The 57,245-nt window shown below is 61.6% G+C and carries 53 protein-coding genes (2 of these 53 running past the window's edge); 30 read left to right on the forward strand and 23 right to left on the reverse strand.

Features of this window, described 5'->3' with window-relative positions; translation table 11 throughout:
- Positions 1–18 carry the 3' end of an LLM class flavin-dependent oxidoreductase gene (locus ACFQ6Y_RS01010; protein WP_378627937.1) on the forward strand. The gene continues 837 nt to the left of window position 1, outside the view, so the window shows 18 of its 855 coding nt (coding positions 838–855); its start codon lies off the left edge, out of view; the stop codon is at positions 16–18.
- 1 nt (position 19) lies between these two features.
- Here ACFQ6Y_RS01010 and ACFQ6Y_RS01015 read toward each other — a convergent pair whose 3' ends face one another.
- Positions 20–1,030 (reverse strand): threonine aldolase family protein, encoded by a 1,011-nt coding sequence (locus ACFQ6Y_RS01015; protein ID WP_378627940.1) that lies wholly within the window; start codon positions 1,028–1,030, stop codon positions 20–22.
- Positions 1,031–1,365: 335 nt separating this feature from the next.
- Here ACFQ6Y_RS01015 and ACFQ6Y_RS01020 point away from each other — a divergent pair, with 335 nt between their 5' ends.
- Complete coding sequence (locus ACFQ6Y_RS01020) at positions 1,366–1,902, forward strand: HNH endonuclease (protein ID WP_378627944.1); 537 nt, start codon at positions 1,366–1,368, stop codon at positions 1,900–1,902.
- Between the two features lie 19 nt (positions 1,903–1,921).
- Positions 1,922–2,179, forward strand: a complete 258-nt coding sequence (locus ACFQ6Y_RS01025; RefSeq protein ID WP_378530640.1) for a WhiB family transcriptional regulator — start codon at positions 1,922–1,924, stop codon at positions 2,177–2,179.
- 4 nt (positions 2,180–2,183) lie between these two features.
- On the opposite strand, the gene ACFQ6Y_RS01030 is transcribed toward ACFQ6Y_RS01025, so the two are convergent.
- The 7 genes from ACFQ6Y_RS01030 to ACFQ6Y_RS01060 form a co-directional block, all read right to left on the reverse strand.
- The gene (locus tag ACFQ6Y_RS01030) at positions 2,184–3,605 is read right to left on the reverse strand and encodes a DUF2252 domain-containing protein (protein ID WP_378627948.1); all 1,422 of its coding nucleotides are present in this window, start codon (positions 3,603–3,605) and stop codon (positions 2,184–2,186) included.
- 80 nt (positions 3,606–3,685) lie between these two features.
- Positions 3,686–4,009: a DUF6292 family protein gene (locus tag ACFQ6Y_RS01035; protein ID WP_283306201.1), complete on the reverse strand. Its 324-nt coding sequence runs from the start codon at positions 4,007–4,009 to the stop codon at positions 3,686–3,688.
- 69 nt (positions 4,010–4,078) lie between these two features.
- Entirely contained in the window at positions 4,079–5,359 is a 1,281-nt protein-coding gene (locus ACFQ6Y_RS01040; protein ID WP_378627951.1) for an NAD(P)/FAD-dependent oxidoreductase, read from the reverse strand.
- A gap of 47 nt (positions 5,360–5,406) precedes the next feature.
- Positions 5,407–5,889 carry an acyl-CoA thioesterase gene (locus ACFQ6Y_RS01045; protein WP_372472416.1) on the reverse strand — a complete coding sequence of 161 codons (483 nt, stop codon included), beginning with the start codon at positions 5,887–5,889 and terminating at the stop codon, positions 5,407–5,409.
- 125 nt (positions 5,890–6,014) lie between these two features.
- Positions 6,015–6,818, reverse strand: a complete 804-nt coding sequence (locus tag ACFQ6Y_RS01050; protein WP_378627954.1) for a class I SAM-dependent methyltransferase — start codon at positions 6,816–6,818, stop codon at positions 6,015–6,017.
- The gene (locus ACFQ6Y_RS01055; protein ID WP_378627957.1) at positions 6,815–7,474 is read right to left on the reverse strand and encodes a FadR/GntR family transcriptional regulator; all 660 of its coding nucleotides are present in this window, start codon (positions 7,472–7,474) and stop codon (positions 6,815–6,817) included. Before ACFQ6Y_RS01055 ends, ACFQ6Y_RS01050 begins: the two co-directional genes overlap by 4 nt.
- 78 nt (positions 7,475–7,552) lie before the next feature.
- Positions 7,553–8,455: an Lrp/AsnC family transcriptional regulator gene (locus ACFQ6Y_RS01060; protein ID WP_378530649.1), complete on the reverse strand. Its 903-nt coding sequence runs from the start codon at positions 8,453–8,455 to the stop codon at positions 7,553–7,555.
- Between the two features lie 224 nt (positions 8,456–8,679).
- Between ACFQ6Y_RS01060 and ACFQ6Y_RS01065 the strand changes: the two genes are divergently transcribed.
- Both ACFQ6Y_RS01065 and ACFQ6Y_RS01070 read left to right on the forward strand, forming a co-directional pair.
- Positions 8,680–10,395 carry an amidohydrolase gene (locus tag ACFQ6Y_RS01065; RefSeq protein WP_378541792.1) on the forward strand — a complete coding sequence of 572 codons (1,716 nt, stop codon included), beginning with the start codon at positions 8,680–8,682 and terminating at the stop codon, positions 10,393–10,395.
- Positions 10,395–11,729 carry an MFS transporter gene (locus ACFQ6Y_RS01070; RefSeq protein ID WP_378530652.1) on the forward strand — a complete coding sequence of 445 codons (1,335 nt, stop codon included), beginning with the start codon at positions 10,395–10,397 and terminating at the stop codon, positions 11,727–11,729. Before ACFQ6Y_RS01065 ends, ACFQ6Y_RS01070 begins: the two co-directional genes overlap by 1 nt.
- Before the next feature lie 102 nt (positions 11,730–11,831).
- Here ACFQ6Y_RS01070 and ACFQ6Y_RS01075 read toward each other — a convergent pair whose 3' ends face one another.
- From ACFQ6Y_RS01075 to ACFQ6Y_RS01085, 3 genes are all read right to left on the reverse strand, one after another.
- On the reverse strand, positions 11,832–12,197 hold the full coding sequence (locus tag ACFQ6Y_RS01075; RefSeq protein WP_378627961.1) for an antar domain protein: 366 nt from the start codon (positions 12,195–12,197) through the stop codon (positions 11,832–11,834).
- Between the two features lie 335 nt (positions 12,198–12,532).
- On the reverse strand, positions 12,533–13,399 hold the full coding sequence (locus ACFQ6Y_RS01080) for an alpha/beta hydrolase family protein (protein ID WP_378627964.1): 867 nt from the start codon (positions 13,397–13,399) through the stop codon (positions 12,533–12,535).
- A gap of 90 nt (positions 13,400–13,489) precedes the next feature.
- Positions 13,490–14,536 (reverse strand): LacI family DNA-binding transcriptional regulator, encoded by a 1,047-nt coding sequence (locus tag ACFQ6Y_RS01085; protein ID WP_378627968.1) that lies wholly within the window; start codon positions 14,534–14,536, stop codon positions 13,490–13,492.
- Between the two features lie 248 nt (positions 14,537–14,784).
- On the opposite strand from ACFQ6Y_RS01085, the gene ACFQ6Y_RS01090 reads away from it, so the two are divergent.
- The 6 genes from ACFQ6Y_RS01090 to ACFQ6Y_RS01115 all read left to right on the forward strand — a co-directional run bounded on the left by ACFQ6Y_RS01090 (position 14,785) and on the right by ACFQ6Y_RS01115 (position 21,787).
- Complete coding sequence (locus ACFQ6Y_RS01090; protein WP_378627971.1) at positions 14,785–16,239, forward strand: APC family permease; 1,455 nt, start codon at positions 14,785–14,787, stop codon at positions 16,237–16,239.
- A complete protein-coding gene (locus ACFQ6Y_RS01095; RefSeq protein WP_378627975.1) occupies positions 16,236–17,840 on the forward strand; it encodes a N,N-dimethylformamidase beta subunit family domain-containing protein in 1,605 nt (534 codons plus the stop codon). Before ACFQ6Y_RS01090 ends, ACFQ6Y_RS01095 begins: the two co-directional genes overlap by 4 nt.
- A gap of 1 nt (position 17,841) precedes the next feature.
- Positions 17,842–18,204: a cupin domain-containing protein gene (locus tag ACFQ6Y_RS01100; RefSeq protein ID WP_378627978.1), complete on the forward strand. Its 363-nt coding sequence runs from the start codon at positions 17,842–17,844 to the stop codon at positions 18,202–18,204.
- Between the two features lie 14 nt (positions 18,205–18,218).
- Complete coding sequence (locus tag ACFQ6Y_RS01105; RefSeq protein WP_378532706.1) at positions 18,219–19,646, forward strand: aminobutyraldehyde dehydrogenase; 1,428 nt, start codon at positions 18,219–18,221, stop codon at positions 19,644–19,646.
- A gap of 291 nt (positions 19,647–19,937) precedes the next feature.
- Positions 19,938–20,189, forward strand: coding sequence for a hypothetical protein (locus ACFQ6Y_RS01110; RefSeq protein ID WP_378627982.1), 252 nt, complete (start codon positions 19,938–19,940; stop codon positions 20,187–20,189).
- Complete coding sequence (locus tag ACFQ6Y_RS01115) at positions 20,186–21,787, forward strand: N,N-dimethylformamidase beta subunit family domain-containing protein (protein WP_378627984.1); 1,602 nt, start codon at positions 20,186–20,188, stop codon at positions 21,785–21,787. The genes ACFQ6Y_RS01110 and ACFQ6Y_RS01115 overlap by 4 nt, the downstream gene beginning before the upstream one ends.
- Positions 21,788–21,870: 83 nt before the next feature.
- On the opposite strand, the gene ACFQ6Y_RS01120 is transcribed toward ACFQ6Y_RS01115, so the two are convergent.
- On the reverse strand, positions 21,871–22,557 hold the full coding sequence (locus ACFQ6Y_RS01120; RefSeq protein ID WP_378627987.1) for a nucleoside/nucleotide kinase family protein: 687 nt from the start codon (positions 22,555–22,557) through the stop codon (positions 21,871–21,873).
- A 124-nt stretch (positions 22,558–22,681) separates the two neighbouring features.
- On the opposite strand from ACFQ6Y_RS01120, the gene ACFQ6Y_RS01125 reads away from it, so the two are divergent.
- From ACFQ6Y_RS01125 to ACFQ6Y_RS01145, 5 genes are all read left to right on the forward strand, one after another.
- Positions 22,682–23,275: a TetR/AcrR family transcriptional regulator gene (locus ACFQ6Y_RS01125; RefSeq protein ID WP_378627989.1), complete on the forward strand. Its 594-nt coding sequence runs from the start codon at positions 22,682–22,684 to the stop codon at positions 23,273–23,275.
- 45 nt (positions 23,276–23,320) lie between these two features.
- On the forward strand, positions 23,321–24,199 hold the full coding sequence (locus tag ACFQ6Y_RS01130; protein ID WP_378530673.1) for a crotonase/enoyl-CoA hydratase family protein: 879 nt from the start codon (positions 23,321–23,323) through the stop codon (positions 24,197–24,199).
- Between the two features lie 14 nt (positions 24,200–24,213).
- Positions 24,214–25,857, forward strand: coding sequence for an AMP-binding protein (locus tag ACFQ6Y_RS01135; RefSeq protein WP_378627992.1), 1,644 nt, complete (start codon positions 24,214–24,216; stop codon positions 25,855–25,857).
- A gap of 99 nt (positions 25,858–25,956) precedes the next feature.
- Positions 25,957–27,510 carry an acetyl-CoA hydrolase/transferase family protein gene (locus tag ACFQ6Y_RS01140; protein WP_378530677.1) on the forward strand — a complete coding sequence of 518 codons (1,554 nt, stop codon included), beginning with the start codon at positions 25,957–25,959 and terminating at the stop codon, positions 27,508–27,510.
- A 37-nt stretch (positions 27,511–27,547) separates the two neighbouring features.
- Positions 27,548–28,771: a PucR family transcriptional regulator gene (locus tag ACFQ6Y_RS01145; RefSeq protein WP_378627995.1), complete on the forward strand. Its 1,224-nt coding sequence runs from the start codon at positions 27,548–27,550 to the stop codon at positions 28,769–28,771.
- On the opposite strand, the gene ACFQ6Y_RS01150 is transcribed toward ACFQ6Y_RS01145, so the two are convergent.
- Positions 28,772–29,599, reverse strand: coding sequence for an SDR family oxidoreductase (locus tag ACFQ6Y_RS01150; RefSeq protein WP_378541819.1), 828 nt, complete (start codon positions 29,597–29,599; stop codon positions 28,772–28,774). It abuts the gene before it with no gap.
- Positions 29,600–29,795: 196 nt separating this feature from the next.
- Between ACFQ6Y_RS01150 and ACFQ6Y_RS01155 the strand changes: the two genes are divergently transcribed.
- Positions 29,796–31,028 (forward strand): PucR family transcriptional regulator, encoded by a 1,233-nt coding sequence (locus ACFQ6Y_RS01155; protein ID WP_378627999.1) that lies wholly within the window; start codon positions 29,796–29,798, stop codon positions 31,026–31,028.
- Between the two features lie 4 nt (positions 31,029–31,032).
- On the opposite strand, the gene ACFQ6Y_RS01160 is transcribed toward ACFQ6Y_RS01155, so the two are convergent.
- Positions 31,033–31,380 carry a hypothetical protein gene (locus ACFQ6Y_RS01160; RefSeq protein ID WP_182261544.1) on the reverse strand — a complete coding sequence of 116 codons (348 nt, stop codon included), beginning with the start codon at positions 31,378–31,380 and terminating at the stop codon, positions 31,033–31,035.
- Positions 31,381–31,605: 225 nt separating this feature from the next.
- Here ACFQ6Y_RS01160 and ACFQ6Y_RS01165 point away from each other — a divergent pair, with 225 nt between their 5' ends.
- The gene (locus tag ACFQ6Y_RS01165) at positions 31,606–32,691 is read left to right on the forward strand and encodes a TerC family protein (protein ID WP_378628001.1); all 1,086 of its coding nucleotides are present in this window, start codon (positions 31,606–31,608) and stop codon (positions 32,689–32,691) included.
- Positions 32,692–32,866: 175 nt separating this feature from the next.
- Positions 32,867–33,796, forward strand: a complete 930-nt coding sequence (locus ACFQ6Y_RS01170) for an alpha/beta hydrolase (protein WP_378628004.1) — start codon at positions 32,867–32,869, stop codon at positions 33,794–33,796.
- Here the strand turns inward: ACFQ6Y_RS01170 and ACFQ6Y_RS01175 are convergent.
- The 5 genes from ACFQ6Y_RS01175 to ACFQ6Y_RS01195 all read right to left on the reverse strand — a co-directional run bounded on the left by ACFQ6Y_RS01175 (position 33,779) and on the right by ACFQ6Y_RS01195 (position 38,941).
- The gene (locus ACFQ6Y_RS01175) at positions 33,779–34,432 is read right to left on the reverse strand and encodes a Dabb family protein (protein WP_378628006.1); all 654 of its coding nucleotides are present in this window, start codon (positions 34,430–34,432) and stop codon (positions 33,779–33,781) included. The genes ACFQ6Y_RS01170 and ACFQ6Y_RS01175 overlap by 18 nt on opposite strands.
- Before the next feature lie 10 nt (positions 34,433–34,442).
- Positions 34,443–34,790: a hypothetical protein gene (locus ACFQ6Y_RS01180; RefSeq protein ID WP_378628008.1), complete on the reverse strand. Its 348-nt coding sequence runs from the start codon at positions 34,788–34,790 to the stop codon at positions 34,443–34,445.
- Positions 34,791–34,850: 60 nt separating this feature from the next.
- Entirely contained in the window at positions 34,851–36,341 is a 1,491-nt protein-coding gene (locus tag ACFQ6Y_RS01185) for an MFS transporter (protein WP_378628011.1), read from the reverse strand.
- Positions 36,342–36,495: 154 nt separating this feature from the next.
- Positions 36,496–37,959, reverse strand: coding sequence for a benzaldehyde dehydrogenase (locus tag ACFQ6Y_RS01190; RefSeq protein WP_378628014.1), 1,464 nt, complete (start codon positions 37,957–37,959; stop codon positions 36,496–36,498).
- Between the two features lie 91 nt (positions 37,960–38,050).
- Positions 38,051–38,941, reverse strand: coding sequence for a LysR family transcriptional regulator (locus ACFQ6Y_RS01195; protein ID WP_230816016.1), 891 nt, complete (start codon positions 38,939–38,941; stop codon positions 38,051–38,053).
- Between the two features lie 124 nt (positions 38,942–39,065).
- Here ACFQ6Y_RS01195 and ACFQ6Y_RS01200 point away from each other — a divergent pair, with 124 nt between their 5' ends.
- The 3 genes from ACFQ6Y_RS01200 to ACFQ6Y_RS01210 all read left to right on the forward strand — a co-directional run bounded on the left by ACFQ6Y_RS01200 (position 39,066) and on the right by ACFQ6Y_RS01210 (position 42,556).
- Positions 39,066–40,433, forward strand: a complete 1,368-nt coding sequence (locus ACFQ6Y_RS01200) for an NAD(P)/FAD-dependent oxidoreductase (protein ID WP_317826081.1) — start codon at positions 39,066–39,068, stop codon at positions 40,431–40,433.
- A gap of 83 nt (positions 40,434–40,516) precedes the next feature.
- Positions 40,517–41,269: an IclR family transcriptional regulator gene (locus tag ACFQ6Y_RS01205; RefSeq protein ID WP_378447513.1), complete on the forward strand. Its 753-nt coding sequence runs from the start codon at positions 40,517–40,519 to the stop codon at positions 41,267–41,269.
- 99 nt (positions 41,270–41,368) lie between these two features.
- Positions 41,369–42,556, forward strand: coding sequence for a 4-hydroxybenzoate 3-monooxygenase (locus ACFQ6Y_RS01210; RefSeq protein WP_378628016.1), 1,188 nt, complete (start codon positions 41,369–41,371; stop codon positions 42,554–42,556).
- A 30-nt stretch (positions 42,557–42,586) separates the two neighbouring features.
- On the opposite strand, the gene ACFQ6Y_RS01215 is transcribed toward ACFQ6Y_RS01210, so the two are convergent.
- From ACFQ6Y_RS01215 to ACFQ6Y_RS01225, 3 genes are all read right to left on the reverse strand, one after another.
- Positions 42,587–43,411: an SDR family NAD(P)-dependent oxidoreductase gene (locus tag ACFQ6Y_RS01215; RefSeq protein ID WP_378628018.1), complete on the reverse strand. Its 825-nt coding sequence runs from the start codon at positions 43,409–43,411 to the stop codon at positions 42,587–42,589.
- 51 nt (positions 43,412–43,462) lie between these two features.
- Positions 43,463–44,782, reverse strand: coding sequence for a ClC family H(+)/Cl(-) exchange transporter (locus ACFQ6Y_RS01220; protein WP_378628021.1), 1,320 nt, complete (start codon positions 44,780–44,782; stop codon positions 43,463–43,465).
- A 106-nt stretch (positions 44,783–44,888) separates the two neighbouring features.
- A complete protein-coding gene (locus tag ACFQ6Y_RS01225; protein ID WP_378541844.1) occupies positions 44,889–45,509 on the reverse strand; it encodes a LysE/ArgO family amino acid transporter in 621 nt (206 codons plus the stop codon).
- Between the two features lie 75 nt (positions 45,510–45,584).
- Here ACFQ6Y_RS01225 and ACFQ6Y_RS01230 point away from each other — a divergent pair, with 75 nt between their 5' ends.
- The 5 genes from ACFQ6Y_RS01230 to ACFQ6Y_RS01250 all read left to right on the forward strand — a co-directional run bounded on the left by ACFQ6Y_RS01230 (position 45,585) and on the right by ACFQ6Y_RS01250 (position 52,772).
- Positions 45,585–46,478 carry a LysR family transcriptional regulator ArgP gene (locus ACFQ6Y_RS01230; RefSeq protein WP_378628023.1) on the forward strand — a complete coding sequence of 298 codons (894 nt, stop codon included), beginning with the start codon at positions 45,585–45,587 and terminating at the stop codon, positions 46,476–46,478.
- A 133-nt stretch (positions 46,479–46,611) separates the two neighbouring features.
- On the forward strand, positions 46,612–48,084 hold the full coding sequence (locus tag ACFQ6Y_RS01235) for a class I adenylate-forming enzyme family protein (protein ID WP_378628025.1): 1,473 nt from the start codon (positions 46,612–46,614) through the stop codon (positions 48,082–48,084).
- A gap of 85 nt (positions 48,085–48,169) precedes the next feature.
- Positions 48,170–50,017, forward strand: a complete 1,848-nt coding sequence (locus ACFQ6Y_RS01240; protein ID WP_378628028.1) for a DUF3556 domain-containing protein — start codon at positions 48,170–48,172, stop codon at positions 50,015–50,017.
- The gene (locus ACFQ6Y_RS01245; protein ID WP_378628030.1) at positions 50,014–51,447 is read left to right on the forward strand and encodes a phytoene desaturase family protein; all 1,434 of its coding nucleotides are present in this window, start codon (positions 50,014–50,016) and stop codon (positions 51,445–51,447) included. The genes ACFQ6Y_RS01240 and ACFQ6Y_RS01245 overlap by 4 nt, the downstream gene beginning before the upstream one ends.
- A 35-nt stretch (positions 51,448–51,482) precedes the next feature.
- Positions 51,483–52,772 (forward strand): PucR family transcriptional regulator, encoded by a 1,290-nt coding sequence (locus tag ACFQ6Y_RS01250; RefSeq protein WP_378629774.1) that lies wholly within the window; start codon positions 51,483–51,485, stop codon positions 52,770–52,772.
- Positions 52,773–52,865: 93 nt separating this feature from the next.
- Here the strand turns inward: ACFQ6Y_RS01250 and ACFQ6Y_RS01255 are convergent, their stop codons facing one another.
- On the reverse strand, positions 52,866–54,167 hold the full coding sequence (locus ACFQ6Y_RS01255; protein ID WP_378628032.1) for a DUF222 domain-containing protein: 1,302 nt from the start codon (positions 54,165–54,167) through the stop codon (positions 52,866–52,868).
- Positions 54,168–54,283: 116 nt separating this feature from the next.
- On the opposite strand from ACFQ6Y_RS01255, the gene ACFQ6Y_RS01260 reads away from it, so the two are divergent.
- The 3 genes in view from ACFQ6Y_RS01260 to ACFQ6Y_RS01270 are tightly spaced (at most 59 nt apart) and all read left to right on the forward strand, a layout consistent with a single transcriptional unit that may run on beyond the window.
- A complete protein-coding gene (locus ACFQ6Y_RS01260; protein ID WP_378628034.1) occupies positions 54,284–55,600 on the forward strand; it encodes an SWIM zinc finger family protein in 1,317 nt (438 codons plus the stop codon).
- On the forward strand, positions 55,597–57,081 hold the full coding sequence (locus ACFQ6Y_RS01265) for a DUF5691 domain-containing protein (RefSeq protein WP_378628037.1): 1,485 nt from the start codon (positions 55,597–55,599) through the stop codon (positions 57,079–57,081). The genes ACFQ6Y_RS01260 and ACFQ6Y_RS01265 overlap by 4 nt, the downstream gene beginning before the upstream one ends.
- Positions 57,082–57,140: 59 nt before the next feature.
- Positions 57,141–57,245 carry the 5' end (the start) of an AAA family ATPase gene (locus ACFQ6Y_RS01270; RefSeq protein ID WP_378532711.1) on the forward strand. It continues 966 nt past the right edge of the window, so only the first 105 of its 1,071 coding nucleotides appear in the window; its start codon is at positions 57,141–57,143; the stop codon falls past the right edge of the window.

A 57,245-nucleotide genomic window follows, 5' to 3' on the forward strand; every position in this document is an offset into this window, starting at 1 on the left:
CAACCCCTGGTGGCGTAGCTCAGAAGGTTACTCTGGACAAAACCGCGTCGATGTCGGCAGTGCTCACGTCGCGATGTGTCACGAACCGAACCTTCCCGGCAACAGTGACCGCGCCGACGTCGACAGCGGCGAGCTGTGCAACGGTGGCCGACGGATCGGGTGTTGCGGCGAGAACGATGTTGGTGGCGGGTTCGTCGACAGCCCAACCGCGTTCACGAAGCCCCGATGCGAGGCGCTGCGCGTTGTCGTGATCGTCGGAGAGGCGAGCTTGTGAGCGCAGCGCGACGATGCCGGCTGCGGCCAGCACTCCGCCCTGGCGAACACCGCCGCCGAGCATCTTGCGGATCCTTCGGGCTTCTGTGATCAATTCGGGTGATGTGGCGAGTATCGAGCCGACCGGCGCACCGAGTCCCTTGCTCAGGCATACCTGAACGGTATCGGCGCCGGAAGTCAATTCGGTGGGTGAAACATCGAGTGCAGCAGCGGCATTCCAGAGACGGGCGCCGTCGAGGTGAATCTTCAAGCCACGTGATCGCGCCGCGTCGACCAGCGTCGTCCACTCGGTCGGATTCATGACGGCACCGCCGGCGAAGTTGTGAGTGTTTTCGAGACAGAGCAGCGTGGTGTTCAACGTGAAATACGGGCCGGGGGAGCCTGCCGCCTTCACGACGGTCTCGGGGCTGGGACGCCCGGGTCCGCCGTCGTGAGGCAAGGCCATCGGCATTCCCTGGGCGAGCCAGGCGGCGGTGCCCAATTCGGAACCCAGGACGTGAGAGTGCTCCGGTGCCAGGAACTGATCGCCGCGGCGAAGGTGCAGCATCAGCGCAATCAGGTTGCCCATCGATCCGCTCGGCACCCACAGTGCGGCTGTGAACCCCAGAGTGTGCGCCACTTCTTCCTCGAGCGCCGCCATGGTCGGGTCGTGATCGAGGACGTCGTCACCGACCTCTGCGTCGGCCATTGCCTTGCGCATCTCCGCGTCAGGCTTGGTGACGGTGTCCGAGCGAAGGTCGATGTACGACGAAGTCATGGCTCATTCGATCAAGCCGCGTGTTCCGGCGTCAAACCGCGGTATTTCCAGGACGGCTCTTCCGGACTGATAAATCGATATCGCTGAGGATGCCTTCCGTGTGATGATGGGCGCCGGCAATCGCCGGTGAAGAGAACAAGAAGTGGAAGGGGACAGGCATGCGCGACTGGAAGCAAGCGTTGCACCTGCGCGGGCACTCACCCCGCGGCATTTCCCATCCCGCATTCGGGGAACAGAGTGGCGCTGAATACATGCCGTTCCCCAATTCTTGCACTTGCTCCTGACCCGCCTTCGTGTCCAGGAGTTTCACTCCTCGACACGAACTGAGAACTCTCATGCGGAACCCGACCCGCGCACCCGCCGCCTCTCACAGTTGGATGAACCGGTCCGTCCACGTACTCAACGCCACGTACGAGTACCTCGGTGAAGTGAGCGCCGATCGGGCGGTCGTCCTGATCGCCACCGGCTCCGCGCAGTCCATCGAAGACGTGATCCCGGTATTTCCGGTGCGCTCCAAGCACATCGAGATCCCACTGCCTCGGACGATTCTGCTCGCCGAGTACGTGTACGTTACTCACCGGGTGACGGTCACCGATTCCAGTCGAGCCACTTTTGCCGGTGTTTTCGACCGGGACGGTCGTCAATGTGCGTACTGCGCCGCCCGGGCGACAACCATCGACCACGTCCAGCCTCGAAGCCGTAACGGCCCGAACACGTGGGGAAATCTGGTGGCGTGCTGCAGTTCCTGTAATCAGCGCAAGGCGGATCGCACACCGGCTGAGGCCGGTATGCGGCTGCTGTGGGAACCAAAGGCACCTCGGCGCATCGAGAAAGTGCAGCAGAAGATCTGGCGTGAATTGAGTCGGACGTGACGGCCGAAGGGAGCAAGTGATGTACGCAGACGAGATCTCGAATCTGGCTGAGCTTCTGCCGATTTCGGACGACCGGGTGTGGTGGCAGGCGGAATGCAGAGGGGACCCCGAGCCGGACCGCTGGTTCCCTTTTCCGTCCGAGGGGTATTCCTACGCGACCGACGTGTGCAGCAGGTGCCCGATTGCGGATTCATGTCGTGAATTCGCCTCTGCCACTGGCCAGACCGGAATCTGGGGTGGAGTGAAATTCGAGCAGGGCAGGATCGTCGCGGCGTGAGGGATCAGATTCCCGGCTCCGCGGCGATCGTGCCCGCTGATACCGCCCGACACAGGGCGTCGTGGTCACGTTCGGTCTGATCGGCGTAAAGCCGAGCAAACCGGGTGAGGGCGGTATCGACCGCGTCCGAGGTTCCCAGGTAACCGGAAATCAGTGACGCGCCACTGGTTCGGGCGTGTCCCTTCGCCAGGAGGCGACCGCAGATCGCGACATAGTCGGTCAACGCTGCTGCGTCGATATTGTTCAGGTCCACAGAACCTTTCATGTTCCGGAACTGACGGACGTAGTACTGGCGGTCGTCGACGGTGCACCAACCGAGCAGTGGATCGCTGACCGTCTGGAGTGCTTGCTGGTATTCCGCGACGCGTCGTCCTTGGTGGTCGTGCCAGGCCGAGTCGCCGTGGACGAAGGGTGCAACTACGGATCTGCGAGCCTGTTTGAGCTGCAAGAAGATGACGTCGTCCGGGATGCTCCCTTCGCACAGAGCGACATAGGCTCGCAGGGCGACGCTTCCGACTCCGACGACTCGGTGCGCCACGTCGATGACGTTGTAACCCGAGACAACTCGACGCCAGTGTGGTGCAAGGGTTTCGAGATACTCGTCGAGACCCTCCAGGAGGAAGTCGGTGTCCTGTCGGGTGAGTCGTGTTGTGAGCGGGGGATTCTCGAGTAGCTGGCGTCGGCCGTGGTCCTCGACGGTGAACCGGGGAACCGCGTGATCGCTCGTACGCCGTCGTGCCCGCTCCGCGGCGCGGCGGATCTCGGCCAGCAATCCGGGATCGGTGACGTGATCGGTGAGTCCGTCTAGATCGACCCGGTCGAATGAACGATCGAACAGTGGACGCTCGGACAGCTTTGCCAGGTGGAGGCGATACGCGGACACACACGAGGTTGTTGCTGTCTCGCACTGAGCTTCGGTGAGGCCGTTCTGCCGACCGGCCACCCAGATGCTCGCGGCCAGCCTTCTCAAATCCCATTCCCAGGGGCCTGGATGTGCTTCGTCGAAATCGTTGAGGTCTATGACAAGTTCGCGTTCCGGGGATCCGTAGAACCCGAAGTTTCCGACGTGTGCATCTCCGCAGATGACGGGTGTGATGCCGGTGGACGGGAGCTGCGCCATGTCCTCGGCCATCAATCCGGCAGTACCACGCAGGAATCCGTAAGGCGAAGCGACCATGCGTCCCACACGGATCGGAACCAACCAGTCGAGTCGTCCCTCGTGTGCTGTGTTGACTTGATCGACCGGGTCACGTCGGTTGAGTGGTGGCGTCCAATCGCCGAGCGACGATCGTGCCACTCGCTTGCGCAGGCCTTTCCCGATCTTGCGACGCTCGCTGCGGGGTGTCTGACGCGCCCGCAAAGTCGCCCTGCCGTCCGGTTCGTTCTCGAGAGCCAACTGACCGGCAGGCCTGCTCAGCGCGTCCATGTCGGGCTCTCTTTCGTCGGGCGTGCGAAACTCGCGCTCGATCTTATGCCCGCTGGACTGAGCGCCGCGCGACGAGTTCCTTAACTACCCGCCTGTGCAATCAACTCGACGGCGCGGTCGGCGCACAGTTCCGGATCCGGCATTCTCCCGATACCGAGGCATTCGACAACGGCGAACGACGTATCCGGTGTGGTTTCCACACCGAGAGCCCACCCGAAGTAGTGATTCCAGGCGAGCACCGCTCGGTGGCCGCTGTGTTGCGGAATTTCGCTACCCAGCACGATCACCGCGTCGAACGCGGGACCGTCGCACCAGATCACCGATTCGGCGAAGGTGGAGCTGGCGACAGCGACTACGTACCTGTGACAAGTCGATTCACTCGGAATGGCGATGTGTGCACGCATGGTCGCTCCTCCGGCTCGGTTGCGATCGGAGGGTTCCCCATTGCCGGTGCCGAAAAAACGCTTGGCAGATTACGTCCCGGCCACAGATCCACGACGCAGACGGTGCCTGAGATGTTTTTGTGCTGCCCGAACGACCGAGCGAGCCGAGAGATACTGCTCGGCAGGTATCAACCGGGAACCGAACAAGTAGAACCTTTGGGCTTCGCCTTGGTCATGGGTGGCCGCGGAGATGAGCAGACGTTCGAATACGGTGAACTTTCGCCCACCGGCGTAACCACTCATATAGTCGATGTGACTCGTCATACTCGCTCTGGCACTGCGGTATTCGGTCAGTGCAGCATTCATGTTGCGATGTGAATCGAGTGTGTGTGCCGTCGTCTCCGCCAGTACTTGCGCGGTGGCGTCGACCAGCATCTGCGCGGTCTCGAGTGCCCACGAGCATCCGATGCCCCACAACGGGTCGTTTGTCGCCGCGGCGTCGCCGATGAGTGCGAACCCGTTACCTACCGGTTCGGTGAGGGTTGTGGAGAAGTGTTTGGTACCAACGATCTTCCCGACGATGTGCTCGCGGCGAATCGGCGGAGCGCCGGGTAAAGCGTTGGCGTATTCGAGGAAAGCGGTAGACAGGTCGTCAGTGAACGAATCAAGTTTGTCGAGGGCGGGGAAGACGACCAGCACGCTGATCCCGCCGTCGTTGGGGAGCAGATAGGCGACGTCGGGATCCATGAACCACGACAGTGAAGATTCTCCGTCGAGTCGTTCGAGTCCGGAGAGTTGGGCGAAGTAGCTGAAGCGACCGTTTGTCACGGTCTCCGAGTCGCATCGCGCGGATCGTGCGACTGTCGAATCCTTGCCGTCCGCTCCGACGGTCAAGTTCGCTTCGAGAGTGAAGGCCGAGCCCTGTGCGGTTCCGTACACGCCGGCCGTGGTGCCGTTCTTGGTCAGCAGCCCGGAAACGCGATGTCCGAGAAGAAGGTCGACGTTCGGGTAGTCGTTCGCGAGTTGCCGCAGGAGCGGGTCGAGCGTCTCCCTTCGGACATTGAATCCCGGTGGCGACGAGGCGTCGGTGGCGTCAGGGGTGATCCATCCCCACGGAGTCCAGAACTTCGGAACGGTTTGCACCATTCCCAGGGCGAGCAGTTTTTCCGTGGCGCCGAGCCTTTGCAGGATCGGGGCGCCGCACGGTTGTAGATGGTGAGTGCACAGGACCTTGTGGGCTCGGGCGTCGGAGCGGGCGTCGAGAAGCGCTGTTCGCAGACCTTGCTGGGCGTACATGATTGCGGCGGCGCATCCAGCAATGCTTGCGCCGACAATCACGACGTCATATTTGTCTTGCGCTTTCGAAGTCACACCGGTCAGTTTAATGCATAAGATTATAACTTAAATGCTTGCAATATTCAGTCATCGTGTTCGGGCGTTAGGTCCCGAACTGCGGCCCGGATGGACTGTTCCCGCAGTTCGTTCTCCCTTCGCAGCTCACGGCGCCGACGCCCGGCCTCGAACCGTTGCCTCGCGATTGTTCCGGTCGGTCGGAGTTGGGGTACCTCAGCGGGTTTTCCGTCGCTGCCCATTGCCACCATCGTGAAGTAACAACTGTTGGTATGTCGAGATTTTCCGAGAAGGATGTCTTCGGTTTCGACGCGTATTCCGATTTCCATCGACGTGCGCCCGGTGTAATTGACGGAAGCGGTGAAGGTGACAAGTTCACCGACGTGCACCGGCTCGCGAAACACCACACGATCCACGGACAGGGTCACGACGTACGTCTGGGCGTATCGACTCGCGCACGCGTAGGCAACCTGGTCGAGGAACTTCAGAATCGTTCCGCCGTGAACGTTGCCCGAGAAATTGGACATGTCCGGCGTCATGAGGACGGTCATGGACAAGGTTTGTTTCGATGCTTGCTGCGACGCTTGCTTCAATTCGGGCAGGGAGTTCGATTCGGACATCGAGCGGGCCTCTTCGGGTCGGTGGACGGTGAAGAGACCGTATCCGGCCCCACGGGTTACCCGCGCGTTCGAAGGGGCGCGGTCCTAGGGTTCGGGACAGTCCCGACGTGCAGGACGTATTCACTGGTGGCGACGGGTCCGGTTGCGCTCGACCTGAGATAGGGCGCAAGCGTCGAGCGCAGGTGAGCGGACATCGAAGCCCAGCTTCCTGTTTCTCTGACTGCCTCGCGAAAATTCTGCAATGCCGGTGCCTGGTCGCACAGTTCCTCTATGGGATCCGACCCGGCTGATAGTTGCCACTCGAGCACATGAGAGGACGAGCTCACCGACTCCAATCCAGCTGCTGCCTTCTCGAATTCGCTCGAGCGCGCCCACGTCGTCGGTAGCGGTGTGATGCCTTTCCATGCTGAGGCTGCTTCTCTGCGGAGTGCTACTGCCCACCCGTTCTCCGACCACGTTGCGACGCAGATCTTTCCGCCTGGCCTGGTCACCCGCATCATTTCTGCGAGAGCGATCGCGGGATCGGGACAGAAGATGATCCCGAAGATGCTGACGCAGGCGTCGGCGCTCGAATCCGGCCACGGCAAGGACTGTGCATCGCCGATCGTGAAGGTGGGTTCAGTGATGCCGGGGCGGGGAATCCAGCGTTCGCGCGCGACCTCGAGCTGGCTGGCGGAGAGGTCGAGTGCGTGGACCGTCATGCCGCCCTGGGCCGCCGGGAGCGCAAAGTTTCCGGTTCCGGCGCAGACGTCGTACACCGTGCTCACGTGTCCGATCGAGCGCAGTGCCTCCAGCGATGCCGGTGAGAGTTGTTCGGCAAGAGTCGAATACGTTGCACCGTTCCAGGTTCCCCGATTCACGACAAGCTCCTCTCGATTGCGTCGATGACCGTATCGAGCGCTGCGCCTGCCGCGCGTGCTGCTTCGTCGGGGTTCCGTTCCTCGATAGCTGCGATCAAGGGTCGATGCTCGCCGACGTGGAATCCCGGACCGATGCTCACAGCGGACAGTGAATCCGATACGGCGGCGAGGACTCCCCGATAGACGTCGATCAGTGCGGAGTTATGCGAAGCCTCGACGATCGAAAGGTGCAGGGCCATAACGGCTTCGGTCGTGCCGGAGCTGCCGGCGTGATCGGGGTGTGCGTTCCACGCCGCGTGGATCCGTGCGAGGTCTTCGGGGGTGCGGCGCTGCGCTGCGAGCCGTGCGGCTTCGACCTCGAGTCCGCGTCGCAAGCTCAGTACGTCGAGAACGTCGCCTCTGGCGAGTCTGCGCCCGAGTAGTCCTTCGACCGGCGACGCCGCCGTCACGTACACGCCGCCGCCGTGGCGAACGGACAGAACTCCGGCATGTGCAAGCGCCCGTACCGCCTCGCGCATGGTGTTTCGGGCGACTCCCAATTCATCGACCAGTGCGGTCTCCGGTGGGAGTTTTGATCCGACGGGCCATAGTCCGGAGGCGATGGCCTCCTCGATCGTCGCGGCGACAGTGTCTACCTTGCGTCCGGAATCGGACATGTATGCAACCTTGGGTAAGTGGGTCAATGACTTGTCCGAGGCTAGCGTGCTTCCATAAGTGGGTCAATGACTTGCGAACTATCCCCGTACGTCCAGGCTGCGGGCGTAGTGCTCTTTGAACACCTCGAGATGTGCCCAGGATTCCAAGCCGCTGACACCGTCGATCCCGCGGATTCGCTCGGACAGGGCATGAAGGTCGTTGGAGGAGTTGGCGGCAACGGTCGCGATCACGTCGTACCGCCCCAGGGTTCGGGCGAGGAACTCGATTCCGGGCAGCGACTCGATCTCCGACACCGCGTTGTCGTCCCGTGAGCCCAGGTTGACGCCGATGCCCATCGCCAATGTCCGGCCACCGCCTCGCCGCTTGACGACGGCTCCGACGCGAAGTGCCGTGCTCGCGATCAGGTGATTGACGCGGTTGCGTACGGCACTCGGCGACAGACCGGTGTGTTCGGCGAGCTCGAGAAATGGCATGCGCCCGTTGTGTTCGAGTAGTTCGATCAACGCGACATCCGTCGAGTCGAGTCGGATGTCGGCTTGTAAAGCGCTCTCGGGCATGAAGATTCCCTTGATGACGTCGACGTAGACCAGCGTGCTCACGGATCGAACGCCCCGCTGTGAGCGGAGTTCGGCGATGGCGCGATACAGATCGTCGTGACCGGGCACCCGAAGTTCCGCAATCACGTTGTACTGCCCGCTGACTGCCGAGATGTAGACGGCGGCCTCGGACTCGATCAACGCGTTCAGTACGGGGGTCATCGGTCCGGACACGGCGATCGAGACGTGTGCGAGTGCCTTCAATCCGAGAAGTTCGGGATGCGCGACCGCAACCACGGACACAGTTCCCGAGTCGAGCAGTGCCTGCACTCTGGTGGACACCGCTGCGCGTGGTGCGTCGACCGCCGCGGACAGTTCGCGGTATGTCGCTCGCCCATTGCGCTGAAGTGCGGCAATGAGCTTGGAATCGAGATCGACGGTCATGGATGTCCCAACTTTTCCAGAGATTTTTCTGTACCCGCTTCCTATTAGAACAGTCGCATGTGGCCATGAATGATGCGGATAAGTGCAGAAATGCTCGAAAACCACTACAAAAAAGTTGTATGCCACCTGGTCTGAAACTTTGATGCATTGCATAGCTCCAGGTCAGGGCGTAGTTTTCGCTCAACACGCAGTGACCTGCACCACCATCTCGACGAAGGACCACCATGCGCAAGTTGCACACGCACGAAGCCTCGCCGCTCGACGCCACCGCCACGATCTTCACCGGCGCCAAGATTCACACCGTTGACGACAGCACGGCGGGAGCCGAAGCGTTCCTGGTGTTCGGAAACCGCTTTGCAGCGGTGGGAACACTCGAGGAATGCCGCACCGAGGCGCGTCGCCTGAGCACTCGCACAATCGCGGTGGTCGAACTCGACGGTGCCACCGTCGTCCCCGGCTTCGTCGATCCGCACGCACACCCGCTCATGTACGGGCAGATGCTCAGCTGGGTGGACTGCGGTCCGGAGAAGGCTCACTCGATCCCCGGAATCATTGCGCTGCTTCAGGAAGCGGCACTCACAGCACCTGCGGGTGTCCCGATTCGCGGATACGGCTACGAGCACCGCAACCTGATCGAAGGGCGTCATCCGCTCAAGGAAGAGCTCGATCAGGTCGCCACCGATCGCGAGGTCTACCTCATGAACGCGAGCGGTCACGGTGGCGTCGTCAACTCATTCACCTTCGACAAGCACGGCATCGATGCGAGCACCGAGAACCCGGCCGGTGGCGAGTTCTTCCGAGATTCGGACGGCGAGCTCACGGGCGAGCTGTCCGACGCCGCGTGCAACATTCTCACCGGCGTCAACGGAGTGAAGGTCGGTCATCACGGACCCAACTTCCATCTCGAGGACGAGCCCGAAGAGCACCTTCGCCAGCTGTCCGTCGCTCAGGACAAGTTCCTGGCCGGCGGCGTCACCACCATCGGTGACTGCCAGGTGACCCGTCGTGAATTCGACATGTACCTGCGTCTGGCCGAGCAGGATCAGCTCAAGACCCGCGTCTCCATGTACATGCTCAGCCACCTCCTCGATCACGTCATCGACACGGGAATGCACGGCGCCTTCGGAAATTCCAAGCTCGCGTTCGGCGGCATCAAGTTCTACGCCGACGGCACTCTCGGTGGCTGGACCGCGTACTTCCCCGACGGATACGTGGGCGACCCGTGCCGCACCGGGCAGCTCTACCACGAGCCGGCGGACTACTCGGAGCTGATTGCCAAGGCACACTCGGTGGGTCTGCAGACCGCCACGCACGCTCAGTCGCCGACGGCCATCGACATGGTGCTCGATGCCATCGAAGCTGCGCAGAAGGCTCACCCTGACGCCGACGCGCGTCACCGCATCGAGCATTGCGGACTCCCGACGGCCGAGCAGATCGCCCGGATGAACCTGGCCGGTGTCTACCCGGTGAACCAGCCGCAGCATTACTACAACTGGGGCGAGGGCGTCACCGCTGCGATCGGGACTCCGGGTGAGCGGTTCAACCCGCTCGGCGAGTTCATCGCTGCCGAGGTTCCCGTGACCATCAGCTCCGACGCACCGGTCGCCGAGCCCAAGCCGCTCGAAGCGATTCAGGCTGCCGTCACCCGTGTGACGCGTCAGGGCCATCAGCTCGGCTCGGATGCACTCCGCATCACCGCCGACCAGGCACTGCAGGCTCACACGCTCAACGGTGCGCGTGCGCTGGGCCGTGAAGCAGAACTGGGCAGCATCTCGGTGGGCAAGCGGGCCGACTTCGTCATTCTGGGCGCGGATCCTCTCGAGGTTCCGGCCGACGCGATTGCGCAGATCGATGTCCGGGAGACCTGGATCGACGGCGAACTCGCACATTCAGGTCATAACCACCTATTGTCGAGCACTTCGACCACCGAGGAAAAGTAATGAACCGAGAGCAACAGATCGTGAAGGCCCGCAAGGCGGGATTTGCAGCCTTCGTCGGTACAACTATCGAGTGGTACGACTTCTACGTCTATGCCACGGCAGCCGCGCTGGTATTCGGTGACATCTTCTTCCCGCCCGGAACCGACCGCCTGACCGGTGTTGCTGCGGCGTTCGCGACGTACGCCGTCGGCTTCTTCGCTCGCCCGCTCGGCGGAATCGTGTTCGGCCATGTCGGTGACAAGATGGGCAGGCGCACCGCCCTTGTCGTGACTTTGACGCTGATGGGCGCAGGAACATTCCTCATCGGCATGTTGCCCACCTACGCGTCGATCGGGTTCTGGGCGCCGTTGCTTCTGGTTGTTCTTCGCTTCGTCCAGGGCTTTGCCGTCGGCGGCGAATGGGGCGGTGCCGTCCTGATGGCCGTCGAGCATGCTCCCGAGGACAAGAAGACCTTCTACGGCGGATTCGCCCAGCTGGGCAACCCCGCCGGCGCGCTTCTAGCCACCGGTTTCTTCAGCATTCTCTCCACCTTCGGCGACGACGCTCTGCGCGAGTGGGCGTGGCGTCTGCCGTTCCTCTGCTCGGCGCTGTTGATTCTCGTCGGCTTGGTCGTTCGCCTGAAGGTCGAAGAGTCCCCGGTTTTCGAGTCCGAGGTGAAGTCCGCAGACGTACCGGAAATGCTGCCGCTCAAGTACGCGTTGGTGACCAACTGGCGCCCGATCATCCTGGGCATCGGCATTCTGCCCGTCGCAGTCGGCGGCTACTACCTCGTGACGACCTTCATCACGGCGTACGCAACCGACCCCGATGTCGGGTTGTCCGAGACGTTGATTCTCAACGCGCTCAGTGTCGCGGCAGTGGTCGAGTTGATCGCGACTCTCGGAGTGGCGTGGCTCGGCGACAAGGTGGGACGCGTCCGCGTCGTCATCTGGGGTCTTGCCGCGGTCGCAATACTCGCAGCACCGCAGTTCCTGGTGCTGAAGTCCGGATCCGTGTTCCTGATCTTCCTGACCTTCGCCGTCATGCGACTGGTGCTGGCTGCCACGTACGGTCCGATCGCCGCTGTTCTGTCGCAGATGTTCAAGCCGCAGGCTCGCTACACGAGCATCTCGTTGGCGTACCAGGGCGCCGGCGCGATCTTCGGCGGATTGTCTCCGCTGGTGTCGACGCTGATGTACAAGGCAACCGGCAGCATCTGGCCGGTCATCGCACTGCTGATCGGCATGTGCATCCTGAGCATCGTCTGCCTGCTCTTCGCTCCGCAGCATGTGGACGAGGCGACCGATACCGACGGTGCACCGCAGGGCCTGAACAAGGAATCGGCTTCCGCCTGACTGCCAAGGGTCGGCTTCCTGTCAACTGAAAACACAAAGCTGGGGCAGTACACGATTTCCGTGTACTGCCCCAGCTGTCGTTCAGCTGTCCTTCAGGGCCGGTTACGCGCCGACGAGATGGCGATGAAAGTGATCGCTGCGTCGGTGTGCCTGACTGAGATTCCTGATCTCACGCAGCCAGAAGTGAGACGCCAGTGCGTTATCGCTTCCATAGCCGGTGCCGGACGTGTCCTCGTCGATCAGGGCGACAAGCGCCTTGATCAGGCTGGTGACCTTGAGGTTGTTGGTCTGAGAATGTCGGACCAGCAGGTCGGCAGCTTCGTCGGAGCTGCAACGGTAGAGGGTGCAGACGATTTCGATCCCGCGCTCGCGGATCCGGCCCGAAGTTGTCGGGATCCGTAGACCGTTTGTCGAGTTGCTGTTCGTCTGGTTGTTCGTGTTGTCGGGGTGAATCATGGTGTTGATCAAGGTATTCCTTTGAACTGCACGGGTTTTAGGCCCGTGCAGTGTGTAGCGCATGTTGATACTGGTGCAGTCGGTACGCGATTGGCGGCGGACTCCGTCGGAGCCTTCGGCCTGGTCAACAATCTGCGGGACTGATGAAAGTGCGTAGTGATCAAAGGCGCGGATTTGCACCGAACTGGAAGTCTGCCCTGGAACGAATACTGGAACCTTAGTTCCGGGCGAAGCGACCGGCTGCCTGACTGACGGCTGCCCTCTGATTACCCCACCGTACGTCATCAATGCGGTTTCAGCTAATTCTTTATCGGGCGATCGTGATCACAGCGGGTGCTTTTACCTGCTCAAGAGCCATTTACGTGGTCGAGTATTGCTTGCTTGGTGATAGCCCAGGCGTTGGTGGTCGGGTTCCCGAATTCGCCGTGGCCGACTCCGGGTAGTTCGATCAGGTCGACCGCATCGCCTGCTGCTCGGGCGGCACGGGTATAGCGTCGGCTCTGTTCGATCGAGACGACCTTGTCGCCGAGTCCGTGGATCGCCGTGACAGGGAGGCCGGTGGGGAGGTGTTCGATCGGTGATGCGATGCGGTAACGGTCCGGATGGTCGACGGGCATGCCGCCCAGAAGATTTCGAACAAATCGATCTTTGCCAGCGGTTGCGGCGAGCGTCATGTCGAAGACGCCGGCCATGATCGTTGCCGAGCGAACGGGCACGGTGAGGTCCGGTTCCGGAGCGTCTGCACTCTGCTGTGATCGCGACGCGACCCATGCGGCTAGCTGTCCACCCGCGGAGTAGCCGGCGATGTGTACACGGCTCAAATCCAGTCGCCCGGAAGCTCTTTCCTGAACAACGCCGGCCAGGGCGTTGGTAGCCGCAACCGTATCGGAGAGCGTGGTCGGCCAACCGCCCTGACCACCTACACGCCTGTATTCGATGTTCCAGACCGCAATTCCGTACGGGGTCAAGGTTTTTGCCCACGCACCCGCGTACTCGAGATTGCTTTTCTGAGCCCAGCCGCCGCCGTGGATGAGGACAACGACCGGCAGGTCGCCGTCGGATCCGGTTGGAAGATACAGATCGCCGAACGTGTCTGCGGCCGCGGCGTATGCGATGCGTACGGGAGCCACTTCACGATCGAGACCCGCTGCACTGCTGACAGACAGGAGGAGAGTGAGAACACAGACGAGCGCTACGGCGAGGTACCCGGCCAAGCGGTCGCGGGAGCGGTGCGCGATGACCTGATTCCTCTCGGCGTGTGACGGACGATAATTCGGAAATCAGTCTATCGGTGCCGAGTGAATTTATGGTGTGAGCGTAAGTGCCGTGCTTGCCCGCACACGTAGTTCGCTCCGAGTATGTATCTGAGCTGGGCGTCCGTCTCCGTCGATCAAGGCGAGTAGTGCATCCACTGCCAATCTCGCTTGTTCCTCGGGGAAGAAATCGATTGCAGTGATCGGGGGATCTGAAATCAACAGAGCAGGTTCGTCGCTGTCCTGTGCGATCAAGACGTCTTCTGGAATTGACAAGCCGAGATCGCGCGCTGCCCGAACGGCGGCGGGAGCGCAACCGAGGATCAACGACAGTATCGCGTCGGGAGGATTCTCGGACGTGAGCGCCTTGTGGGTCAATGTATAGGCTGCGGCAACGAGCAGGTCGACGGTATCAGCGCCAGAGGACGGCGCCAGATCGTCGCTGATTCGAGGCGTCACCCCGCGGGCGCGGCACCACTCGATGTACGCCTTGGTCGTGGCGCGCGTCCACTCCGAATGCAGTCCGGGGGTGAGGATGAGGATGTCTGTCGCGCCCTGGTCGGCGAGGTGATTCAGGAGCGTTTCGGTAGTCGAGACGAGATCCGGCGAGATGAAGCATCCGAATTGTTCGGCTCGTCCCGGACCCACTGCAGCAGAGGGGATTCCGATCCTCCGCAGGACATCGACACGAGGGTCGTGGGCGGCGGGGTCGACAACGATAACTCCGTCCATCTCGATGCGACGTAGTCCGTTCGGATCTTTCATCGACGGAAGCAGTAGGAGTGAATGATCAGCCTGGAATGCGGCCTGGGTGGCGGCGGTTGCCACACGTCCGTACCAGTCGAAGTTGAGGTACTCAGCCGATGACATCTCTTCCGGGGCCGGGAGCATCAGTCCGAGGGTGGCAGTTCTGCCTGTCCGAAGATTCTGTGCCGAGCGATTGGCCCGGTACCCCAAGCGGTCGGCGACTTCTTGGACGCGTGCGCGAGTTGCGGAGTCGACTCTGCCCTTGCCGTTGAGTGCGTAGGAAACGGTCGACACGGCGACACCGGCGGCAGTCGCGACGTCACGAAGCGTCGGGGCGTTCGGCGTGATCATCGGGTCGCTTCCTTTGCTGGTCGGTTTCTACTCAAGAGTAACGGCTGAGCATCGGGCGCTGCTGCAATTGGTGGACGGTTGTCTTAAAAGGACTAGTGCCGAATCGTTTCATCGCAGCTATTGACAGTGCTGAAACGATTCGGCACGCTCATGGAACGCCAGTCGAACGCCGAATGAATTTCCTGGAGACACATGTCGTACTCGTTCCAGTCCAAGCGCATAATTGCGATAACGCACGGAGTCACTCCATGACCGACAACACCGACCCGCGAAGGGTGGGCACAGCTCCCGACCCGCATCCGCCCGGACCTACTCCGGGGCTTCGTAGGGGGACGATCAACAGCAGACATCTGGTCTTCTTTGTCATCGCCGCCGCAGCTCCGCTAACCATCCTGGTGGGATTTGCGCCGCTCGGACTGATGACCGCGGGCGCTGCACTTCCTGTCGGTTACATCGTTCCGGGAATCGTCTATCTGCTGTTTGCGGTCGGATTCACGGCGATGAGCAGGCATATCCGAGGTGCGGGCGCCTTCTACGCCTACATTACGGAGGGACTCGGAGCCGTCGTCGGCGCCGGATCTTCGGTACTGGCCTACGTCGGCTATCTGGGCGGCCAGATCGGTTTCGTTGTCGCGTGCGGCATCTTCACGTCGTCCACTCTCGACAGTCTTTTCGGTCTCTCGGTTCCGATTTATGCATGCGCGCTCACAGTTGCCGTTCTGGTTACGGTCGTGGGATACAACCGAGTGGACATCGGTGCCAAGGTGCTCGCGGTGTTGATGGCTCTCGAACTCGGCGTGCTCGCAGTTTTCTGTGTCGCGGTCCTGGTCAAAGGCGGGCATGAAGGACTGTCCCTGGACAGTTTTTCGCCCTCGACCTTCCTGACGGCCGGCTTGGCCAGCGTTTTCGTGTTGACCTTCACGTCCTTTGTCGGCTTCGAGCAAACGGCGATTTACAGCGAAGAGGTGGTCGACCCCCGGCGCACCGTTTCTCGGGCGACGTACACGGCAGTCACCGTCCTGGCAGTCGTCTATTCCTTCTGTGCCTGGGTGATCGTGCAAGCCGTCGGACCGAGTCGCATGGTCGACTTCCTCGGCGGCGATCCGTCCGAGCTCATCTTCGACCTCAACAGTGAATTTGCGGGCGAGATGATGACCGACGTCATGCACCTGCTCATCGTCACGAGTTTCTTCGCGGGGTGCCTGGCTCTGCACAACGCGTGTAGTCGCTATCTACTTGCGATGGGGCGAGCCAGGATCTTGCCGACGGTGTTGGCGAAGGTGTCGGCATCGACCGGTACCCCCAGCGTTGCCGGAATTATGCAGGGCGCGTTGACCTTTCTCGCGATCGCAGGGTTTGCGTTGAGCCCAGCAGATCCGTACACGCAGGTTGTCTTGTGGACGAACACCCCGACCATCATTGCGGTGCTTGCTCTGCAGATTCTGACCTCGGTTGCAGTGCTCCGATTCTTTTCGCAAGGAGCTAGAGGAGAAGGATTGTGGCAGAGGCTGATTGCACCGTCGCTCGCGACCGTTGCACTCGTCGTGGCACTCGGATTTCTGCAAGTCAACATGGGCACCATGACGGGCCTGACCACTGCTCAAAATCTGTTGTTCGTGGTACCGCTGGTTATTGCATTCGTAGTGGGGGTCCTTCGGAGCCTCTGGCTTCGCAGCCACTCGATCGAAGTGGTTTCGGCATGAGTGACTACGCATGGTCGGTCCCCGGCGGATTGGTCGAACGGCCGGGATTGAATCCGGGAGAGCCGGAGATCTGGGTGTACGCAGACAAGTTCTCGTACTTCGCCGGCGACACCGTCTCGGTTCGAGTACACACCACCGCAGACGAATACGACCTCGAGATCGTGCGAGACGGAGCCCGCCCAGAGAGCATCGTCAAGTACCTCGGTCTACCCGGTAAGCAGCAGCCGACGCCCGACGACGCCTACGCGGTCGGGTGTGGATGGTCGGAGTCCCTGGCACTCACGGTTGCCTCGAATTGGTCCTCGGGGATGTACTTGATTCTTGTGCGCATGCGTCACGAAGGAGCGGTCGTGGAGCGCGAAGGCTTCTTCATCGTCCGATCGCGTGAACCCGAGCAGGCGGACATGGTTCTCATTCACACGACGAGCACGATGCTCGCGTACAACGACTGGGGCGGAGCCAACCATTATCGCGGAGTCCCCGACGGTTCCGGTGATGTCCCGACGCCAATTTCGTCCACCCAGCGTCCCCTAGCGCGGGGAATGTTGCGCAAACCTGAGGGTGCAGCGAGAAATATTCACACGGACACTCCGGGTATAGGCTGGATTCCGCGTCACCCACCTTACGAGTGGGCGTGGGACAACGGCTATTCACGCCACCACGCAGACGCATTCTGGGCCACGTACGAGCGACCGTTTACGGTGTGGGCCGAAGAGCGGGGCTACCACGTGCATCACATCACTCAGCACGATCTGCATGAGGATCCTCGCGCGCTGGAGGGGTATTCGTGCGCGGTGCTTGTCGGGCACGACGAGTACTGGTCCTGGGAAATGCGCGACCGTATCGACGAGTTCGTCGACGGTGGAGGCAGTTTGGCGCGCTTCGGCGGAAACTTCCTCTGGCAGGTGCGCATCGAAGGTGATGCGCAAATCTGCTACAAGAATCCGTTCGAAGATCCGATGCGTGACGTTGATCCGACACGGGTGACCACGGCGTGGGATTCACCCGAGGTTGGACGGCCGGGCGCATGGACGATGGGTTTGACCGGCATGGCGGGAGTCTACAATCGTTACGGTGCAACAACTCCCAGGTCTTCGGGCGGTTTCACGGTATACCGGCCGGATCATTGGGCGCTGAACGGAACCGACCTGTACTACGGCGACAACTTCGGGATCGCCCCGATCTGTGTTGCAGGATTCGAAGTGGACGGAGTGGATTACACGTTCAGAAAAGGCCAGCCATACGCCACCGGAGACGACGGCGCGCCCGAGGATCTGGAAATCATTGCGATGGCACCGGCAGTCAGCGGCTCGCGTGACCTCTGGAACGGCACGGTCCCGATCGGCGCGCCTCTTGCCGAAGTGAAGGGCATTCTTGAATGTTTCTACGGGAGTGAGCCACCCGAGCACCTTCGCGATCTCGAATACGGATCGGGAATGGTGGCGTGCCACAAGCGAGGTCTCGGGACGGTGTTCAACGCTGGTTCCACCGAATGGGTGAACGGACTGATCCATCACGATCCCTTCACCGAACAGATAACTGTCAACGTACTGAATCTATTTGCCGCCCAATCGACAAGCTTGAACACGGAGGAAAACTGACGTGAGTGTCGATGACATTCGAACCTTCGGACCCGGCCAGGGGACGCAGTTCGTGCCGGAATGGGGTGATGATGCGAGCGCGAATTGGTCCGAATCGGAATGGCGATCGTTCGGTGATCCGGAAGGTGAGTACTTCGGCGGTGGTTGGGAAGGGGAGCCGGGCACTTTGCTGTGTGACCCTTACCCGTACGACGAGGTCTGCATCATGATCAGCGGCCGGGTGGCGCTGATCGACCTCGATGGAAACCGTCGTGAATTCGCTTCGGGTGATGCTTTTTTCGTGCCGAAGTCGTTTCGGGGTACGTGGGAGACGGTCGAGCCGTCCAAGAAGTACTTCATCGCATTGCCGGGATCATGCTCGTGAGTGTTGCCTCGACCATGGGCGTCGAAGTCTTCGGCCACGTCATCGACGGTGTCTGTGAGACATCACTTGGAAATCTGTCCCAACTGGTCAATCCTGCGAACGGCGAAGTCTATGCGCGTGCGGCCGTTGGTTCTGCGGAAGACGTTGATCGAGCATGTCTGTCTTCGGAGATCGCTTCCAGGAAGTGGCGTCGATCAACGCCTGCGCGGCGTCAAGAGTTGCTACTGGCACTGGCGGACGCTCTGGAATCGAATGCGAAGTACTTCCTCGAGGTTGAATGCCGCAGTACCGGAAAGCCTCTCAGGCAGGTGCGAGACGACGAGATCCCGCAGTGTGTCGATTTTCTGCGGTACTTCGCTGGTATCGCTCGCTCATTGCCGGGTACTGCCGCAATGGAATACACCGAGGGCGCCACCTCGTATGTCAGGCGTGAGCCGATCGGTGTAGTCGGTGCAATCGCACCGTGGAATTATCCGCTGATGATGGCGGTCTGGAAGATCGCGCCGGCACTCGCGACGGGAAACACCCTCGTGCTCAAACCGGCTGAAGAGACTCCGGAAACTGCAGTAATGCTGGGAGTTCTTGCTGCGCAGATCTATCCGCCTGGAGTGCTCAATGTGGTGTGTGGCGATCGCGATACCGGAGCCGCGCTTGTCGCTCATCCGGCGCCTCGCATGATCGCGCTGACGGGGTCGACGAGAGCGGGTATTTCGGTCGCCAAGGCGGCATCCGAAGACGTCAAGCTTTTACACCTCGAGCTCGGAGGTAAGGCTCCAGCTGTCGTGTTTGCGGATGCGGACCTGGACGGAGCAGTCGCGGGGATCGTTGCCGGCGCCTTTTACAACAGCGGTCAAGATTGCACCGCTGCAACGAGGATTCTCGTACAACAAGAGGTAGCGGAAGAGTTCACCGAAAAGTTGACGGCTGCGGCCGCGGACTTGAGGTTGGGAGGCCCGGACTCGGGCGATTGTCTCGGCCCTCTGGTCAGCCGCGCTCATCGTGATCGGGTGGCAGAGTTGGTAGAAAGACGTTCCACAAATGCGAACGTACGTGTTGGTGGAGGGAAGCCTGCCGGATCTGGTTTTTTCTATCTGCCGACTGTCATTTCCGGGGTGCGGCAGGACGACGAGTTGGTTCAGGAAGAGATATTCGGGCCCGTTGTCACGGTGCAGTCGTTCTCTACTGAAGTCGAGGCGATCGAACTTGCGAATGGGACCAAGTACGCTCTCGCGTCGAGTGTGTGGACGTCCGATCACGGCACTGCGATGAGGATGACTGCCGAACTGGACTTCGGCTGCGTCTGGGTCGGCGTGCACGGGGCTCTCACCGCGGAAATGCCGCACGGCGGCTTCGGTGGTTCGGGTTACGGGAAGGACCTGTCGGAGTTCGCGCTCGCGGAGTACACGCGGGTCAAGCACGTCATGCACGTCACGAAGCCATAGTTCACTCGCATTCGATTGCGCTGCCTGGGGTCGATCGTCCCCAAGCGTCACACGACATGACGGCACCTCATGAGGTCCAATCGTCACTGGAAGGCAAACCTGACGGACGGTTGTTGCGCGAAAGTAAATTGCCGAATCGTTTCACTGCAATATATTGACAGCGCTGAAACGATTCGGCACTCTCGTAGTTCGTTGGGCAACATCGGATGAACCTCGAATGAATCTCGGATGAACCTGGCACCCTCGTTTCAGTCCAAAGCGCATGCTTGCGAGAACTCACGGAGTCACTTCATGATCGACGGAACCGTCCCGCGGCAGGTGGGCAAAGATCCCACCTCGTATTCGCCCGAATCCATCCAGGGGCATCGGACGGGAACGGTCGACAGCGGGCATGCGGTCTTCCATGGCGTCACTGTCACTGTCGCGCAGCCGGCCGTCCCGGTCCGGTTTGCGGCCCGCGGACCTATGCCTGCAGGTACGGCGCGCTACGGCTGCTTCACGCCCTCGGGCTTGGACCCGTCGATCGAGCGGCCTGTGGCGTGAGCGAATACGCATGGTCGGTCCCCGGTGGTTTGGTCGAACGGCCGGGGATCAGTCCGGGAGGGCCGGAGATCTGGGTGTACGCCGACAAGTTCTCGTATTTCGCCGGCGACACCGTCTCCATTCGGGTGCACACCACCGCTGACGAATACGACCTCGAGGTGGTGCGAGACGGCGCGCGTCCGCAGAGCATCGTCAAGTACCTCGGTCTCCCGGGAAAACAACAGTCGACGCCCGACGACGCCTATGCGGTTGGTTGCGATTGGTCGGAATCCGTTGCCTTCACCGTCGCCCCGAACTGGGCGTCGGGGATGTATTTGATTCTGGTCCGAATGCGCCACGAAGGTGTGGTCGTAGAACGGGAGGGTTTCTTCGTAGTCAAGGCGCGTGAAACCGACCACGCCGACCTTGTTCTCATTCACACCACAAGCACGATGTTGGCCTACAACGACTGGGGTGGGGCAAACCATTACCGAGGCGTCCCGGACGGTTCCGGCGACGTGCCGACACCGTTTTCCTCGACGCAGCGGCCCATCGCGCGAGGAATGTTGCGCAAACCTGCAGGCGCAGCACGTAATACACACTCCGATACGCCGGAAATTGGATGGATTCCGCGTCATCCGCCGTACGAGTGGGCGTGGGTGAACGGCTACTCGCGTCACCACGCTGACGCGTTTTGGGCCACGTACGAACGCCCCTTCACGGTGTGGGCGGAAGAGCAAGCCTTTCTTGTGCACCACGTCACTCAGCATGACCTGCATGAGGATCCTTCAGCACTGCAAGGGTATTCGTGTGCGGTCATCGTCGGTCACGACGAGTGCTGGTCATGGGAGATGCGTGACCGTATCGACGGATTCGTCGAAGGCGGGGGTTGTTTGGCGCGCTTCGGCGGGAACTTCCTGTGGCAAGTTCGTATCGAGGGCGATACGCAGGTCTGCTACAAGAATCCGTTCGAAGATCCGATCCGTGAGGTCGACCCGACACGGGTGACGACTGCGTGGGATTCGCCCGAAATCAGCCGGCCGGGTGCGTGGACTATGGGTTCGACCGCTACGGCCGGCGTCTACAGCCGTTACGGCGCAACAACTCCCAGGTCTTCCGGCGGTTTCACGGTGTATCGCCCTGACCATTGGGCGTTGAACGGAACCGATCTGTATTACGGCGACAACTTCGGAAACTCTCTCTGTATTGCCGGTTTTGCCATGGACGGCGTGGACTACACGTTCCGAAAGGGCCTGCCGTACGCCACCGGAGTCGACGGCGCGCCCGAAGACTTGGAGATCATCGCGATGGCACCGGCGGTGTCGGGTTCACGGGACAAGTGGAACGGAACGAGCCCCATCGGTGCGTCCTTGGCGGACGCGCGGGGAATCGTCGAATGGTTTTACGGGAGTGAGCCACCCGAGCATCTTCGTGATCTCGAGTACGGATCGGGAATGGTCACTTGTCACAGGCGAGGTCGCGGGACGGTGTTCAACGCTGGTTCTACCGAGTGGGTGAACGGACTGATCAATCACGATCCGTTTACCGAGCGGATCACCGCAAACGTGCTGAATCTATTTGCTGCGCAACTCTCGAACTTCAACGTGACAAACAATTGACGAAACCCTCATGGCAATAAATACGAACGTATGTATTGCCGGCGAAAAGCATGTGTGAACTGTGCCTTCGTCCCTGCAGTCGGTCATTTTCGTGGTGATGCAGGATGGTGAAATGGTTGACGAGAAGGTGCAGGCACGATCTCGACGATCAGATCCGCGCGCGACCTGACTTCCCTGATCAGGTCGGCGTTCGGCTGATCTACCCGTTTCACCCACTCGGCAGCCGCTTCGGAACTCTTTCCGAAGCGGCTGTGGCGTGTCACCAAGCGCTCCGTGCGAGTCGCCTCCGGAACGTCCAGATACCAGACCTCGTCGAGTGCCGCACGCACTTCCGGCCACCCACCGGTTGGGAGGAGGAGGTAGTTCCCTTCGGTGACGATCAACGGTGTATGTGGTTCGACGGCGGTTGCGCTGCCGATTGATTCGTCGATCTCGCGATCGAAGACGGGTGTGTAAACGGTGGCATTCGAGGCTTGGAGTCGGCGTAGTAGAGCCGCGTATCCGTCGGCGTCGAAGGTGTCCGGAGCGCCTTTGCGCTCGCGCCTGCTCAGCTTGTCGAGTTCCCGATTGGCAAGATGGAAACCGTCCATCTCGACTATGGCGCAACGAGAACCCAGTTTCGCCGCAATTGCCTGTGATGCGGTCGATTTTCCGGCTCCCGGTGCGCCCGTGATGCCGAGGATGTGCCGGCGGTTGTCATTGATCAGGGAATCGGCGCGTGAGGCAAGTTCATCGAGCGTCAGTGAGACGGTCGGCGGAGTGGTCTCCACGCGAAGCTCCATCCTGTATTCGGGTCGGGTTCCCCGAGCGTACGCGCGGAGTCGAGAACTATTGACAGTCTAAATGGACTGTGAAATTGTGAGCCATGCCACTCGAGAAGCTGGAGGTGTGACCGTGACTCTGCGTGATGTGCAGCGCGAAGCGACACGCCACCGAATTCTCGACGCGGCAACGGATTTACTGATTGCGGAAGGGTACTCGTCGTTGACTACGCAGTCGGTGCAAACCGCTGCCGGGGTCAGTCGTGGCGCTCTGCTGCACCACTTTCCGAACATGCAGGAGTTGACTGCGGCGTTGGTGTCGAACATCGTCGTGCGGAACGAGGCGGCAGTAAGAGCGGCGATGTCTCGGCAGGATCCGTCGGTGGACACGATCGAGAACTCGATCTCCGCTTTGTATTCGGCGTTGACTCGGCCGCCGTTTCAAGCGGAACTCGAACTGTGGTCCGCAGCTCGGACGGATCCGGGGCTGGCCGAGGTGCTTCGAGAATCGGAGCGTGCCGCCGGGCGGGATCTGCGGCGAGTTGTCCACGACGCTTTCGGCCCCGAAATTGTTGCTTCCGAGAACTATTCGCAGATTGCAGATCTGACGGTGCTGATGCTCCGTGGTTTGGCGCTGTCCCGGGCAGTGCAGAAGAGCGACGCCTCTGCGCGTCGTTCGATCAGTCAATGGGCAGGCGTCGTTCGCCTGCTCCTCACCCAGAACTAGCGCAACTCGTTCCGATCGAGGTGTGCTCTGTCGACAGGACCGATGATGACGGATTTTGCGACCCTGAAGTACGAGACCTCGGACGGTAAGGCGTATATCACGCTCAACCGACCCGATCGGCTCAACGCGATCGATGACGTGATGCCGTCGGACATTCGAAATGCGGTGGCAGCAGCCAACGACGACGACGATGTTCGCGTGATCATCTTGCAAGGTGCGGGCAAGGCGTTTTGCGCCGGGTACGACCTCAAGAAGTTCGCTGAAGGAGACCTCGACGGAAAGTGGAACCAGGGCCCGGTATGGGACCCCATCAAGGACTTTCGGGGGATGAAGCAGAATACCGATGACTTCTTCACGCTCTGGCGATCGCTCAAGCCGACGATCTGCAAGGTTCAGGGTTACGCAATCGCCGGCGGGAGCGACATCGCGCTGTCCTGCGACATGCTGATCATGGCCGACGACGCCCACATCGGGTACCCGCCTGCGCGCGTCTGGGGTTGCCCGACGACGGCGATGTGGGTGTATCGACTGGGAGCCCAGCGGGCCAAGCGAATGTTGTTGACTGGCGACACTATTGACGGTGTCACCGCAGCCGATTGGGGATTGGCACTCGAAGCGGTGCCGGCCGATGAATTGGACTCAGCAGTGGAAGCGTTGGCGGATCGCATTGCCGGTGTCCCGCTCAATCAGTTGGCTATGCAGAAGATGATGATCAATCAGGCGTACGACAATATGGGGCTGCAGGGCACTCAGGTGCTGGCAACCCTGTTCGACGGAATCACGCGTCACTCTCCGGAAGGGCGCTGGTTCAAGGATTTTGCCGAGCGCGATGGATTTCATGCCGCGGTGCAATACCGCGATTCCGGGCGCAAGATTCCAGACGGAGGCGGGCCGCTCCCCGCGTCCGACACCCCTCCTCGATAGAAAGTGGATGTGAGATGAGCAGTGTTCTCGAAACGTCGTACTTCCCCGCTGACGTGTCGGACCCGATTGCGGAACAAACGGTGGGCGGGTTGCTGCGAGAGTGCGCCGCGGACTCGCCGAATCTGGTTGCAATCAGAGAAGTAGTTCCGGCGCAATCGCATTCGTTGTCCGGGGCCGCCCAAACCGATCGTACGTGGACCTTCGCGCAACTGCTGGACGAAGCGGAGGGGTGTGCGCACTACCTCTTGTCCCAGTTCGATCGCGGAGACCGGATCACCGTCTGGGCTCCGAACGTTCCGGAGTGGATGATCCTGCAATACGGCGCCGCGCTCGCCGGAATGGTTCTGGTGACTGCCAATCCGGCGTTGGGTGCGGAGGAACTGGCGTACGTCTTGTCGCAGTCCCAGTCCCGCGGGCTCTTCCACACCGGAAAGTTCCGCGGCGGTGACATGGCGGCGGTGGCGTCCGAGGCAATTTCGATTGCGGGAGAGGAGGTTCTGGCAGTCAACTTCGAAGACTGGGATCGTCAGGTTCGAGGTTGGACCGGCGAGCGGGGCGCTCTGCCGGAAGTCTCTCCCGATGACAATGCGCAGATTCAGTACACGTCGGGAACCACCGGTGTGCCCAAGGGTGCATTGCTGCATCACCGAGGTTTGGTCAATAACGCCGATTTCGTCAGCCGGAGAGGTCAATTCCCCGAACGGGGTTCGGTCGTCTCGGCCATGCCACTGTTCCACACGGCCGGATGCGGCATCCTGGTTCTCGGTGCCGCACAGCGAAGAATGTCCATAGGCCTGATCCAGTACTTCGATCCGGTTGCGGTTCTCGATGCGGCAGAACGCTTTCACGCCGACGTCGTCAGTGGAGTACCGACGATGCTGATCGCCATGATTAACGACGCGACCTTCGCCAGCCGCGATTTCTCGGCGTGCTCAGTGGTCGTATCCGGTGGATCGTCGGTACCGCCCGAACTCGTCAGCACGGTGGAGTCGGCATTCGGTGCGGGATTCAGCATCGTCTACGGACAAACCGAAGCCAGTCCCGTGATCACGCAGACCAGTCCGGCCGACACCCCCGAAGACAAGTCGGAGACGGTCGGCCTCGCGTTGCCACAGGTCGAGGTGAAGATCTCCGACGTCGTGACCGGGGACAGCGTTCCGCTCGGCGAACAAGGTGAGATCTGCGCTCGCGGGTACCTCGTCATGACCGAGTACTTCCGCAATCCAGAGGCCTCGACCGCGACCGTGGACAAGGACGGGTGGTTGCATACCGGCGACTTGGGGACGATGGATCAACGTGGATACGTCCGGGTCACCGGACGCCTCAAGGACATGATCATCCGCGGCGGGGAGAACATCTATCCGCGTGAGGTCGAGTCCGTGATCTTTACGCATCCGAAGATCCTCGATGTGGCGGTCGTCGGTGTTCCCGACGAGGTGTGGGGTGAGCGCGTGGTTGCCGTCATCCGCTGGAAGGACGAGTCCGATCAACCGACTGCCGCCGAACTGATCGAGTTCTGCAACGAACGACTAGCGCGCCACAAGGCACCCAAGGAATGGTTCAGCGCGGAAGCATTCCCACTGACAGGCTCGGGCAAGATCCAGAAGTATCGGATCGCGAGCTTGGTCGGCGAAGGCGTGTACGGCGTCGTCAGCTGATCGGAGCACACAGCACGTCGGAGCACATAGCACGTCGGGGCGATTCTGTCTGGGTTATCCCCGTAAATCGCTTCGACGTGCCGTGTTTATCCTGATGGCGTGAGTTCAACCCTCGGTGAGACCGGACACAAAGCTATCTCCAACCGCATCCGCGCCACAGCCTTTGCGTCGAAGGTGATGTCCGCATCCGACGCCGTGAAGTTCATCAATCCGGATGACACTGTCGCGATCAGCGGTTTCGCAAGCGCCGGTACACCCAAGGTCGTCATCCCGGCCCTGGCCGAGCGTATTCACCAGACCCGCGGCAACGGATCGAACTTCACGATCAATCTCCTGACCGGTGCTTCGGTGTCCACCGAGACCGAAAGGCTGCTCGCCGAAGTCGACGGAATCGCACTGCGTATGCCGTATCAGTCCGAGGCCACCGCACGTCGCAGGATCAATGACGGTCGCATGGACTACGTCGACATCCATCTCTCCCACGTGGCTCAGCAGGTGTGGGAGGGCTACTACGGCAATGTCGACGTCGCGGTGGTCGAGGTCGCCGGTATCACCGAATCGGGTGAACTGATTCCCTCCGCGTCGATCGGCAACAACAAGACGTGGCTCGACGTCGCCGACAAGGTCATCCTCGAGGTCAACTCCTGGGTGCCCGAGGCGATGGAGGGTATTCACGACGTCTATTACGGCACGGCGTTGCCGCCGCATCGCAAGCCGCTCCAGATCATCCGCGTCGAGGACCGGATCGGTCAGACCACGTTCCGGGTGGACCCGGCCAAGGTGGTGGCCGTTGTCGAGACCAACTGCCGAGACAGCGCGAGTCCGCTCTCTGCGCCCGACGCCGTCAGCGAGGCGATCGCCGGGCACGTACTGGAGTTCTTCGACTTCGAGGTGCGCGCCGGACGGATGCCGGCTGATACGTTGCTTCCGCTGCAGGCGGGCATCGGCAATGTCGCCAACGCGGTGCTCGGAGGTCTCGATCGCGGGCCGTATCGCGGGTTGACCTGCTACTCCGAGGTCATCCAGGACGGGATGCTGAAGCTGATCAAGGACGGCACCGTCGCGCATGCGTCGTCGACGGCTTTGGCGCTCACCGACGAAGGCATCGAGGAACTGACTGCGAACATCGACTTCTACCGCAACCACATCACGCTCCGTCCGCAGGAGATCAGCAACCACCCCGAGGTGGTGCGCAGACTCGGAATCATCGCCATGAACGGGATGCTCGAGGCCGACATCTACGGCAACGTGAACTCGACGCACGTCATGGGGACGAAGATCATGAACGGAATCGGCGGTTCGGGGGACTTCGCCCGCAACGGCTACGTGTCCATGTTCTTGAGTCCGTCGACGGCCCGCGGCGGTGAGATCTCGGCGATCGTGCCGATGGTTCCGCACGTCGACCACACCGAGCACGACACGCAGGTATTGGTCACCGAGCAGGGGTTGGCGGATCTGCGCGGTCTGTCACCGCGGCGCCGCGCACGCCTGATCGTCGACAAGTGTGCTCACCCGGAGTTCCGGCCACTCCTTCACGATTACATCGCTCGCGCCGACGCTCAACCGGGTGCCGGGCAGACTCCGCACCTCCTGGGCGAGGCATTCTCGTTCCATCAGCGCTACATCGACACGGGTTCGATGCGGCTTTCCTGACGCCAAGCAAGGCCGCGCACAGTGAGAGAATGCGAGGGTGAGCCGAACCGGGGTACCTGACGACGCCATACGCCGGGTCGCGGCGGCAGGGGCCGACGACGCCGGTGGCCTACCCGTCGAACTGCTGGGCGACTTCCTCGACGTGCTCAGCGACGCTGTCTGTGACGGGAAACCGCTGCAGCGTCGTCAGTTGCACCGCTTCCGCGCCCGCGGTGAAGAAGCAGCGCAGCAGGGTGTGGCCCTGCGAGCCCTGCTCGATCTGTATCTCTCCTCGGCCTGGCGTCTGTGGCGTGAACTGCCTGCTGTTATTGCGGCACAATCGGATCCGAATGCCGTCGTCGCGGCCGGCGAAGTGATGCTGCGTGCCGTCGACGATGCCGTCGCAGAACTGGCCGAAGGTTTTCAGTTGGCCAGGCGTTCTCTGGTCCGCTCGCAGGTATCGGCACGCCGCGAGTTCGTCGACGACTTGTTGACCGGCGGCGCTGACGTCGTCGGATTGTTGGGTCGCGCTTCAGGATTCGGTCTCCACCTCAGTGGTCCGCATGCCGTGGCAGTAGTGACCGCAGCCCGCGAGTTCACCGACGACAACCCTTTGGTGCGAGCTGTCGAACGTGCCGTTCTGGGCAGCAAAGGTGACGCCGACGCGTTGGTTGCCAGCAAGAGCGGCAAACTGGTCGTCGTTTTCGCCGCGCCGGATCGCGATGCCGTCGACCACGTGCTGGCCGGGATTCGGTCGGCTCTCGGACCGGGAACAGGCGCCGTAACCGATAACGACGGGCGAGTGCAGTTGCAGCGACGCGTATTGGACGGCACTTGGCAGATCGCGGTCGGGCGCCCGCGCGCCACCGCTTCGGGCGTGGTGGCGTCGTACCGGGAGGCACTCGACGCACTCGACCTGGCGCAGCGACTGTCGTTGAACGCACCGATCATCGACGCTCGCGATCTGCTGGTCTACCGGGTTCTGGTCAACGACAGACCAGCGGTCACCGACCTGATCCAGACGCTTCTCACGCCGCTGCTCGAGGCACGCGGCGGCGCTGGGCCGATGATCGACACCCTGCTTGCGTACTTCTCCGCCGGCGGCAACACGGCGAAGACCGCCCGAGACCTGCATCTGTCCGTCCGTGCGGTGACGTACCGCTTGGACCGCATCCGCGAACTTACCGGCCAGAACGTCAACGACCCCAACGACAGCTTCGCGCTGCACGCAGCTGTGCTGGGCGCGAAGCTGCTCGATTGGCCTGCCACCGAGCTGACCTGATCAGCTTGCGCGGGCGCGTTCCTCGTAGGCGGCACGTGCCGCGGTGTCGACGTCGCCGAGAAACTGCGTCTCGACGCCGAAAAGGCGGCTCAATGCCTCGTACGGTCGCCGGGGGAAGAACCCTTGCGCCTGGACGAGTAGTCCGGACGCTCGCGTAATGCGCACGCGTGGACGAGGTTTGGTGATCAGTCCGACGATGGCTTCGGCGATTTCCTCCGGCTGAACCTCGCGGAATCCCTTCATTCCCGAAGTGCCCGAGGTGAGTTGGGTGTTGGTGAGCGTCGGCAATACGGACGAGACGTGCACTCCGGTGCCACGAACTTCCTTGCGGACCGAATCGGTGAATCCCAAGACTGCATGCTTGGCGCCGCAGTAGGTCGACAAACCCGGGCAGGGGAGTTCGCCGGCAAGCGAAGCGATGTTGATGACGTGTCCGCGCCCCCGCGGCAGCATCCGTCGCAATGCGAGCTTGGTTCCCGTGATCACCCCGAGGACGTCGATCTCGATGATGCGCCGGGTCACGGTGTCGTCCTCGTCGACGATCCGGCCGACCGGCATGATGCCCGCATTGTTGACCAGTACGTCGATCGGGCCGAGTTCACCTTCGACGGTGTCGAGGAAGTCGAAGAACGAGGCGGGATCGGTGACGTCGAGACGTCCGAACGTACGGATGCCCAAATCCTTGCTTGCCTGCGCGAGAGTGGCTTCGTCGATGTCGCCGATCGCGACCGTCGCACCGAGGCTGATGAGGCGCTTCGCGGTGGCGTATCCGATGCCTCGGGCGCCGCCGGTGATGACCACTACCTGACCGTCGAAAGGCTTGTCCATTTGCTCCAGCGTCTCCAAAGATAGGGGATGGGGTTGCAGTGAGGTAAATCTGCAGCGCCGTGAAACTGCGGTGAGATGTGATTGTGGACCAGCCGAAGCCGGGTTACTAGGGCTTGATGCCCGAACTCAATCGCTAGGTTTGTGACAAAGTCACAATCGGGGTCACGAATTGGGGCCACGAATCGGGGAGACGGATATGGACACATGGGAGTTGGACGGCTGGATTGCAAATCTCGCACCCATCTATCTCCAGCCGGAGGTGATCGACGGTTTCGTCCAACGCATCGACGACGCCATTGCCCTGGCCAATCCGGAAGTCGCAGCGGACAGGGAGCTGCGACGCGATGTGGATGCAAGCACCGCGGCGCAGCTCCGCGTCATCGTGGCCGCAATCGCGGGTGGTTCCCAGGAGGTCACGCCGCCGGCGGAGTCGATTGCGCTTGCGCTCACCGTTGCCCGGCGCGGAATGGATCTTCGAGTCCTGCTCAAGATCTACGGCGCCGGACGCCTCGCGATGCTGGGTTTCGTCGACGAGTCGATCGAGGCACTCCCGATCGGTCCGGAACTCAAACGCGCACTTCTCGTTCGGGTGTGGGGTTCGGCGATGCGATGGCTGGAGGTGACCACCGAATTGTTGGTGGCCACATATGCGAAGGAGCGGGAGAGCTTGGCGCGCGGCGCTTTTGCGCGTCGATCCGAGACCGTTCACGCGATCGTCGCCGGCGAAGCTCTTCACTCCGAAGAGGTTTCGCAGATTCTCGATTACCCGATGCGGCGCCACCACACTGCATTTGTTCTCTGGACGGACGACACCGACCCGGCTGCAGACGTATTGGCGCGATTGGACTCGTATGCACGTTCCTTGGTGGGCGAGTCGAACGGCGAGCGTGTGCTGACGCTACCTTCGGGTGCGCGCGAGGTGTGGTCGTGGGTCGCACATTTCGACCACCTGGAGTGGGCGTCGCTCGATCATGCTCGACATGCGGATCTTCGTGTCGCAGTGGGGGCCAGCGGTTACGGAATGGAGGGATTCGCACGCAGTCATCGCGAGGCGCTCGCCGCGCAGCGCGTCGCAGTCCGGTCGACGGGTTCTTCGCCCGTCACCGTCTACGAGGACGTTCAGGTTCCCTGTCTGCTTACCGAAGATCTGGGTGAACTGCGTGCGTTGGTGGCTCGGGAACTGAAAGGCCTGGCAGGCACGGACAGTGTCACGACGCGTATCCGCGACACCGTCCGGGTCTACTACGAGAACAATTGCACTGCAGCGGCTACGGCCGCGGCGCTCGGCCTGCACAAGAACACTGTGCGGTATCGACTCGATCAGGCCGAAACACTACTAGGTCGCAGCGTGGACGATCGGCGCCTGCCGACGGAGTTGGCGCTCATCGCGCTGGAGAGCTACGGGGTCAGCGTCTTGCCCGCCGGGTGATTCGTTATTGCATGTCGTCGAGGCCGGGGAGCGAGTAGCCGGAGTTGTCATCCCAATCGGCAGGGGTGTCGTCGAGTGAAACGTCCCAGTCTGCGTCCGGCACTGCTCTGCGAAGCTCGGTCAGAGCGTTGAACCAGTAGACGAGCGAAGGAATTACCTCGGTCGGATCGCTCGAGATCTTGGTCGAACCGTTGAGCAGAGTGTTGGGGATATCCGACGGGTAGAGGTCCAGGACCTCGTAGTCGAACGGAAATTCGTCGTTGTGGACGGCGATGAGTCGGTCGACTTCGGCCTTCTCGTCGTCGGTCAGCGGTGTAGTGCGGACGGCGGAGTAGTACAACGAGGTGCTCATGCTTGCCAGGCTAGAACAAGATGCCTTCCAACGGCGGTTTCGGACGCAACACCCTCAGATTGCATGGTATCGGCAACTTCAGGTCTAAAAGTCGTCGATATTTCGACAGGGATGGATAGAAGTCGGCAAGGAACACTGGAGAAGACGGCGAGACGGCCGTCCGAACCCAGTGAAGGAGCTCCCCGTGACCGCAGTCATCAGTGCCATTCGGGTAGGTGGTCAGCGATGAACGTTCCCATGTGGGCGTGGGCCGCGTTCGCCGCAGTCATCGTCGTCATGTTGCTCATCGACCTGCTCGCCCACCGCGGCGCGCACGTCATCGGCTTCAAGGAAGCGGCCTGGTGGAGTGCACTCTGGGTCGGTTTGTCTCTCGTGTTCGCGGTGGTTGTCACCCTGACCTTGGGGGTGAACTCGGGCGTCGAATTCACCACGGCCTGGCTGTTGGAGAAGAGCCTCTCCGTCGACAACCTCTTTGTGTTCGCCCTGATCTTCGGTTACTTCAAGGTGCCCCGTGAGTACCAGCACCGTGTGCTGTTCTTCGGTGTCATCGGCGCCCTGATCTTCCGCGGTATTTTCCTCGCCGCCGGCGTTGCCGTGGTCAGCAAGTTCACGGCCGTGCTGTTCGTCTTCGCCGCCATCCTGCTCTACAGCGCGTACAAGCTGCTCAAGGATGACGACGAGAGCTTCGATCCGGGAACCTCGCTGGCAGTTCGCCTGCTGCGCAAGATCATGCCGGTCCGTGAGGAATACGCCGGAACCAAGTTCTTCGTCAAGGAAGCCGGAAAGCGCGTCGCAACACCGCTGTTCGCCGTCGTCGTCGCCATCGAAGCCGCCGACCTCGTGTTCGCAGTCGACAGCGTCCCGGCAGTGCTGGCAGTGAGTGACGATCCGTTCATCGTGTACTCCAGCAACGCGTTTGCGATCTTGGGTCTGCGTGCCCTGTACTTCCTGCTCTCGGGTCTGCTCGAGAAGTTCCACTACCTGTCCAAGGGTCTGTCGATCATCCTCGCCTTCATCGGCGTGAAGCTGATCATGCAGGCCAGCCACAAGGTGATCAGCACGTCGATCCCCGAGATTCCCTCACTGGTCAGCCTCGCGGTCATCATCGTGGTGTTGGCAGGCTCGATCATCCTGAGCCTCAAGAAACCGCTACCGGAAGCGCCTGACGCCGACGAGGTTGCGCCCGGTGACACTCCGGTCGAGCTCGGGAAGGCAGGCAGTGAAGCCGAGACAGAGGCTTCGGGCATCGAGCTCGCGGCCGGCGATCGTGATGACGACGACGACAAGGTGGATGCTCGCAGTAGGAGCTGACACCTGATCGGCTGAACCGAATCGAAAAGGGAGACCACACAACGAGGTGTGGTCTCCCTTCTCGTTTCTCACGACTCTCGCTACAAAAAAGACCACTGATCGGGAGGGTGTGTTCTCACTCAGCCGTGGGCGATTTACCTTGGCGAATGCCCGACGTCCGAGATCAGGAGTGCCCATGACAATTCACGCGGAAGTCGTCACAATGCTGGCCACGCTCAACGCAGCATTCCCGGACGTCACCAGCTTCGACCCGTCGGAGTTACGCGCTTTGCTTCGGAATCGGCGAGCTCCGCTGGAGCGGCTTCCCGACATGCGTGCAGTCGACGATCTCGCAATCGACGGCCCTGGGGGGGATCTGTCGATCCGCGTCTACCGCCCGCACGCTTCCTCCGATGCCATTCCGCTGGTCGTCTTCGCTCACGGCGGAGGCTTCGTGTTCTGCGACCTGGACAGCCATGATGAATTCTGCCGGTCCATGGCGGAAGGTGTCGGCGCCGTTGTGGTCTCCGTCGATTATCGTCTGGCCCCTGAAAATCCCGCCCCGGCAGCACACGACGACGTGTATGCAGCAGTGGAGTGGGCAGCGAAGCACGCGGCAGAGTACGGCGCTGACCCGAGCAGGATCGTGCTGGCCGGTGACAGCGCGGGTGGCAATCTCGCTGCGACAGTTGCCATTGCCGCCCGCGATCGTGGAGGTCCGGAGGTTGCGGCGCAAGTTCTCATCTATCCCGTGATCGACGATGATTTCGACACCGAGTCCTACCGTCTCTACGGCACCGACCACTACAACACGACCACGGCCATGAAGTGGTACTGGGACCAATATGCGCCCGAACGCCGAGATGACGTGCGGGTGATACCTACTCGGGCAGAGTCGTTCGCCGATCTTCCAGCGGCCGTCATCGTGACAGCTGAGCTGGATCCGCCGTGCTCGGCCGGCGACGAGTACGCGAAACTACTTGCCTCGGCCGGCGTCCCGGTGCAGCATCATCGCTTCGACGGGCTATTTCACGGGTTCCTCACTATTCCGTCGTTGTCGCTCACGGAACCTGCACGACAGAAAGTTTGGGCGATGATTCGTGAGGCGTCAGCCGTCACTCGATAGGAGTTCTTCGCTCAATTCGCCGAAGGTATGACAGATTCTGTCCCGAACAATGACTTCGGTGCATTCGGGGTCGAACCATCGATCAACGACGCCCCAATGGATCGGATGGTCGAGGTATTGGGTCTGCAGTGACGCGAGATCGGTGAACTCCTGCTCCCACACATGGGTCCACGGTGCTTCGTCACATGCAGATGGTGCGCCGGTCGCCGCGCTCACTCGACTGAGCCGCCAGGCAGCGATCGAGGAGATATGCGCGGGCATCTTCAGCAAGTCGCTTTCGAAGCGTTCGATTGCGTCCTTCGGGGCACGGGGTGCAACGCGAATCAGCAGCGCTCGGTACACCCCGTTCGGGCCGGTGGCGCGCGAGCGACCCTCGGTTCCGGAAGCGTACTCGGCGCCGTGAAAGCGCTCGACGGCGTCGTGATGAAGTCCGGCGTCAATGGCACCTCGAGCGGCCTGCCACGACGCTTCGTCCTCGAACTGGAGATGCATGATCAGATCTCCGCCGTTGATGACGCCGGGCAGTGTGGCGGTGACGAGATGGCGAACTGATCCAGACGATTCTGCCACTGCTGCAATGGTGTTCATCGCATCGATCCAGCTGGCCGAGTCCGCGGTGTCGGCTGCAAAAACCACCCTTGTGACGTTATACATCGGCCAGTCCCTCGACGTCGTCGGCAGCGGCAGCCATGGTGCGGCTTCGTTCGGCAATGAGCGGAGCCGTTGCGTCCCACCATTGCCGGAGAGTGGCGTCACCGCGGCTCGAACGAGTCACCTCCCACCAACCGGCGGTCCCCTCGACGGTCCACGTGATCGTGACGATGTTGGACTCGTCCTCGGCCCACAGCGGCGGACTGACAAGTATGTTGTCGAGAGTCAGGTTGCGGCGATTGGCATTCGGCAGGTAGCCGGCGCGAAATTCGTCGACGAACTTCTGCCCACATCCGGGATTCGTGACTATTCGGTCGATCACGTAGAGCGTCTCACCTGGCATCTGCGCAGGCTACGGTGCGCTTAACCCCCTGCGGTACTTCCGATCTCACGCAGCGGGAGGTTATTTCGTGGAGGCTGGGGAACGCGCCGGGCGCAGACCCAGCCACCCGACCACACCGACGAGGGCGAAGGCCACGGCGGCGGTCACGAACGTGACGGTGAAGGCGGATTCGCTGGGCAGAGCGGCTACGCCCTCGGGCAGGTTCGCGATGGTCATCGAGGCGAGAATCGTGGTTACCACTGCACTGCCCATGGCGCTGCCGGTGGAACGGGAGATCGAGTTGATGCCGTTGGCTATTCCACTCTGGCGATGCGGAACACTCGACATGATGATCGCGGGCAAAGCCGCGTAACCCAGGCTGACGGCGGTGCCGATCACGATGCCGGCACCGATGACCGATGCGGTGTGCGTGTGGTCGTATGCGAGCCAGGCGAACGGCACCGCACCACAGATCGCGGTGAGTCCCAGGACGAAACGTGGCCCGCGCACTCTGATGAGGCGCCCACCGATCGGTGCCGCGATCAGCGAGGCAATCGCTCCCGGCAGTAGGAATTCCACCGACGCACGCAGAATGCTGGCGTCGAATCCGTATCCCGTGAGGGCATGGGGAAGTTGCACGAGATAAGAGATGCCCAGGAAGTTGGCGAACATTCCGAAGCCCAGCATGACCCCCGCCAGGTTCGCCATCATCACGGGCCGGTGCACGAACATTCGCATGTCGACCAGTGGTTCGTCGACGATCTTCTCGATCCAGACCCAGACGGCGAACATCACGATCGAGCCCAGGAAAACACCGATGGTCAAGGGCGAGATCCAACCCCATTGGTGGCCTTGCGAAATCGACAACAGGAGCAGAAGGAGTGCAGCGCCCAGGCTCAGCGCACCGATGACGTCGACGCGCCCACCGCTCTTGTGCTTGGTCGCCGGCACCAGCGTGATGACGGCGACGAGGGCAAGCAACGCGAACCCGGTGGCCATCCAGAAGGCGTTGCGGTAGTCGGCATCCGGAGCCGATGTGAGAAGTCCGGTGGCGACGAGGGCGAGCCCGCTGCCGAATGCAAGGGTTCCGCTGACCAATGCCATCGCGCCGGGGAGCTTGTGCGGGCGAACCTCTTCGCGCAGAACCGAAAGAGCCAGCGGGAAGATGGCGGTGGCGGTTCCCTGGAGGACGCGTCCGAGAATGAGAAGTGGCAGATTGTGTGCCAGCGCGGCGACGATTGAACCGATGACCATCACGATCAGAACGCCGACCAGCGTGCGCTTCTTCCCGTGCTGGTCGCCGTAGCGGCCCAACAGGGGAGTGAAAACGGCGGCCGAGAGCAACGTCGCCGTCGTCACCCAACTGATGCCGGCCGCGGATGCGCCCAGATCGGACTGAATGCGTCCCAAGATCGGAACGGGCAGCGTCTGCATCATCGAGACGATCATCGCGGCCAGGCTGAGGGCCCCGATGATGACGGCCTCGCGGCGCGGTGATGTTACGACGGATACATCCGGGGTGTCGCAGACCGTTGGCTGCGCAGCGCTGTCCGTTGTCACTGAATTCGTCAAGTGGGTCCTTCTCGGGATTTACAAGAGAAAATGCTTAATGTGGCGAAGTAATTTTCTCTGGATGGTAAGTCCGCGAGATCGATCCCGTCAATGCTGGTCAGTGAGCCACCGGGACACGCCTGGTATTTGTCGGACCAGCTCGGTGTTTGTCGAACTAGAAGGGGTAGACCGGGAGTGTGCTCTGGGCCGTCACCCACTGCGTTTCGGTGAAGGCGTCGAGGTTTGCGCCGATACCGCCGACGCGGCCGCCGTTACCCGAAGATGCCATGCCGCCGAACGGGATGACGGCTTCGTCGCCGACCGTCTGATCGTTGATGTGTACGAGGCCGGTGGGGATCTGTTGAGCGAGTTCGAGTCCGCGCATGGCGTCGGAGGTCAGAATGCCCAGCGACAATCCGTATTCGGAATCGTTGGCTATGGCGACGGCTTGTTCGACGGTGGCAAAGGAGGTCACCGGTGCGACCGGCCCGAAGACCTCGTCGGCGAAGGCCGGGGCGGTCAGTGGGGTGTCGGCCAGCACGGTGGGCCGGTAGAAGAGATCCTCGTAGGTGCCACCGGCAGCCAGTTTTGCTCCGGCCGCGATGCTTCCGGTGACCAGGGAGTGGATGTGGTCGCGTTGTTTGGCGTCGATGATGGGGCCGAGTGCGACCTGACCGGTGAACGGGTCGCCTACCGGAAGCTTGTCGGCGCGTTCGGCAAGGAGTGCGGTGTAGTCGGCAGCGATACTTTCGTGGACCAGTTGACGACCAGTGGTCATGCAGATCTGCCCCTGGTGCATGAACGAGCCGAAAGCGCCGACAGATGCTGCCTTTTCGAGGTCGACGTCGTCCATGACGATCAGCGCGTTGTTGCCGCCGAGTTCGAGATGCGCTCGTTTGAGGTGGCGGCCTGCCAGTTCGCCGACAGCCCGTCCGGCGCGGGTCGACCCGGTGAATGCGACGACGCGAACGCTCGGATGAACCACGATTGCCTCACCGGCGTCAGCGCCGCCCGGCAACATGCTGAACACTCCCGCGGGCAAGCCGGCCTCCTCGAAGATGCGAGCGAGAACCACACCGCCACAGATCGCCGTGCGCGGGTCAGGCTTGAGGATCACCGAATTACCCAGTGCCAGTGCGGGAGCGACTGCACGGATCGACAGGATGATCGGAAAGTTGAAAGGTGCGATGACGCCGACGGTTCCGACCGGTACGCGACGAGAGAAGCTCAGGCGAGGTTGCTCCGAGCGCAGCACTTCACCTACGGGGTGCGCGGCCAGGGCTGCGGCGTTGTAGCACTCCTCGGCAGCGGTATGGGTTTCCAGTCCGGCCTTGGCCGGGATGCTGCCGGCCTCCCGGATCACCCATTCGCCGATTTCGTCGGCGTACTGCTCGAACAATTGACCGGCGCGGCGCAGAACAGCGGCGCGTTCGGTGTAGGGGCGTGCTGCCCAATCCTTCTGAGCTGCAGTAGCTTTTGTTGCAGCGGCTGCCACGTCGTCGGGTGTTGCCATGCCCACCGTCGTCAACTGCTTGCCCGTGGCCGGTTCGACGACGATGCGATCTTCGGCGTTACCGCGAACCCATTCGCCGTGGAAGATCTTCGATTCCCACACAGGTTCGCTCAACAAACTCGACATGGCCGCTCCTCGAGAAGGGATGCGACTGCGCGCCGCATCACATGGTTATGCACCACGTTGCTCTGTGAGGAGGTCGATCGCCATTACACTTTCATTCAGTGAAAGACGGGTTCATCGCGTCCTTGAGTGCTTGGATCAGATCGGCGAACTCGGTGGAGTAGGTGATGCCGCTGCGGGTCACCCCGGACACCGGAATTCGTAAGCGTCCGTGCGATTCTCGCATGAAGCTGATTCCAGCACGTGGAGATTCGCCTGCGGTGATCGAATACAGCAGGGTCCAGGCGCGAGGGTTGGTGATCACGTCCAGCGTGGCGGTGTGATCGCTGGGAATTGCGGGGCCCAGTTGTACGCGTCGATCTATTTCGCGGAACGCGTCCTCGACCACCTTGTGGATGAGAACCTGGCTTTGGCGTGGCGGCAAGAGCAGGGGATATGCGGCCAGGTCGTTGAGGTCGACGCTTTGCTGACCGGCCAGGGGGTGCCGACTCGACATGACGACCAAGAGGTCCTCGACGCCGAGGTCCAGGGGCTCGAGTCCGGGGCGGTCGACGCCGCCGCGAATCAGCGCGATGTCGGCGTCACCGGAGGCCACGGCGTCCATGCGGTGGGCGAAACTCTTGATGACGAACTCGACGTCCAGGTCGGGGTGAAGTTCGCGCACGTGTGCGATGGCGTCCAGCGTCTGAGCGGCAAAGCTCATGTTTCCGGTGATCCGGATCCGGGCTCGTGGGTCGCGTGCGACGGAGTACGCCATCGTTTCGAGGCTGAGGACTTGCTGCGCGATGGGCACGAGTCGCGATCCTGCCGGGGCAAGGCGAACGGCTCGGGTCGAGCGTTCGAAGAGTGTCGCGCCAAGCTCCTTCTCCAGTCGCGCGACCTGATGGCTGATCGCCGACTGCGAGATGAAGCAGCGCTCGGCAGCGCGACTGAAGCTCAGTTCCTCGCTCACGACGAGGAAGTACTTGAGTTGGCGGAAGTCCATGAGGACAGCTTACTTATGAGCAATCGAGATAACAGTCTTGCGAATACTCCAGCTAGCTGGACCGGACCCATGATCAGTCCATACCGTAATAGTCATACTTTCAATTTGGTTGAGGAGATTTGTTGTGGATAGAACAGCTGCGGGTCGCGCAGACATCGACGCGACTGGACACGAGCAGACTCAGGTAGTGATCGTCGGTTCGGGATTCGGAGCCCTCGCCGCGGCCAAGACCCTCGCGAAGTCCAAGACGCCGTTCGTCCTCATCTCCGCCACCACCGAGCACCTCTTCCAGCCGCTGCTCTACCAGGTGGCAACGGGTGTTCTGTCGGCCGGCGAGGTTGCTCCGCCCATCCGCACGATCCTGCAGAAGTACCCCAACGCCGACGTGCGCCTCGGCCGCGTCGTCGAGGTCAACGCCGAAGAGAACACGGTCGTCTACGAAGCCTCGGGCACCCGCCATACGCTCGGATACCGCTCGCTCATCGCAGCCACCGGTGCCACGCAGGCGTACTTCGGTCATGACGAGTTCGAGAAGGTCACCTACAAGCTCAAGACCGTCGAGGACGCCGAGGTGCTGCGCAAGCAGATCCTGCGCTGCTTCGAAGAAGCCCACACCACCAACGACGCGCTGGTTCGCCGCAACCTACTCAGCTTCGTTGTCGTGGGTGCAGGCGCGACCGGCGTCGAGCTCGCCGGACAGATCAAGGAACTGGCGCGTCGCTACTTTGCGAAGGCCATCAACAACATCAGTGCCGACGAGGTCACGGTCACCATGGTCGAAGGCGCCGGCGTTGCGCTTCCGGCCTTCGGCGGCAAGCTCAGTGAGTACACGCAGGCCTCGCTCGAGAAGTCGGGTGTCGAGGTAGTCCTCAACACCATGGTCACCGCCATCGACGAGCACGGTGTCACCGTCTCTTCGGCAAAGACCAAGGAAGAGAAGCGCATCGACGCCGAGACCGTCATCTGGTCGGCCGGTGTACGCGCCAACGACTTCGCCGCGGTGCTCGGAGAGGCAACCGGTTGTGAGAGTGACCGCGCAGGTCGTCTGCTCATCAATCCGGACTTGACCGTCGGAGGATTCGCCAACGTCTTTGCCATCGGCGACATGACTTCGCTGAACGGTCTGCCGGGTCAGTCGCCCGTTGCAATGCAGGGTGGCCGTCACGCCGCGAAGACTGTGAACGGAAAGGTCAAGGCAGGAACGCCTTTCAAGTACTTCGACAAGGGCAGCATGTCGATCATCAGCCGATTCAGCGCTGTGTGTCGCGTCCGCAAGGTCGAGTTCAAGGGCACGATCGCCTGGTTCATGTGGTTGGCCGTGCACGTGATGTACCTGGTGGGCTTCCGCAACCGGTATGTCGCTGTGATGTCGTGGTTCGGATCGTTCATCGGTCACCGTCGTCCGCACTTCCATTACGCGCAGGAGCCGATGAAGATCGAGGCCGCGCCGCCGGTGACCGAACGCGAACCGGAATTGGCGCACTCCGCGTAGCTCTGCACCGCTCGAACACGTTTCGCCTGATGTCAGTCACACGGCTTTGTCAGTCACACGGCTTTGTGAGTCACACTGTGTGAATGGCATCAGGCGACCGTTCGTTGATCGGCCGGGCATTTATCGTGCTCGGTGCCTTCGATGCGACGTCTCCTCGGTTGACTCAATCTGAGATCAGTCGCCGCACCGATCTACCTCTGCCCACCGTCCATCGACTGTGCGGGCAGCTGGTGGCTGCCGGCGCCCTCGAGCGTCGGAGCGACGGCAAATACCAGGTCGGAGTCCGGTTGTGGGAGATCGGCGCTCTCGCTCCCGGGGCGCACGGTCTGAGACAGGTGGCGTTGCCGTTCCTCGAAGACCTGTACGAGGTCACCCGGGAGAACGTGCAGTTGGTTGTCCGTGAGGGCACCGAGGCGCTGTACCTCGAGCGCTTGTCCTCGCGTAGCGCCGTCACCGTGGTCGGCCGCGCCGGCGGTAGGTTGCCGTTGCACGCGTCCAGCGGTGGATTGATTCTCCTGGCGCACGGCGGAACCGAGCTTCTCGACGACGTCCTCCGAGCCGGCCTCGAGGCGTTCACACCCAAAACCATTACGTCCGAGCGGATCTTGAGAGCAACTCTCGACGAGATCAGACGCACCGGATTCGTGGTGTGTCGTGAGTATCTGAATGTCGGAACTCTTGCCGTTGCCGCTCCGGTCCGCGAAGCCGGCGGCGACGTTGTCGCAGCGGTGTCGACAGTTGTTCCGGTGGAGCAGGATCCGGCTCCCTTACTGCCGGCCTTGGCCGCGGCTGCTCGCGGAATATCACGCGGGCTTGGTGGCGGCGGGCTTCGATAGCTCAGTTTCGATCTTTCACTGAGTGAAATTTCAGCTGTTCAGGGGAGCGGTAGTGGTTGAGGGTGGTCTCAATCGCCACTCACCTCAGGAGTTCTCTGTATGTCTTCGTTGCGCACCCAGGTCGGAATCGTCGGTGGCGGTCCCGCCGGGTTGATGCTCTCGCATCTCTTGCATCTGAGGGGAATCGATTCGATCGTCCTGGAATGCCGCACCCGCGAAGAGGTGGAAGGCACCATTCGTGCGGGTGTGCTCGAACAGAACACCGTTGATCTCATGGTCGAGACCGGACTCGGTGACCGACTGAAGCGAGAAGGCCTCGAACATCACGGAATCGAGTTGCGATTCGGTGGGCGAGGGCACCGCATCGCATTCGACGAACTGACCGACGGGCGCGCCGTCACGGTGTACCCGCAGCACGAGGTGCTCGTAGACCTGATTGCGCGACGCCTCGCCGACGGTGGGGACATTCGATTCGGAGTGACCGACGCGCGAGTGCACGATCACGAATCAGATAGCCCGAGTATTACTTTCGTCGACTCGGACGGTAGCGACCAGAAGCTCGAGTGCGTCCTGGTGGCCGGTTGCGACGGGTCGCGAACCGAAACGCGAAAGCTGATTCCCGAACCGTCGATCCGCACGGATCATTTCCGGCAGTATCCCTTCGCGTGGTTCGGCATCCTGGCCGAGGCGCCGCCGTCATCGGAAGAATTGATCTACGCCAACCACGAGCGTGGGTTTGCGCTGATCAGTACAAGGACGCCCGAGGTGCAGCGTCACTATCTTCAGGTCGATCCGGACGACTCCGTGGACAACTGGTCCGACGATCGAATCTGGGACGAGCTGCACATGCGGGTCGACGGTGAGGGTGCCGAGATCAAGGACGGCAGGATCTTTCAGAAGTCGATCCTTCAGTTCCGCAGTTTCGTGTGCGAGCCGATGCAGCACGGCAACCTCTTTCTTGCTGGAGATGCGGCGCACACTGTGCCGCCGACCGGCGCAAAGGGAATGAATCTCGCGATTGCTGACGTCTACGCCTTGGCAAAGGCAATGGACAGTTTCTTCACCTCGTCCGACCGAAAGATGTTGGACGGGTATACCGAAACGGTGCTGCCGCGTGTGTGGCGGACGCAGCACTTTTCGTGGTGGATGTCGTCGATGCTTCATCGCTTGCCAGACGACAGCGGTTTCGGCCATCGGCGTCAGTTGGCTGAGTTGGACATGGTCACGCGCTCGGTGGCCGGACGAACATTGATCGCCGAGAACTACGTCGGAACGCCCTTGATCTAGAGGGCTGCGAAAAACTCGATCCGAGGAAGGCTATCGGCGCGCGGATGTAAGTGTCGGAATGATGCGTTGATAGCCCGAACTCGCGACACGGGTCAGCACATCGATGACCCGCGCGTCGTTCCCGACAAAAATGCGAGGGAGACCCTTTTCGGTGCCTCGCAGGATTGTTCTTGCCGCCTCAGCAGGCTCAGTTCGAGCGATGGACTTCTCGAATGAGTCGACTACTGCCGAGTGATCGAGTGTCGACGCTACCCGTGCCGACCTCGCAATCGATGTCTTGACTCCGCCGGGGTAAACGCACGACACCCGCACCTGAGGATGAGTAGCCGACATTTCCTGACGGAGCGATTCGGTGAACCCACGAACCGCGAATTTGGCTGAGTTGTATGCAGAATAGCCAGGAGCTGACATCAGGCCGAAGGCCGAAGACACGTTGACGATGTTTGCTCGATCGGATTGAACAATATCGGGCAAGAACACCTTCGAACCGTTTATTGTGCCCCAGAAGTTTGTATTCATGACATGTTCGATGTCGGGAAAGTTGCAGTCGAGGACGTCGCCCGAATACAGGATGCCAGCGTTGTTGAAGATCGCATCCACGCGCCCGAATTGATGTGACGTCTCGTCCGCGCAATGTTGCATTGCCGTCCGATCTGCCACGTCGACAACATTCGACAGAATTAAATCAGGGCGAACGCCGGTGAGCTCGACTGTTTCGCGGAGTGCTGATTCGTCACGATCGACAAGTGACAGCAGCCCTCCCTGGGACGCAACTTGGATTGCCAGTTGGCGGCCGATACCGGCACCCGCGCCCGTCACAACTACGACTCGTCCCCCGAAATAGCTCACAGACATACATTATCGCGCGCATAGGTGTGGCGTATGCGGCGGAAACGGCGATCAGGATCATCGCAGAGGAGGGTGCCGCGCTTCCAGCATCCGTTCTCGGAGACTGTCGTAGATGGGGGCCGACCCTGCCACGGTAGCGACGAATACCGCTGCGGCCGTAGCCGCGAGCATCGGGACCAGCGTCGACGTCACCGCTGTCATCTCGACCACGATCACGATGCCGGTGAACGGTGCGCGTACCACGGCGCCGAAAAACGCGGCCATGCCTACGGTGGCCATGGTGATCGTGAGTCCGGCGTCGACTCCGGGCACGAAGCTAGACAGTCCGGTGAAGATCGATCCCCACAGTGCGCCGAGTGCGAGTAGGGGAGCAAAAAGTCCGCCGGGAGTGCCGGCGGCGTACGACAGCGGGCCCGTGAAGAACCGAACCACCAAGTACAGCAGCAGAATCGGCAGAACGAAGGTCCTGCCACCGACGACCATCTGTGCAAGAACGTCACCGCCCCCACTTGCCAGCGGGTCGAGGAAGAGCGTCAGGCCGATGACGGCGCCGATCATTGCGCCGATGACTGTCGGCGGGATCCTGTCGAGTCGTGCAACGATATCGAGTAGTCCCAGAATCAAGCGGTTGTACGCGATACCCAGTAGCCCCGTGAGGATTCCGAAGACGACAAACAGTGGCAACAGTGCGAGTTGAGGTGTCGGGACGGTGCCGACCTCGAAATCTGGTTGATCGCCGATGACAAGTCGTGCACAGCCCACCGCGACCGAAACACCGAAAAGCGTTGGCAGAACAGTGCGTAGCCGGAACGAGTGCGTCACCTCCTCGCAGACGAACAGTGCGCCGGCGATAGGCGCGTTGAACGCAACGGCGAGTCCTGCTCCGGCCGTGGACGTTTGCAGCATGGCGACGTCCGGTTCGGTAAGGTGGGCCCGTCGTCCCGTTTCCGCTCCGATTGCCGCGCCCATGTGGACGGTGGGGCCTTCGCGGCCGAGGACCAGACCCGAGCCGATCGCCAAGAGGCCGCCGATGAATCTGGCGGGCACGAGATTGATTCCCGGCGGCTTCGCTTCACCGCGGGACACTGCCTCTACGTGCTGGATACCGCTTCCCTGCGCGAGGGGTACTCGTCTGACGATCAGAACAGCAAGGACGGTGCACAGCGCAACCAGGACGACCGGCACGAGCCACCCGACGTACGGAACGTGATGCGCCCAATTCACGATCGTCTGACGAAGTTCATCGGCCCTGATCAGACACCATCGGAACGCGCCGCCGACAAATCCGACCACGACGCCGGCGGCCGCAGCGAGTAGACACAGCAAACCCAGTCCGCGGTGGGAGTCACGCGGTTCGGAGTCGACATCCTCGGTCATCGTGATCAGCCCTACCTGATGGTCACAACTCTCGACAGGTGAATTGAGCCTTACTCACCTTGGACGGTAACCCATCCTGATACCGGAAAGTGCTTGTATCGCCGGGTCACAATTCGGTGAGCAGACTGATTCCGAGAACTGTCATCATCACGGCGATCAGAGCGTCGAGAACCCGCCAGGCGCTGGGTTTTGCAAAAAGCGGTGTCAGCAGGCGCGCGCCGTAACCGAGGGCGCTGAACCAGACTGCACTTGCGGTGACGGCGCCGATTGCAAACCACCACCGTCCGATCTCGCCGCGACCGTTGGCAATTGAACCCATCAGCACGACGGTGTCGAGATAGACATGTGGATTCAGCCAGGTGAGTGCCAATGCCATCGTGACGGCGGTAAGCCTCGACCCGTTGCCATGTTGATCCGGTGCCAATGTTTGCGGTCGAAGTGCTCGTTTGGCGGCGAAGAGTGCATAGCTGAGTAGGAAAAGGGCACCGGCGATGCGAACGGCAGTGATCAGTGACGGTGCGTGTTCGAGGAGGGCGCCGATTCCGCTGATGCCTGCAAGGATCAGAACTGCGTCTGAGACGGCGCAGACTGCGACGATCGGGAGTACGTGCGAGCGCGTCAGGCCTTGGCGAAGAACGAATGCATTCTGTGCGCCGATTGCGACGATCAGAGAGAGTCCGACTCCGAAACCGACGAGGGCCGACGCTGGGTCGGTGGTGCTGAGCATGTTGTCGAGCCTGCCCCGCAGATTGTAATCAGTCCAGCTAATGATTCTTAGGATGCATCAGAGTAGCTTCAGATCATGTTGGACTTCGAGCAACTGAGGGCATTGCACGCTGCGGTCGACGAGGGAACCTTTGACGCGGCGGCGCGGAAGTTGCACATCACGCCGTCGGCGGTCAGTCAACGGATCAAAGCTCTCGAGACCTCGGTAGGCCGGATCCTGGTGCAGCGCACCAAACCCGTCAGGGTTACCGATTCCGGGCGGGAAGTCCTGCGTCTTGCCCGTCAGATAGATGCCCTTTCGCGCGATACCGTGCGAGAACTCGGCCTTGAAAACGGTTCGGGAACATTCGCCCGCGTCTCTGTCGCGGTCAACGCCGATTCGCTGTCCACCTGGGTTCTGGGTGCTCTCGCGGAGTTCACTCACGAGGTCAGTTTCGACTTCCACCTCGACGATCAAGACCACACCACCGAACTGTTGCGCGACGGTTCGGTCATGGCCGCTGTCACGTCGGTCGCGTCGCCGATTCAAGGGTGTTCTTCGAGTCGGCTCGGCATAATGCGGTATCGGCCGATGGCGAGCGCGGAGTTCTGTCGTCGTTGGTTTGCGGATGGTGTTACGGCAGAATGTCTTTCGGCCGCGCCGTTGGTGGTGTTCAATCGGAAAGATCTCTTGCAGGATCGGTATCTCGATCAAAAAGTCGGCCATCCCGTCGATCCGCCCCGCCATCTTGTTCCTTCGTCGGCAGATTTTGCGGACGCGGTTCGGCGGGGATACGGCTGGGGGCTGATACCGGACCTGCAGCGTGGCGACGACGAGCATTCCGGGGCGCTGATCGAATTCGACCCGGACTTCGTCGACGACGTTCCGCTGTATTGGCAGCAGTGGAAACTGTCGTCGCCAGTCTTGCGCCGGATCTCCGAAGTGGTGACGCAGCGGGCTCGCGAGGTGTTGCATCAGCCCTTGATCTGACGTGCGCTGCAACATGCGGCGTTGTGCTCCGGGAACAAAGAACCTGGATAAGTTGATCTCCTGGGACCGTTTCTTCGACCACGGGACACCGATAGTGTTTTGAGTCACACACGAATGAAAGGTGCTGACTCTCGTGGCGGACATCGGATATCTGGCTTGGGATCTTGCAGAGAAGTACGGGAAGAAGCCGTGCCTGCGGGACGACCACGTCGAACTCACCTATGAGGAGTTCGCAGATCGCACGGAAGCTGTTGCCGCGCAATTGGCCGGACTCGGGATCGGACTCGGTGACGTGGTGGCGATCATGCTGCCCAATCGCGTCGAGTTGCTGATCGCGATCATGGCTGCTTGGCGCGTAGGTGCTGCGGCTACACCCATCAACCCGATGTTCACTGCGAACGAAGCGGACTACCAGATCGCGGACTCTGGTGCCGAGTTGGTCATCACCGCCACTGCCGACGCGCCTTCGGGTGGCCGTGCGGTGTTGGTCGTCGACGATTTGGCGAAAGTGCCGCCGACGGATCTCCGGCCCGAAATCGCTGTTGCAGCAGATGATCTGGCTTTGCTCATCTACACCAGCGGTTCCACCGGACGACCCAAGGGAGTGATGCTCTCGCATGCCAACCTGCAGTTCATGGCTTCGTCGATGGGCAAGAACATCGGTGTCACCGGCGCAGATCACTGCCTGCTGATCTTGCCGCTGTTCCATGTCAACGCGATCTGCGTCAGCGTCTTGACGCCCTTGCTCGTCGGCGGGCAGGTGAGTGTCACCGGGAAGTTCTCGGTGTCGAGATTCTTCGACGACGTTGCGCGGCTTCGTCCCACGTATTTCTCGGCGGTGCCGGCAATCTACGCGATGCTGACCTCTCAGCCGGAAGACGCGTCGATCGACACGTCCTCTCTGAGGTTCGCCGTGTGTGGTGCGGCACCGATCAGCAAGGAGCTCCTCGAACGCGCTGAGCAGCGTTTCGGTTTCGTGATCGTCGAGGGGTACGGACTTACCGAGGGGACCTGTGCGTCGGCCTGCAATCCTGTCGAGGGGGTGCGCAAACTCGGCACGGTCGGACCGGCGCTGCCCGGCCAGCAGATTGCGATTCTCGCCGAGGACGGAACCTTTGCGCCCGTCGGTACCGCCGGAGAGGTAGTCATCAAGGGCGACAACGTGATGCGCGGGTACCTGGGCAAGCCGGAGGAGACCGCGAAGACCGTCAAGGACGGTTGGCTGCACACCGGTGACGTCGGTGTACTGGACGAGGACGGCTACCTGACGCTGGTGGACCGCATCAAGGACATGATCATCCGCGGGGGCGAGAACATCTACCCCAAGGAGATCGAAAACTCGCTCGCCACACATCCTTCCGTGCTGGAGGCCGCCGTCATCGGGGCTCCGCACCAGGTCTACGGAGAGGTGCCAGTTGCCTATGTTGTGGCCTACCCCGACGCGCCCGTCACCGAAGACGAACTGCTCGAACATGTCACGGCCTTGCTCACCCGAGTGAAGGTGCCAGTGGCGATCTACGTCGTCGATACGCTTCCCCGAAACCCGGTGGGCAAGATCGACAAACCTGGAATGAGACGAGCATTGAGCGCAACTCCCGCTCACTAGTCCCTTCCCAGTAGTACCAGCACAACTCGACGACGTCCGTCGAGTCGATCCGTCATGCCCACATTCCGTATTTCAGGAGCACATCATGGGATTCAAAGAAGGAAACTTCCCTCCCGTCGATCCGGCAACGTTCATGGACAAGCCGTTTCTCGAGCGTCTGCGTGACATGTCCACGCACTGGGTGGATTACGGCTTCGGTACGCCGAAGATGGTCCACACCGTCTACATCATGAAATTGTTGTTCCTCTACCTGGCAGCTGGAACAGCCGTTGCCACTTTGACTTCCGGCCTCTCGTGGTTCGACATCGGATCGTGGTGGAACCAGCCGATCATCTACCAGAAACTCATCATCTGGACGATGATGCTCGAGATGCTGGGCCTGGCAGGATCCTGGGGCCCGCTCGCCGGCCACTTCAAGCCGATGACCGGTGGAGTTCTGTACTGGATCCGCCCCGGCACCATTCGCCTGCCACCGTGGCCGGGCAAGGTGCCGCTCACCTCGGGTGACACTCGCACGATGTTCGACGTCTTCATCTATGTCGCCGCAGTCGCCAACCTCCTTGTTGCCGCTGTTCTTCCCGGTGTTCACACCACAGGAATCGATTCGACAATCGCTGACAATGCCGGACTGGTGCGCCCGACGGTCTTGTACTCCTTCCTGGTACTCATGGTGATTCTCGGGTTGCGGGACAAGGTGCCCTTCATCGCTGCCCGTAGTGAGCAGTATTTGCCGGCGATCTTCTTCTTCACGTTCCTGCCCTTCGTCGACATGATCCTGGCGCTCAAACTGCTGATCGTCATGGTGTGGATCGGTGCCGGTGTCTCGAAGTTCGGTCGCCACTTTTCGCTGGTGGTCCCCCCGATGCTCAGCAACACGCCGTGGATCCCGTCGAAGAAGATCAAGCGTGCGCACTACCGGAACTTCCCCGAGGATCTGCGGCCTTCGCACCTGGGCGGCGGCGTCGCTCACGTGGCCGGAACGATGGTCGAAATCGTCACCCCGTTGATCCTGCTGTTCTCGACGAACAAGACCCTCACGATCCTTGCCGTGATCCTCATGGTCGGATTCCACTTGTTCATCGCGTCGACCTTCCCGCTTGCCGTCCCACTCGAATGGAATCTTCTGTTCGCTTACGCATCGGTCTTCCTGTTCCTGGGATTCCCGGCGTGGGACGGATACGGACTCGGCGCCATGTCCTCACCGTGGATTACTGCGGGAATTGTTGCAGCCCTTGCCTTCTTCCCGATTCTCGGAAACCTTCGACCCGATCTGGTGTCGTTCCTGCCGTCGATGCGTCAGTACGCCGGCAACTGGGCATCGGCGACGTGGGCCTTCGCGCCGGGCGCCGAAGCCAAGATCGACCAGTTCATCAAGCGTCCGTCGCCGGATACCCGCAATCAGTTGATGACGATGTACCCCGAGGACGTGTCCGACGTGGTTCTGCATCAGCTGTTGGGCTGGCGTTCCATGCACAGCCAAGGGCGTGCGCTGTTCTCTCTGATGATCAGGCACCTCGGCGACGACATCAACACGTACTCGTTGCGGGAAGCCGAGTTCATGTGCAACTCCATCGTCGCCTTCAACTTCGGTGACGGCCACTTGCACGACGCGAAACTGATCGCCGCCATTCAGCGACGCTGCAACTTCGCGCCCGGTGAATTCCTGGTGACCTGGATCGAATCGCAGCCCATCCACAAGGGAACGCAGGAGTATCAGGTGATCGATGCGGCTCTCGGTGTCATCGAACGGGGTACTTTCAAGGTCGCCGACGCAGTCGCCGAACAGCCGTGGTTGCCGAACGGGCCCATTCCGTTCGACGTTCAGTGGACACTGGACGTACGGGCCGACCGCGCGGCAACAGATCCGCAGGTTGTCTCCGAACCGAAGATGCGTACGAGGGTCAGCGGTAGCGAGCAAGAGGTGAGTAAGTGACAAAGGCCGTAGTCGTCGGCAGCGGGCCCAATGGGCTCGCTGCCGCGGTACACCTTGCACGTAGCGGTGTGGACGTGCAGGTACTCGAGGCCGCCGACCAGATCGGCGGAGGCACCCGCTCCGGTCCGATCGACGTGCCGGGGTTGATCCATGATCACTGCTCGGCGTTTCACCCGATGGGTATCGGCTCGCCGTACCTGTCCAAGCTGGACCTCGAGCGCTACGGGCTGATCTGGAGATGGGCAGAGGTGGACTGCGCGCATCCGCTCGACAACGGGGACGCCGGGGTTCTGTACCGCTCGCTGGAGCAGACCGCGGCGGGGTTGGGTGCGGACGGGCAGCGATGGCAACGGATGTTCGGTGACTTGTCGACGGGATTCGACGCTTTGGCGTCCGATCTGATGCGTCCGATCGTCAACGTTCCGCGCCATCCGCTGCGGCTTGCGGCTTTCGGCCCGCGAGCACTGCTTCCGGCAACCGTGACCGCGAAACTGTGGAAGACGGAGAAGGGCAGAGCATTGTTCGGCGGGGTCGCCGCGCACGCGTTCTATCCGCTCAACCGTCCGGCGACGTCGGCGGTGGGGTTGATGATCACGGCTGCTGGTCACCGCTACGGGTGGCCGGTCGCCGAGGGAGGGTCGCGTTCGATCACCGACGCCATGGCAGCGATGCTCCTCGATCACGGCGGCAAGGTCGACACCGGCGTTCGGATTCGCACCGCCTCCGAGATTCCTGACGCCGATGTTGTTCTGCTGGACGTCAATCCGGGTGGTGCGCTCGAAATCCTGGGTGATCGTCTCCCCGCCCGAGTGGCGAAGGCCTATCGAAAGTTCAAACAGGCTCCTGGGGCCTTCAAGGTTGATTTCGCGATAGAAGGTCACGTGCCGTGGACCAATCCGGATTGCGCTCGGGCCGGAACAGTCCATCTGGCAGGTGGTTTCGACGAAATCGTGGCAGCTGAGCGTGACACGAATTCGGGCCGTATGCCGGACCGGCCGTTTGTACTTATCGGTCAGCAATACCTGGCTGATCCCACCCGCTCTGCCGGGAACATTCATCCGTTGTACGCCTATGCCCATGTGCCTCACGGTTACGCCGGCGATGCTACGGAGGCGATAACTCGTCAGATCGAGAGGTTTGCGCCAGGATTCCGGGAGCAGATCGTCGCGACGTCGAGCAGTGGTACATCTGCCCTGGCAGAGGACAATCCGAATCAGGTAGGCGGCGACATCATCGGAGGTGCCAACACCGAACTGCAGGTTGTCTTGCGTCCGCGCGTCGCAGTCGATCCGTACAGCACGGGGATCGCGGGCACCTACCTGTGCTCGGCCTCGACCCCGCCGGGTGCCGGAGCACATGGAATGTGCGGGTACAACGCAGCCGAATCGGCTCTGAAGTACCTGCGACGAAAGGGTGCGGAAGTTCTGTGAGTAGTCCATCGCACAAGGAGCGAGGCGCCGGTGCGATGCGGCGCCTCGCCCGGGTGCCTGCAGCCGCGGAGCCGGAAGTGCTTGCCGTGGTTGCCGAATTGGCCCGGCGACTCGACGCGCGCAGCGCCGATATCGCGCGTGAGATGGCTTTCATGATGGCTCACGAAATCGACCAGTTGGACGCCGATGCCAATTTGCTCGAAATGCTCGAAGCGAGCGTGCAGGGAAATATCACGACGATCATCCACGTCTTGGCCAACGACATACCGATCGATCATCTCCAACCCACTACTGCTGCAGTGGAATACGCTCTGCGGCTGGCGCAGCGCGACGTTCCGTCCAACTCTCTCGTTCGCGCCTACCACATGGGCCAAGGCGATCTGATGCGGATCTGTCACGACGAGATCAGCACACTGGACATTCCGGCACGACTCACTTTGGCTGTCCTGAAACACACTTCGGATGTGGTCTACAGCTACATCGACTGGATCACGCTCTACGTCTTCGACGCGTACGAGCGGGAACGCAGTCGATGGATGGCAGCGCAGGGAAACCTCCATTCGGCCGCGATCCACGCCCTCCTGTCCGGCACCAACGCAGATACCGCTGCATTCGAAGCGGAGACCGGATACCGCCTTGGTCAGAACCACGTCGCCCTGGTGGTCTGGTCGACGTGGGATGCGGACGTCATGGGCATCAACACCCTGGACCGACTCGTACGGGACCTCGGTGCATCGGCAGGAGCAGACAAGCCGCCGATCATCACCGCCATCGATCGACGCACGGTGTGGGCGTGGCTGCCGTTCGGTCGCCGGGTGCCTGCGGTGGATCCGGAAGTTCTCGCGGCGGCAGTGCCGTTGGACGGCGGAGCGCGGGTGGCAATCGGACTGCCAGGGTCGGGGGTCGAAGGATTCAAGCGGTCCCACGAACAGGCCACGGCAGCCTATTCCGTTGCTGCCGTGCCAGATACGCCGCAGCGCCCCGTGGTGAGTTTCGGGGACCGAGGCGTAGCCGTGGTATCACTCCTGTCGGAGAACATCGATTCTACGAAGTCATGGGTCTGGGAGGTACTTGGTCCGTTGGCGGACGATACACCTTCTGCCGCATCCTTGCGGACGACGCTGAGCGTGTATTTCGCCCACGGGGAAAGTCATCTGCACACGGCCAATTACATGAACTTGCACCGTAATACGGTGAAATATCGCATCAACAAAGCTCTCGGCGATCCGGTGGCTGCGGGCCGAGACAAGTTGGATCTCGCTCTGGCCCTGCAGGTTTGTGAGCTGTTGGGAAGATCGGTCTTGCGCCCCGCGCGAACGCCGTAAGTACTGGATGCGGCACGGCCTGTGGGCTCCGTATCGGGTGCTGATGTCCGATGCGGAGCCTGGCCGTGTTCCGTTGTACCCGAGAAGCTGTTCTCAGGTTTTGAATGTTGTGTTCGCCGGCCGCGGGTGCCGCTGCGGGTCGATCGAGGGCGGCGGGATGAACCACGGTTTGTTGTCGACGCCGATCCGAATCGCCCACTTGCCGACGAACCCGGATTTGCGGTGCATCAACCGGTGGTGCGAGCGGCACAGCAGGACAAGGTTGTTCATCACTGTCGGACCACCGTTCGCCCAGTGCCTAATATGGTGCGCATCTGTCCACGCCGGTACGCATGAACACCCCGGGAACGCGCAGCCCTTGTCGCGGGCAATCAACGCCACTCTCTGTTCGGCGTTGACCAACCGTTTTCCGGGTTTCGCATCCAACGGCGCGCCGTGGTCGTCGAGTAGGACGGTGGAGAGGAAGCAGTCGCACCCGAGAAGCCTGGTCTGCGAGACCGACAGCGGCCCGAGCCATGGCATGTGCCCGACATCAAGATCTGACGGGGACTCTTCACCATGCGAGGGCGCGGCGGCGCAGTCCCGATGCTCAGCGAGATCGCGCGCGTTGATGTGCACGTTCACGTGCGGACGTTGACCGCCGTCGGTTCCGGTCTTGGCGCAGTCCAGATAGCGGCGGATCAGTTCAGTGAACCCGTCTGCCGTCCGCTTCGCCGCCGACCGAGCATCGGGGGTTCCGTCCGGCGCCGGGGTCGGCATCGTCAGATTCGACAGGGCCGAGAGCAGCATTTCGCCGGTGAGAGCGTCGAAATCACTCCGCACCACCACCCGACCGTTGAGCGTCGACGCGATGCGGAGCTCATTGCGATCCACGTCTTCGGCCGGCGGAATCTCATCCGATTCGAACACCCGCTCCAAAGTCGCGATAACGTGGCGCACCTTCGTCGTCGTCGCTTCTATCCCCGACGCAGCCGCGAGCAGCAGGTCGATGCAGCGAGGCAACGCTTCCTCCGGCATCCCCTTCGGCGGGGACTCACAGAACGCGACGATCAAGACGGCGTGATCGAACGAGCAATCCCCAACATCGAAGCCTGCCGCCACAGCCGGGAACGGCCGTAGCGCGGCGCCCAGGGCGGCGATCTTCTTCCCGTCCCGAACCTGCAACATGGTATTCGCCGCCAACCACGCCCCCACCCCGCGGGACGCGATCACCTGATCGTCCGGGCGCATCGCCAGTTCGTCTACCACTGCCACCCGCACCGCTTCGAGCCGAAGAATTTCCGCACTCGCCTCGATAGCAGCAGCGCGTAACTCTGCGGCAGTCAATTGCCACAGGCGTCCGCGTAACCCCGCCGCAGAACCAGACACCACGTCTGATGATGTGTCGATACTCATTGAATCCCCCGATCCCCATCTCAAATTATAGTCGAACGTCTGTTCGAGTCAAGAGTTACTTCATTAAAGGATCGGCCTGACTCTGCGATGTCAGCGGGTTGTCATACTGTGGTCGAGTGACTTCGCCGTGGACAGCTGGGCAGGTGGCATCGGTAGCTCCCGACGCCGCATCGCTGGCTGCTGCGCGCAAGTTGGTTGGATCGTGGAGCCACACCGGTAACAAGGGTCTCGCGCTCTGGGGGCTGTGCCAGGGAAGCGGCTCGAAGCCGTATCAAGCTGTGGTTGACCTGCGCGGCCCTGCGTACAAGTGCTCGTGCCCCAGTCGGAAGTTTCCGTGCAAACATGCCCTGGGGCTGCTGGTGGAATGGTCGGAAGGGCGAGTGCCTTCGGCGGACGAGCCAGCCGACTTCGCTGCCGAGTGGCTGTTGCGCCGCGAGGAGAAGGCCAAGACCAGCGCCGAGACCATCAGCGCCGAGACCACGGCGGACGAGGCGCCTAGGAAGTCTCCCGACCCGGCAACTGCGCAGAAGCGCGCCGACCGCGTTGCGAGCGGTCTCGTCGAATTGGATCTGTGGATCACCGATCAGATCCGGAGTGGTCTGGCGGCGATGGACACGTCCTGGGCGGGCTTCGACGCAGTCGCCGCTCGAATGGTGGATGCTCAGGCACCCGGTATTGCAGGCACGCTTCGAGCATTGGCGGGAACCGTTGCGTCTAACGAAAACTGGCCCGAGAAAGTCCTCGACGAGTTGGCTCGGTTGCGCATGCTGGTCGCTGCGCATCAGAAGCTGCCCGAGCTGCCGGAAGATCTTGCCCATTCGGTGAAAGCACACGTCGGCTATCCGGTCTCCACCGAGCGTGTGATGGAATCGATTCCGGTGAAAGAGAACTGGATGATTCTCGGTTCCGGGATCACCGAGGAGAAGCGACTGTTCACCCGAACGGTGTGGATGCTCGGCAGGAATTCGCAACGGTGGGTCATGCTGCTCGACTTCTCCCACGGGTCACCGAATTTTGCCACCGAAACGCCGCCAGTCGGGTTTCTGCTCAACGCCGATGTGCATTTCTATCCCGGTGCCGCGGCATTGCGGGCGCGGATGGGGGCAACGCACGGAGAACCGGAGCCCTTCACAACCATGCCGTCCGGAAGCATCGACGCTGCGTTGCAGCAGTTTACCGATGCGCTCGCGGCAGATCCATGGTTGCGGTCTTGGCCGGCAGTGATCAGTTCGGTGGTTCCCTCATTCGTCGACGGTGCCTGGTTTCTCGTCGATGAATCGGGGACAGCGATTCGGGCAGAGGGCGATTCGGACCCACTGTGGAAATTGCTGGGCATTTCCGGTGGCTATCCGGTCACGGTCTGTGGAACGTGGAATGCGCACGCTCTTACTCCGATCTCGGTTTTCACGGGAGGGCAGGTGATCGTGCTGTGAGCACATTGATCTCGGCTGCGCTTCTCGGGACGGCCAGAACAGCAACAACATTCGAGGAACTTCCGGCCGACGTGCGTGCCTACGCGCGCGAACTCGACGGAGATCCTGCCGAGTTGCTTCTCGCCGCAGTCGCGCTGGAGCGGGCGTACCGCCGTGGTGGTGCGGGCTCCACCACGGCGACTGTGCCGACGCCTGCTCCAGACGATGTGCGATTCACCCTGCCGGAATCGTCATCCGCACATCTGATGTCGATGCTCGCTGCCAAGGCGACCTTGCTCGACGAATGGTTCACCGTCGCATTGGCGCACAACTACCGTGCGCCTGATCATCTCGTTGCCGAACTGCTTTCCTACGCTCGGACGAGCGAAACTCACCGCGAGAGTATTCTGCAGCTGGTCGGCGAGCGAGGTCGCTGGCTCGCCGCGCAAAACTCCGAGTGGAGCAAGCTCGTCCGAACCAGAGATGCAAACCCGGACGTATGGCGTCACGGAAGTTCGTCCCAGCGCACGCAGTGGTTGATAGACACTCGCCGAACAGATCCTGCGATGGCGCTGGCCGAACTCCGAAAGTCCTGGGGCGCCGAGCGAGGAGAACAGAAGGCTGCGTTCGTCTCGGCGCTGGCAAACGGATTGAGCGCGGATGATCAACCGTTGTTGGAGGAAGCCCTCGACGACCGTCGCAAGGACGTGCGGCGCGCAGCAGTGGAGGTGCTCGGACGACTACCCGAATCGGAGTTCGGGGAGAGAATGGTTGCCCGGGTTCAGAATTGGGTGCGGGTGGAACGGAAACTCCTTCGGTCCACGCTTGTCATCGTGCCGCCTGAGGAAGTCGATGCAGCGGCCAGACGAGACGGCATCGAAGACCGGCCGAATCCACACACCGACTATCGCGCCGAGTACGTCCGTCAAGCGATCAGTTCTGCGCCTTTGTTCTTGTGGAACACCATGATCGGTGGACCCGACAAGGTTTTGGGGATGAGCGTCGACGAAGGTTGGGAGCCGATCCTTCAAGACGCTTGGTCCAATGCTGCAGTGGCGCAGGACAATGTGGAATGGGCTTTGGAACTCTTTCGCAGACGAGGCGTAGCCACCGATCGTCGACTTCTCCCGTTGGTGCCCGCCGAGGCGCTGGCGGATCTGTTGAGGTCCGGAAACGGCGACGCCAATGTTCTGCATCCGGGCCGGGCAGCGATCTACGACGCTCTGAACGGTCCATGGCCCGAGGACATCACCCGGGCAGTCGTGGCCCAGTGGGAACGAGTTGCGGCCAGACGCGCCGATGGCGGCGCCAAGGCCGGCGAATTCTCGCGCTACAAGTACGTGGCGTCGCTGCGCCTCGCCGAGAGTCGATTTCCCTACAGCGCAGTAACTTTGCTGGACCGGGCGGCGGAGCGTGCTCGCGACCCGGACTGGCGGCAAACCTTCGCCAGAACGGCCAGTGCCATCACCCACCGCAAGACTCTGCTCGAGGAGCTCAAGTGACTGACAGCGTAACCGTGCCTGCCACGGAACCAGCAAAGCTCGCGGAACCGGCAAAGCTGATGCGGCCCCACGCAGAGCAGGAGTACGCGCTCGAACTCGAGGCGCTTGCCGCGCAGGACACCCGCCCACGCCCGCCGTCGTGGAATTTGTCGCCGTGGGCTGTG

Origin of the sequence: Rhodococcus sp. NPDC056516, from assembly GCF_042794655.1 — a bacterium.
In the GTDB taxonomy this organism is placed as follows: domain Bacteria; phylum Actinomycetota; class Actinomycetes; order Mycobacteriales; family Mycobacteriaceae; genus Rhodococcus_F.

What these genes read in the sequence shown, in the direction of transcription:
- ACFQ6Y_RS01015 (WP_378627940.1), bottom strand. Translation starts at nt 1,030, where the DNA reads ATGACTTCGTCGTACATCGACCTTCGCTCGGACACCGTCACCAAGCCT.
- ACFQ6Y_RS01020 (WP_378627944.1), top strand. Translation starts at nt 1,366, where the DNA reads ATGCGGAACCCGACCCGCGCACCCGCCGCCTCTCACAGTTGGATGAAC.
- ACFQ6Y_RS01025 (WP_378530640.1), top strand. Translation starts at nt 1,922, where the DNA reads ATGTACGCAGACGAGATCTCGAATCTGGCTGAGCTTCTGCCGATTTCG.
- ACFQ6Y_RS01030 (WP_378627948.1), bottom strand. Translation starts at nt 3,605, where the DNA reads ATGGACGCGCTGAGCAGGCCTGCCGGTCAGTTGGCTCTCGAGAACGAA.
- ACFQ6Y_RS01035 (WP_283306201.1), bottom strand. Translation starts at nt 4,009, where the DNA reads ATGCGTGCACACATCGCCATTCCGAGTGAATCGACTTGTCACAGGTAC.
- ACFQ6Y_RS01045 (WP_372472416.1), bottom strand. Translation starts at nt 5,889, where the DNA reads ATGACCGTCCTCATGACGCCGGACATGTCCAATTTCTCGGGCAACGTT.
- ACFQ6Y_RS01055 (WP_378627957.1), bottom strand. Translation starts at nt 7,474, where the DNA reads ATGTCCGATTCCGGACGCAAGGTAGACACTGTCGCCGCGACGATCGAG.
- ACFQ6Y_RS01060 (WP_378530649.1), bottom strand. Translation starts at nt 8,455, where the DNA reads ATGACCGTCGATCTCGATTCCAAGCTCATTGCCGCACTTCAGCGCAAT.
- ACFQ6Y_RS01065 (WP_378541792.1), top strand. Translation starts at nt 8,680, where the DNA reads ATGCGCAAGTTGCACACGCACGAAGCCTCGCCGCTCGACGCCACCGCC.
- ACFQ6Y_RS01070 (WP_378530652.1), top strand. Translation starts at nt 10,395, where the DNA reads ATGAACCGAGAGCAACAGATCGTGAAGGCCCGCAAGGCGGGATTTGCA.
- ACFQ6Y_RS01085 (WP_378627968.1), bottom strand. Translation starts at nt 14,536, where the DNA reads ATGATCACGCCGAACGCCCCGACGCTTCGTGACGTCGCGACTGCCGCC.
- ACFQ6Y_RS01090 (WP_378627971.1), top strand. Translation starts at nt 14,785, where the DNA reads ATGACCGACAACACCGACCCGCGAAGGGTGGGCACAGCTCCCGACCCG.
- ACFQ6Y_RS01095 (WP_378627975.1), top strand. Translation starts at nt 16,236, where the DNA reads ATGAGTGACTACGCATGGTCGGTCCCCGGCGGATTGGTCGAACGGCCG.
- ACFQ6Y_RS01105 (WP_378532706.1), top strand. Translation starts at nt 18,219, where the DNA reads ATGGGCGTCGAAGTCTTCGGCCACGTCATCGACGGTGTCTGTGAGACA.
- ACFQ6Y_RS01110 (WP_378627982.1), top strand. Translation starts at nt 19,938, where the DNA reads ATGATCGACGGAACCGTCCCGCGGCAGGTGGGCAAAGATCCCACCTCG.
- ACFQ6Y_RS01130 (WP_378530673.1), top strand. Translation starts at nt 23,321, where the DNA reads ATGACGGATTTTGCGACCCTGAAGTACGAGACCTCGGACGGTAAGGCG.
- ACFQ6Y_RS01135 (WP_378627992.1), top strand. Translation starts at nt 24,214, where the DNA reads ATGAGCAGTGTTCTCGAAACGTCGTACTTCCCCGCTGACGTGTCGGAC.
- ACFQ6Y_RS01150 (WP_378541819.1), bottom strand. Translation starts at nt 29,599, where the DNA reads ATGGACAAGCCTTTCGACGGTCAGGTAGTGGTCATCACCGGCGGCGCC.
- ACFQ6Y_RS01155 (WP_378627999.1), top strand. Translation starts at nt 29,796, where the DNA reads ATGGACACATGGGAGTTGGACGGCTGGATTGCAAATCTCGCACCCATC.
- ACFQ6Y_RS01160 (WP_182261544.1), bottom strand. Translation starts at nt 31,380, where the DNA reads ATGAGCACCTCGTTGTACTACTCCGCCGTCCGCACTACACCGCTGACC.
- ACFQ6Y_RS01165 (WP_378628001.1), top strand. Translation starts at nt 31,606, where the DNA reads ATGAACGTTCCCATGTGGGCGTGGGCCGCGTTCGCCGCAGTCATCGTC.
- ACFQ6Y_RS01170 (WP_378628004.1), top strand. Translation starts at nt 32,867, where the DNA reads ATGACAATTCACGCGGAAGTCGTCACAATGCTGGCCACGCTCAACGCA.
- ACFQ6Y_RS01180 (WP_378628008.1), bottom strand. Translation starts at nt 34,790, where the DNA reads ATGCCAGGTGAGACGCTCTACGTGATCGACCGAATAGTCACGAATCCC.
- ACFQ6Y_RS01190 (WP_378628014.1), bottom strand. Translation starts at nt 37,959, where the DNA reads ATGTCGAGTTTGTTGAGCGAACCTGTGTGGGAATCGAAGATCTTCCAC.
- ACFQ6Y_RS01195 (WP_230816016.1), bottom strand. Translation starts at nt 38,941, where the DNA reads ATGGACTTCCGCCAACTCAAGTACTTCCTCGTCGTGAGCGAGGAACTG.
- ACFQ6Y_RS01205 (WP_378447513.1), top strand. Translation starts at nt 40,517, where the DNA reads ATGGCATCAGGCGACCGTTCGTTGATCGGCCGGGCATTTATCGTGCTC.
- ACFQ6Y_RS01210 (WP_378628016.1), top strand. Translation starts at nt 41,369, where the DNA reads ATGTCTTCGTTGCGCACCCAGGTCGGAATCGTCGGTGGCGGTCCCGCC.
- ACFQ6Y_RS01215 (WP_378628018.1), bottom strand. Translation starts at nt 43,411, where the DNA reads ATGTCTGTGAGCTATTTCGGGGGACGAGTCGTAGTTGTGACGGGCGCG.
- ACFQ6Y_RS01220 (WP_378628021.1), bottom strand. Translation starts at nt 44,782, where the DNA reads ATGACCGAGGATGTCGACTCCGAACCGCGTGACTCCCACCGCGGACTG.
- ACFQ6Y_RS01225 (WP_378541844.1), bottom strand. Translation starts at nt 45,509, where the DNA reads ATGCTCAGCACCACCGACCCAGCGTCGGCCCTCGTCGGTTTCGGAGTC.
- ACFQ6Y_RS01230 (WP_378628023.1), top strand. Translation starts at nt 45,585, where the DNA reads ATGTTGGACTTCGAGCAACTGAGGGCATTGCACGCTGCGGTCGACGAG.
- ACFQ6Y_RS01240 (WP_378628028.1), top strand. Translation starts at nt 48,170, where the DNA reads ATGGGATTCAAAGAAGGAAACTTCCCTCCCGTCGATCCGGCAACGTTC.
- ACFQ6Y_RS01250 (WP_378629774.1), top strand. Translation starts at nt 51,483, where the DNA reads ATGCGGCGCCTCGCCCGGGTGCCTGCAGCCGCGGAGCCGGAAGTGCTT.
- ACFQ6Y_RS01255 (WP_378628032.1), bottom strand. Translation starts at nt 54,167, where the DNA reads ATGAGTATCGACACATCATCAGACGTGGTGTCTGGTTCTGCGGCGGGG.